This window comes from Saccharothrix mutabilis subsp. mutabilis (assembly GCF_039521145.1).
GTDB classification, from domain to species: Bacteria; Actinomycetota; Actinomycetes; order Mycobacteriales; family Pseudonocardiaceae; genus Actinosynnema; species Actinosynnema mutabilis.
Genome location: NZ_BAAABU010000021.1, coordinates 1 through 57,334, shown reverse-complemented (window position 1 = coordinate 57,334; position 57,334 = coordinate 1). Strand labels below are relative to the sequence as shown.

The window sequence follows — 57,334 nt, the reverse complement described above, 5'->3', positions numbered from 1 at the left end:
GGCCAGGCCGTCACCGGGGAGCAGGTTGATCACGCCCGGCGGCAGGCCGGCCTCTTCGAGCAGGCGCATGGTGAGGTGCGCGGCGAAGCTCTGCGTGGGCGACGGCTTCCACAGCACGACGTTGCCCATGAGGGCGGGCGCGGTGGGCAGGTTGCCCGCGATGGCCGTGAAGTTGAACGGCGTGATCGCGTAGACGAAACCCTCCAGCGGGCGGTGGTCGGTGCGGTTCCACACGCCGGGGGAGGACTGCGGCTGCTCGGAGATGAGCTGCCTGCCGAAGGCGACGTTGAACCGCCAGAAGTCGATCAGCTCGCACGCGGCGTCGATCTCGGCCTGGATCGCGGTCTTGGACTGCCCGAGCATGGTGGCCGCGTTGAGCGTCTGCCGCCACGGGCCGGCCAGGAGGTCGGCGGCCTTGAGCAGGATCGCGGCCCGGTCGTCGAACGACAGCGCGCGCCAACCGGGCGCGGCGGCCTTGGCGGCGGCGATGGCGTCCCGCGTGTCCTGCTGGGTGGCCCCGTGCAGGGTGCCCAGGACGGCCCGGTGGTTGTGCGGCTGGACGACGTCGAACTTCTCACCCCCGCCGACGCGCTGCTCGCCACCGACGGTCAGGGTCAGTTCGAGGGGCTCTTTGGCCAGCTCGGCCAGCTTCGCCTGCAGCTGCGCGCGCTCCGGGGTGCCGGGGGCGTAGCTGAGGACGGGCTCGTTCGCCGGCACGGGGACCCTGGTCACGGCATCCACAAGCAGCTCCTTCGCCACATGGTTGGGTGTCCGTTCACGGTAGGTCGGCGGACCGTGCGCCCCGTTGTCCGGACGTCTAGGCTTGGCCCCTCTCGGTTGTCCGAACGGACAAACAGTGGGCCGAGTGGCTGCCGCCCGAAGGAGGGGTCCGGTTGATCACCCCGGGGTGGCCGCGATGAGCCTGCGGCAGGTGCTGATCGCGCTGGGCGACCCGCTGGTCGAGATCCAGGTCGCGCCGCACGGGCTTGAGGTCGACGTGCACGACGTGGTCATCCTCGACCCCGACGACCAGCCCGATGTGCGGCCCGGGGACCTCGCCCTGGTGATCGGGGCCCGGGGGCGGGCCGCGTTGCCGCTGGTCAGAGCCGCCGGGGCGGGTGGGGCGGCTGCGGTGGCGGTGAAGGTGGACACGCCCTCGCCCGTGTTGCGGCAGGCCGCCGCCGATGTCGGGGTGGCGTTGTTGGCGGTTCGACCCGAGGTCCGGTGGGAGCACCTCGAAGCGCTCGCGCGCGGGGTGGTGTCCACCGCTCGGCTCACCGCCGATGCCGGGACGACCGAAGTGCTGGGGGACCTGTTCGCGCTCGCGCAGACCATCGCCGCGCTCACCGGCGGAATCGTCAGCATCGAGGACACCGCCAGTCGGGTGTTGGCCTATTCGCGGTCGTCGGACGAAGTGGACGAATTGCGGCGGCTGTCGATCCTGGGGCGGCAGGGACCCGAGCCGTACCTGAAGATGCTCCGCGAGTGGGGCGTCTACCAGCGGCTTCGGTCCGGGGAAGAGGTCGTCCGGATCGACGAGCGGCCCGAATTGGGGATTCGGCGGCGGATCGCCGTGGGTATTCACGCCGGGGCGCAGCCGTTGGGGACGATCTGGGTGCAGGAAGGCGCGACCCCGCTCACCGAACAATCCGAGCGGGCTTTGTTGGGGGCGGCCCGGGTCACCGCGTTGCACCTGGTCCAACAACGTGAGCCGACCGCCGCGTTCCGGGAGAACCTGCTCGCGTCGCTGCTCGACGGGCGGATGGACGCCGTGTCCGTGGCCGAGCAGATCGGGGCCGACCCGGGCAAGCCGGCGGCGGTCGTGGTGTTCGCGTTGCGCGGGCAGGAGCACGCCGACCGGATCCAGCACGAGTTGCGCCGCGCGGAGATGACCAGCCTGATCTCGGTGCACGCCGCCGCCTACCGGCGCAGCGCGCTGGTCAGCCAGTCGTCGGGGCGGACCTACGTGCTGTTGCCCGACCTGCCGCCCGGGGCGCCGTTGCCGGCGTTGACCAAGGAGATCGTGGCGGCGGCGCGCAAGCACATGGGGTTGCGGGTGCAGGGGGCGATCGGCTCGACCGTCTCGACCATGGACGACGTGGCGGTGGCCCGGGTCGAGGCGGACCGGGTGCTCGACGCCATGGCCCGCGACCTCGACGCCGACGTGGCCACGCTGGCCGACGTGCGCTCGCGGGTGCTGGTCAGCGAGGTGCTGGCGCTGCTGGCCGAGCACCCGCGCATCCGGGACCCGCGGCTGGACCGGCTGGACCCGGACCTCGCGCGGTCGCTGCTTGCGTACCTGGACGCGTTCGGCGACGTGCGGACCGCCGCCGCCCGCCTGCACGTCCACCCCAACACCCTGCGGTACCGGGTCCGGCGGGCGGCGGAGGTCGGCGGGTTCGAGCTGGACGACCCGCTGCTCCGGTTGTTCGCCCAGTTGCAACTCAGGCTGGCCTGAGGGCGTCACCCAGCGCCCCTTAGGCTGCGCGCCGTGAGCACCGATGTGTCGCCTCGGCGCGGCAGCGATTTCGCCGAACTGTCCAGGCTGGTCAAGCAGGCGGGTCTGCTCGACCGCCGGACCGGCTACTACGTGGTGTGCCTGGTGGCGGCCGTGGCCGCCCTCGCCGCCACCTGCGCCGCCGTCGTCCTGATCGGGGACTCGTGGTGGCAGCTCGTCCCGGCCGTCGCCCTGGCGGTCGTGTTCACCCAGATCGCGTTCCTCGGGCACGACGCCGGCCACAAGCAGGTGTTCACCACCAACCGCACCAACGCGGCCACCGGGCTGGTCCTGGGCAACCTGCTGATCGGCGTCGGCTACGGCTGGTGGATGGGCAAGCACAACCGCCACCACGCCAACCCCAACCACGAGGACGAGGACCCGGACGTCGACATCGCCGTGCTCGCGTTCAGCGCCGAGCAGGCCGAGCGCAAGCGCGGGTTCTTCCGGTTCGTGGTCAAGCACCAGGCGTGGCTGTTCTTCCCGCTGCTGCTGCTCGAAGGCTTCAGCCTGCACGTCATCGGGGCGGCCCCGGTGGCGCGGCGCGAGGTGCGGGCGTGGCGGGTCGAGGCGGCGCTGCTCGTGGTGCACGCGATCGGGTACTTGATGTTGGTCTTCTCGTCCATGTCGCCGGTGAAGGCGTTGGTGTTCATCGCCGTGCACCAGGGGTTGTTCGGCGTCTACATGGGGTGCTCGTTCGCGCCCAACCACAAGGGCATGCCGGTGCTGTCCGCCGGACATCAGCTGGACTTCCTGCGCAAGCAGGTCCTGACCTCCCGCAACGTCACCGGCGGCCGGTTCACCGACTTCCTGCTGGGCGGCCTGAACTACCAGATCGAGCACCACCTGTTCCCGAACATGCCGCGCCCGCACCTGCGGCGGGCGCAGGCGCTGGTCCGGGACTTCTGCCGGCAGCGGTCGATCTCCTACGCCGAGTGCGGCCTGTTCACCTCGTACGGGTACGTGCTGAAGTTCCTGCACGAGGCCGGCGCGCCGCTGCGGGCGGAGAAGGTCACGGCCTAGCTCGGCGGCGGGTCGGGTGCCCCGGCTAGCGCGGCCGGGGGGCGGGGCGTGTTCGGGTCAGCGCGGCCACGGGGCGGGCGTGCCCCGGCTAGCGCGGCCACGGGTCGGGCGTGCAGGTCTTGCCGTCCGCCGGGGCCTCGCCGCTGAGCGCGGCCAGCTCGTCGTTCGCGGTGCTCAGCGTCTGCTGCATCATGACCGGCGCGCGGGCGCCGTCCTCGGGGCACGGCTCGTGGCCGTACCCGAGGAAGTGCCCGACCTCGTGGTTCACCACATAGGCGCGGTAGGCCGTGAGGTCGTCGTAGGTGTGCGCGCCGCGGATCCAGCGGGGTGCGCTCAGGTAGACCGTGTCGCCGATGCGGCAGGACGTGTCGTAGGGCAGGTCGAAGCCGCACAGCTCGCGCGCGGTGTCCTGGGCGGCGAGCCGGATGCGCAGGGTCGGCGCGGTGTCCACCCGGCGGAACTCGAAACCTCTTCGCTTCCAGCCGCGCGGGTGGACGAGCGTGTGGTGCACCTGCGCGGCGAAGGGCTGGTCGCCCTCGGGCAGGGTGACGCCCTCCTCGACCTCGACGGAGTAGGCGAAGGCGGGTCCCGGCCCGGTCGGCTTGGCCGTGCCGGGGACGACGCGCCACCGGCCGGTGCCGTGGACGGGGAAGGGCGCGCCCGGCGGCAGGTCGGCCCCGACGCCGCGGACGGGCCTCGGGTCGGCGTGGGTGGGCGTGGTGACGACGGGCGGGCGGCCGTGGGCGGTGACGCGCATCGGGACGGTGCGGGTGTCCAGCGCCAGCACGGTGGCGGCGGCCAGGGAGAGCCCGGCCAGGTAGTGCACCACCGCCAACCGACCGGTCACGACCCGTCCGCCGCGGAAGCCGCCGGTGCCGCGGGGGTCGCCGCCGGCGCTGCGGGGCTCGCCGCCGGTGGCGCGGGGCTCGCTGCTGAGGCTGCGGGGCTCGCCGCTGGGGCTGCGGGGGTCGCCGCGCGGGCTGCGGGGCTTGCCGCCGGTGGCGCGGGGCTCGCGGCGGGGGCTGCGGGGCTCGGCGCTGGGGCTGGTGAGCCGGTCGCCTGCCCTGGCCGGCCCGCTGCGGGCACGGGCGGGACGGTGCCGGTGGCCGGTGCGGTCAGGTCCACCGCGGTGGCGTCCCCGGTCTCGTCGTCGCGCGGCACCGGGATGTCCAGTTCCGCGCACCACCGGTCGAGCAGCTTGCGCCGTTCCACCAGTTCCGCCGCGATCGCCCGCGCCTCGGCCGCCGCCCCCTCCACGATCTCCCGGGCCCGCCGGTCCGCCTCGGCCAGCCGCCGCTGGGTCTCCTGCTCGGTCTCGTCCAGCAGCACGGCCTGCCGGTCGGCCATCTCGCGCGCCTGCGCGACCAGCACCTCCGCCCGCTCGTGCGCGGCCTGCTCCTCCTTCTCCGCCTTCTGCCGGGCCACGTGCATCAGGTACCGGATGGTCCCCGACACCGTGTTCTCCTTGGAGTAGCCGGCGTGCAGCATCCGGTACTCCGCCAGCTCCGCCCGCGCCGCCTCCAGCTCGCGCCCCACGTCGTCCGCGGTCGCCAGGGCCGCGTCGCGGTCGGTCGTGAGCTGCTCCAGCCGTTCGAGCAGCTGCCGGATCGCCGCGTCGACCTCGCGCCGCTGGTAGCCGCACCACTCGCGGTTGAACGAGCCCGGTGTGAACTCCTCGCCGGCCATGGTCACAACCCCGCCGAGTCGTAGCGGCACGCCGGGTTCCACAGCAGGAACGACTTCACCCCGGCGTCGGCGGACGCGGTCACCTGCGCCTGCACCTCGCCCGGCCCGTAGTGGTGCTTGAGCGAGAACGCCTGCAACCACGGGATGACCGTCGCCCCGGTGTCCTTGGTCAGCTCCACGAAGTTCGCGATCGACGCCTTCACGATGTCGTACGGCTTGGCCTCCGGGTTGTCCACGCCGTACTCGCCCGGACCCCAGTGCGACGGGTAGACCATCGGCGCCACGTAGTCCACGTGCGCGGACAGCGCGGGGATGTCCTGGGCGATGTCCGTGCCGCTGTGCGCGGCGATGCCGAACACCGACGCGCCCAGGTACGCGCCGTGCGGCCGGACCGCCGCCCGCGAGTCGCGCAGGAAGTCCACGATGGACTGTTCCGGCGTCACGGTCAGGCCCGCGAACTCCATCTGCGACAACGGGCCGTCGGGCCGCCGCACGTAGTCGTACAGGATGTCGTCGAACCCCAGGGACGCCGCCTCCTTGGCCACCGCGATGTTGTACTCGCGCACCTCGGGGTTGGCGAAGTTGGTGAACGCGTACTCGCCGTAGTGCCGCGTCCACGGCCCACCGCCCTTGTTGCGCGCCAGGCGGTCGTGCGCGCCGGCCTCCCAGGACGCCTTGCCCAGCACCGGGTCCCGGAACGCGACCAGCCGGCCGACCACCCGCAACCCCATGCCGTGCAACTGGTCCACGGCCGCCTTCGCGTCGTAGTACCCGCGGCTCGCGCCGATCTGCTGCGCCAGCGGCACCTGCGAGGCGTAGCCGATCTCGCCGCTCTCGTCCTTGATGTCCAGCTGGACGGCGTCGATCTTCTTGTCCCGGGCCAGCGCCAGCACCGGCTCCCGCAACTCCTCGGTCGCCCACGCCGCCGCGCTCATGTGCACCGCCCGCATGCCCGGGTGGGGCACCTTCACCGCCATCTCGTGCCGCCCGGAGTTGCCCGCCGCGTCCTTGGCCTCCAGGACGAGCGTCGCGGGCACCGCTTGCAGCGTCGCCTCGAACTTCCCGTCCTTCACCGGCACCTTCTGGTCGCCCACCTGCACCTCGTCGGCCCCCTCGACCGCGCCGCGCACGGTCACCGGCCCCTTCGGCGACTTGGCGTCCACCTGGTCCACCGAGACCTTCGGCGGCGTGTTGTCCAGGGTGAACCGGCGCTCGATGACGGCGTCGGGCAGCCACGGCAGCGAGTTGGCCGCGCGCACGGTCAGCGTGTGCGGGCCCTCGGCCAGTTGGAGCCCGGACAACGACACGGCCTTTTCGCCGCGCCGCCCCTCGACCGCCTTGCCGTCCACCTCCACAACCACCCGATCGAGTTCACCCGGATCGTCCGCGGTGATGGCCACGCGCTCCCAGCCCGAATGGGTGACGGCACCGCCGTCGGACAATTCGGCGACCGCGAGACCGGTCGGCCGGGCCTGCAAGAATGTCGTGATCACGCCCGCGACCAGCAGCAATGCGACGGCTGCGGCCACCGGCACGAGGACCCTTCTCGTTTTTCGCGTGGAATTCGACATCAACGACTCCGATCAGCGCGGCGCATTACCAATGCGCGATATACCGCCTCAGGTGGCAGGTAAACCAGATGTCATCCGAATGTGTCAAACCGGCGAGCGACCCCCGTGGACCGGCGTACCTTGCGGAAACGTGAACCGCACCGCGTCGCCGTCCAAGCCCGCCCTGGCCGTTGCCGCGCTCCTCGCCGCCGGCGTGGTGGCGTGCGCCGAACCGGCCGCGCAGCAGTCGTCCAACACACCGGTGGCCGCGTCCTCCGCGCCCGCCCCGTCGTCGTCCGCGCCGCCCGACCCGGCCGCGGTCGGGGCCAACGAGCTGGGGCAGGTGCCGGTGCTGATGTACCACCGGCTGGTGGCGCAGCCGTCGTCGGTCTACGACCGGACCCCGGAGGCGTTCCGGGCCGAGCTGGAGCGGCTGGTCGCCGAGGACTACGTCCCGGTGACCACGCTGGAGTACGCGACCGGCCGCATTGAGATCCCGGCGGGCAAGCACCCGGTGGTGCTGACCTTCGACGACGGCGACCCGACGCAGTTCGCGCTGGACGCCTCCGGGCAGCCCGCGCCGGGCACGGCCGTGGCGATCCTGCTCGACGTGGCCGCCAAGCACCCCGGGTTCCGGCCCGTGGCCAGCATGTACGTCAACGCCGCGCCGTTCGGGTCGGCCGACGGCTCCGGCGTGCTGCCGTGGCTGCGCGACCACGGGTTCGAGATCGGCAACCACACCCAGTACCACACGAACCTGTCGTCGGTGTCGGCCGAGGAGGCGCAGCGGGCGATCACCGAGGGGCAGCGCGAGATCCAGCGGGCGGTGCCGGACTACCCGGTCAAGAGCCTGGCGCTGCCGTTCGGCGCGATCCCGCGCGACCCGGTGCTGGCCATGCGCGGCGGCGCGGACGGCATGTCGTACGACTACGCGTGCGTGCTGCTGGTCGGCTCGAACCCGGCCCCGTCGCCGTTCGCGGCCGACTTCGACCCGCTCAACACGCCGCGCATCCGGTCCCAGGACGCGACCGGCGAGGACGCGGCGTTCGGGTCCGCGGTGTGGCTGGACAAGCTGGCCGCGAACCCCGCCCAGCGCTACACGTCCGACGGCGTGCCCGACCGGATCTCGTACCCATCGACGGCGGGCGTGGTGCCGGCGCCCCAGCACGCCGCCCGAGCGGTGGCATATTGACCTGCTGGTGTACCCCTGGGTGCACTGCCCGTAACCGGTCGGACCGGCTTTCCACCCGAAGGGGACAACCGCGCATGCCGGACGTGGCACGCGGGCACTCCCCGGTCAGGAGCGACTGGGGAGGAAGGCGAGCAGGCCATGGACCGGAACATCGACTGGAAGCCGTTCATCGAGTCACTGCACGAGGCGGCGTGCCGTTGGGACACCGGTCTGGCGTGGTGCGCCGAACCGCCCGACCTGGGCGCCGCCGAGGACGAGTTGGCCGACCAGGCCCCGTCGCGGGTCGTGCCGATCACCGCGCAGGAGGCGGAGAACCTCATGACCGCGGTGGCGTTCCTGGCCCGCCGGCTGAGCGTGGCCGCGGAGTGCGTCGTCTACACCACGGCCGAGCAGCGCCTGGACGGCGAGGACGCCGACCCGGAGGAGCAGGCCGACGTCCTCTCGCTGACCGCGCTGCACGCCCAGGCCATGCGGCACGCCGCGGACCTGGCCAGCGAGGTGTATCACCGCTGCGCCTGAACCACCGGCCCCTGGACGGTCCGGTGCAGGAAGGCGCGTTCGGCGAGGGTCCACGTGGTCGTGGTGAGCAGGTAGACCCCGGCCGCGAGCGGCAGGACGGCCGCGATGGGCACCGTCCCGAACGGCAGCAGCCGCAGCACCTTCGCCAACGGCGGTTGCGCCGCGCCGCCGCGGGCCGCCACCGCCGCCTGCCAGCGTGAAGTGGCGAACGCGATGGCCGTCAGCGCGGCGAACAGGCCGAGGAACACGGCGTTGTGGTCGAACACGCCGAACCAGTGGGCGCCCAGCGGGGCGCCGAACAGGGTGCCGTCCAGCAGCGGGTTCGGCGTGGTGACGAGCCGGTACATGACCATGAAGAACGGCACCTGCACCAGCGCGGGCAGGCAGCCCGCGAACAGCGACGTGCCGTTGTCCTTGTAGAGCTTGAGGGTCTGCTCCTGGAGCTTGACCGGGTCCTTGCCGTGCTCGGCTTGCAGGTCCCGCAGTTGCGGGGCGAGTGCGGCGCGGGCCTTCTCCCCGCGCACGGCGGCGCGGCTGAGCGGGTGCACGAGCAGTCGGACGAGGGCGGTGAACAGGACGATGGCGAGGGCGGGCGTGGCGAGGCCCGCCAGGGCGGAGCCCAAGGCGTGGAACAACTTCTCTCCGTCGGGTGCGAGCTGGGAAGGGGGACTTCGGCTGTCAGGAGCCGAGTCCCGGTGCTCGCGGACGGGGGCGACCGGCGGCGTCGGGGTCGCGCAGGCGCACGAAGGCCGTGCGCAAAGCCTTGTCGCGCAACGACAGCGACCGCACCCACGCGGGGGTGGACTGCACGTCGGGCGCGGCGGTGAGCAGCAGCACCACCACGGCGACGGCGGCCAGGGCGGCGACCAGTTCGGTCGGGGAGTGCAGGAGGGTGAGCGCGAACAGGCCCGCCAGCAGCAGGTGCAGCCTGGTCATCACGCCTCCTCCCGTCACCCGGGTTCCACTGTACCCACGAGTGCGGGCCGGGCGGGGTGGTCGTAGCGGACCGTCACGTCCGCCCGGGGTTCGTAGTCCTCGTACGCGGGCAGGGTCCAGCGTTCTTCCGGCGGGGTCTGGCGTTCGAGGGCGCCCTGGGACAGCCACAGGTGCACGGACAGTTCGGCGGGCAGCCACTTGTCCAGCAGGAGGGTGCCGTCGAGCAGGAGCACGCCGCCGGGCGGGAGGGTGACGTAGTCGGCGCGGCTGGCGCGGTCGCGGTCGGCGTCCCAGAGGGAGGGCAGGACGCGCCCGGTGCCGCCGGGGTCCAGCGGGGCGAGGACCTCGCGGAGCAGGCCGTTGGCGTCGAGCCAGTTCGCGCGGAACGACTCGGGGTCGGTGCGGCCGAACTCCAGGCGGACCGACGCGGGGCGCAGGAAGTCCCCGGCGGAGACCCGCAGGGTCGGCCGGGAGCGGGCCTTGAGCGGGTCCACCAGGGCGTCGGCCAGCGCGCCGGGGTTCGTCGGGGGCGCGCCGTCGACCAGCACCCGGGTCCAGGCGTCCTTGGGGAACGCGTCCACGCGCTCGACCAGTTCGGCGACCAGGGCGTCCGGGGTCAGGGGTTGGACCCTCACGGCAGCGGGTGGTCCCGCCAGTCGGCGGGCAGCACGGGGACCGGCCAGTCCGGGTCGGGGGTCCACGCCGCCCACGCCGGGTCCCACCAGGTGGCGCCGGCGTCGAGCATGGCGGCGACCTCCTTGCCGGTGCGGCGGATCGCGTCGGCCTGCGCGGCGTCGTACTTGCCCTCGGCGACCTGCTCCTCGAACTCGTCGCGGTCGCGCTCCTCCCAGCGGCCGTCGGCGTCGAGCCAGTAGTCCAGGGCGTGGTCGAGGGTGTCGAAGCCGTGCGGGGTGCGGCGGAACGGGTCCTGGAGGTTGAGGTACCAGCCCTGGAACCGGCGGTCGTCGCCCGCCCAGAACAGCTCGACGGAGTAGGCGTCGCCGGGCCGGTGCAGCTGGAGCTTGCCGTGGCCGCGCCAGTGCGTGTTGCCCTTGGCGAGCCAGGGGTGCCGGTAGTGGTGGTCGGGGTAGCCGAACACGGTGCCGGGCACGATGAACACGGCGAGCAGCTCGGGCCCGTCCCGCACCACCCGGGCCGGCATCACCGACCACGGCCTGCCGTGCAGGACCTCCCGGCGCAGCACCACGTCCCCCGGCGCGAAGTACCCCATGCCGACCAGGTTAGGTCAGGGCGCGGCGCAACCGGGTGAGGGCCAGTTCGCGCCTCGGGTCGGTCGGCGGCAGCACGCGGGTCAGGCGTTGCAACACCTCGATGTCGTCGCCGGTGGCGGCGAAGGTCCACAGGGTCTCGGGGTCGCCGTTGGCCAGGACGGCTCGGCGGACCGCCGCCGACAGGTCTTCCCGTTCGTCGGACACCACCGGCGCGTCGGAGCGGGGCAGGAGGTCGCCGCGGTAGGTCGAGACCGCCTTCGCCACGTCGCCGCCGCGCAGGGCCTCGCGAACGGTCAGGAAGTCGGCCTCCAGCGTGGCCGACAGGCGGTACGGCCTGGTGCGCAGGACGTCCGCGAGCTGGGCGCGCAGGCGGTGGAGTTCGGCGCGGACGGTGGTGGGGTTGCCGCGTTCGCCGTAGAGGTGCAGGGCGAGTTGTTCGGCGGTCAGGCCGCGCGGGTGCAGGGCCAGGGCGGTCAGGAGTTCGGCGTGCCGCAGGGACAGCGGCAGGGGCCGGCCGTCCAGGGCGCCGGTCAGGCCGCCCAGGAAGCGCAGGGACAGGACGGGGCGGCGGGTGGTGCGCCGGGGCACGCGCAGCAGGTAGCCCTCGTCCAGCGGTTCCAGGTGGGCCTCGCGGCCGTCGGCCAGGCGGACCGGGGCGGTCAGGTCGACGCGGGGACCGAGCAGGCCCTGCGGTTCGGCGGCCAGGACGCGGCCGGTGGGGCTGAGCAGCGCGCCCGGTTCGCCGCGCAGGGCGATGAGGTGGCGCATCCCGGCCGCGCGGACGCGTTCGTCGCGGGCCGCGAGGACGACCTGGAGCTGCGCCTCGACCAGGCGCGCGGCCGTGGACACCAGCGCGCCGGTGGCCGGGTGCAGGCTGGTCACCGGGCCGCTGACGTCCACGACGCCCAGCGTGCGGCCGGTGTCGGGGTCGCGCACGGGGCTCGCCGCGCACGTCCAGCCGTGGTAGGTGCGCACCAGGTGCTCGGCGGAGTGCACGGTCACCGGGCTGCCCACGGCCAGCGCCGTGCCCATGGCGTTGGTGCCGATGGCGTCCTCGCTCCACCGCGAACCCTCGGTGAGCCGGAACCGCTCGGCCAGCCGGCGGACGTCCCGCGCGCCCTCGCACCACAGGATGTGGCCGTCGGCGTCGGTGATGATCATGACGTGCCGCGCCTCGTCCGCGATGGCCACCAGGGTCTCGCGCAGCATCGGCAGCATCGGGGCCAACGGGTGCGCGCCGCGCAGGTCGGCGACCTCGTCGGGCGCCAGCACGACCGGGGGCTCGTGGCGGTCCGGGTCCACCCGCGCCGCGAGCGAGCGCCGCCAGGACTCCACGATCACCGGCCGCGCGCCGCGCGCCGCGGACCCGGTGAGCGCCGCCTCGCGCAGCGCGGCCAGCCGGCGCGGGTCTGGGTGCATCGGGCAACCTCCTGGCCACCCAGGATGACGCGCGGCGGCGCGGCGCGGCAAGCCGTTCGTTGGCCCGATCGGGTGCAACGTCACTGCAACGTCGCGCCCCCTACCTTTCGCCCCGTTGATCGACGACGACGCGGGAGGCGAGTGGAGATGACCAAGTACGCGGCACCCGGCACGGCGGGCAGCGTGGTGACCTACCGCGACCGGTACGACCACTTCATCGGCGGCGAGTACGTGCCGCCCGCGAAGGGCGGCTACTTCGAGAACCCCACCCCGGTCACCGGCGAGGTGTTCACGGAGGTCGCGCGCGGCACCGCCGAGGACGTCGACCGGGCGCTGGACGCCGCCCACGGCGCGGCGCGGGCGTGGGGCCGCACGTCGGCCGCCGAACGCGCGAACGTGCTCAACGAGATCGCCGACCGGATCGAGGACCACCTCGAAGCGCTGGCCGTCGCCGAGACCTGGGAGAACGGCAAACCGGTCCGCGAGACGCTGGCCGCCGACCTGCCGCTCGCCGTGGACCACTTCCGCTACTTCGCGGGGGTCGTCCGCGCCCAGGAGGGCGGGATCTCGCAGATCAGCGAGGACCTCGTGGCCTACCACTTCCCCGAGCCGCTGGGCGTGGTCGGCCAGATCATCCCGTGGAACTTCCCGCTGCTCATGGCCACCTGGAAGCTCGCCCCCGCGCTCGCGGCGGGCAACGCGGTCGTGCTCAAGCCGGCCGAGCAGACCCCCGCGTCGATCCACGTGCTCATGGGCCTGATCGCCGACCTGCTGCCGCCGGGCGTGGTCAACGTCGTCAACGGCTTCGGCCTGGAGGCGGGCAAGCCGCTCGCGTCGTCGCGCCGCGTCGCGAAGGTCGCGTTCACCGGCGAGACCTCCACCGGCCGGCTGGTCATGCAGTACGCGAGTGAGAACCTGATCCCGGTGACCCTGGAGCTGGGCGGCAAGAGCCCGAACATCTTCTTCGCCGACGTCGCCGACCGGCGGGACGCGTTCTACGACAAGGCGTTGGAGGGCTTCACGATGTTCGCCCTCAACCAGGGCGAGGTGTGCACGTGCCCGTCGCGGGCGCTGGTGCAGAGTTCGATCTACGAGCAGTTCCTGGCCGACGCGACCGAGCGCACGAAGGCGATCAGGCAGGGCCACCCGCTCGACACCGACACCATGATCGGCGCGCAGGCCAGCCGCGAGCAGGTGGAGAAGGTGTTGTCCTACATCGGGATCGGCAAGTCCGAGGGCGCCCGCCTGGTGTGCGGCGGCGAGCGGGCCGACCTGGGCGGCGAGCTGTCCGGCGGCTACTACGTGACGCCGACGATCTTCGAGGGCGACAACAAGATGCGGGTCTTCCAGGAGGAGATCTTCGGCCCGGTGGTGTCGGTGGCCCGGTTCGACGACTTCGACGACGCGGTGAAGACGGCCAACGACACCCCGTACGGCCTGGGCGCGGGCGTGTGGTCGCGGGACGGCGGCGTCGCCTACCGGGCGGGCCGGGAGATCCAGGCGGGCCGGGTGTGGGTGAACAACTACCACTCCTACCCCGCGCACGCGGCGTTCGGCGGCTACAAGCAGTCGGGCATCGGCCGCGAGAACCACCGGATCATGCTGGACCACTACCAGCAGACGAAGAACCTCCTGGTCAGCTACTCGCCCGACGCGCAGGGCTTCTTCTGACCGGCCGGGGAGGCGGCGGGTGGACCGACCGCCTCCCCCTCGCGCGCTACTTCTTCCAGGGCACCTGCGGGGACGGGTAGAAGTTGATCCCCAGCACGTGCCAGCGGTCGGCCTGGGCGGCCAGGCGGACCTTGAAGTTCGCCCAGTCGTGCGTGCTCCACGGCGACCAGCCCAGCTCGGCGATGGCGGGCAGCCTCGGGAACGCCATGTACTCCAGTTCGGCCGACTTGGTCAGCGTCTCCGTCCACAGTGGAGCTTCGACGCCCTTGACCGCCTCCGCGGGCAGGTCCTGGATGTAGGCGCCCGGGTTCCAGTCGTACGCGTCCTCGACGTCGGTGTACCCGGCCCACTTGAGCCCCAACGGCGTGTGCTCGTCGTACTTCATGTCGAGGTAGGCCTTGGTGGCCGGGGACATCACGATCTTGTTGCCGCGCTTGGCCGCCTCGACCATGTCCGCGGCCACCGTCTTCGTGCCCCAGAACTGCGGGACGGCCGACGCGGGCGGGTCGGCCTTGACGAACTCGTGCCAGCCCGAGGCCTGCTTGCCGTACTTGGTCACCATCGGCAGGACCTTGTTCATGAACGCGATGAAGTCCGGGTCCGTGGTGGCGTGGGCCTCGTCGCCGCCGATGTGGATGTACTTGCCCGGCGTCAGGGCGGCCACCTCGCGCAGGACGTCGTCCACGAACTTGTAGGTGATGTCCTTGTCGATGCACAGCGAGGAGAAGCCGACCTCGATGCCGGTGTAGAGCGGGGGCGCGACGCCGTCGCAGTTCAGCTCCGCGTACGAGGCCAGCGCGGCGTTGGTGTGGCCCGGCATGTCGATCTCCGGGATCACCTCGATGTGCCGGGCCGCCGCGTACGCGACCAGGTCCTTGTACTGCTCCTGCGTGTAGTGGCCGCCGGGGCCGCCGCCGACCTCCGTGCTGCCGCCGTAGGTGGCCAGGCGGGGCCAGCTCTTGATCTCCAGGCGCCAGCCCTGGTCGTCGGCCAGGTGCAGGTGCAGCTTGTTCACCTTGTAGAGGGCGATCTGGTCGATGTACCGCTTGACCTCGTCGACCGAGAAGAAGTGCCGCGCCACGTCCAGCATCGCGCCGCGGTGGGCGTAGCGCGGGTAGTCCAGGACGCTGCCGCCCGGCGCGGTCCACGGCCCGCGCTGCTTGGACCCCGCCTCGGCCTTGGCGGGCAGGAGCTGGCGGAAGGTCTGGACGCCCGCGAACAGGCCGGCGGCGGTCTTCGCGCGGATCACGACGCCGCGGCGGGTCACGTCCAGCTGGTAGCCCTCGTCGCCCACGCGCGGGTCGGCGCCGGCCAGCAGCAGGCTGATGCCCCTGCCGGACGCGCCGGGCACGACCGGCAGCCGGTAGCCGGTGGAGGGGCGCAGCACGCCCGCGAGGAACTCGCCGACCTGCTTGGCCGCGCGCGAACCCGGGTGGGTGTGGATGCGGGTGTCGGGGGTGAGGTGGTAGGTCGTCCCCGGTCTCGGCGTGACGCTGACCGGGGCGGGCACGATGTGCTGCAACGACGTCTCCGGGGGAGCTGCGTGGGCCGGGGCCGCCAGGCCCGCGGAGCCGACCGCGAGCAGCAGTGCGGCCAGGGCTCTTGCTGGTGTTCCGAGTCGGGGCACGAGGAGTCCTCCTGGTCGGCGTGGATCACCCGAGCGGCGGCCCGATCACCGTTACAGCCGGACCAGGAGGTGTCAAGGTCTGGACCAATCACCGGAACTTGGGGCGACCCAGGTCCGCCCAGACGGCCGGGAAGCGCTCCTCCACCCGCCGCGCCCGCGCGGTCTCCCGGCCGTGCAGCACGCCGAAGGTGAACCCGTTCTCGCCGTCGAGGTGGGCCTGCGCGCCCAGTTCCCGCAGCACCGGGCGGGCGACGACGCTGTCCTGGTGGTCGCCGAGCAGCGTCTGGAGGCCCTTGAGCCGCTTGCGGTACTTCCTGGCGGGCTTGCCGAACACCGGCTCGACGGTCTCCACCGCGTACCGCAACCGCTTGGCGGCCTTGCGGGCCTCGTGCAGGGACGCGTCGTCGTGCACGTCGTCCGCGGCCTTCTTCAAGCGGCGGTAGGTCTTGTCCACGAACCGCGGCAGCACCTTCTTCGCCTTGCCGGCGGCCAGGGGCGTGAGCGGCGGGTCGGCGACCAGGGCGTCCACCGCGTCGAGCAGGTCGAAGTAGCGGCGGCTGTCCAGGGCGGTCACGACGGTCTGGTGCGCCTGCTCCTCACGGGGCGCGAAGTGCCGGGTGAGCTGCGCCGGGACGGCGCCGAGCACCAGTTCGCCGGGCAGCTCGGCGACGTGCGCCTCGAACGCGGCCCGCAGGACCTCGGCGTCGCGGGCCTCGCCGAGCACCCCGGCGATCCACTTCAGCTCGTCGGTCAGCGCCCGGGTCTCGTCGCGTTCCACGACCTCGCCGAACGCCTGGAGCGCGCTGCGCAGCCGGCGGGTGGCCACGCGCATCTGGTGGACCGCGTCCTCCTCGCGGCGGCGGACCTTCGGGTCGTAGGCCTTGAGCGCGTCCACCTGTTCGCGCAGGTAGGCCAGGACGACGGTGCCGGCGGTGCCGTCGTCCTCGAGCGGCGGCGTCGGCGCGATGCGGCCGGCCAGGAGCTTGGTGAGCTTCGCGGAGGAGGTGGAGCGCAGGATGCCCACGTCGTTGAGGCGCTGCTCGACGCGGTCGAGCAGGGCGGTGTCGCCGCGCTCGCCCAGTTCGACCTCGATCTCGCGCCACGAGTCGACGTTCGAGTCGTCCACGACGTCCTGCGCCGACACCAGGTCCTCGACCACCTCGGCGAGCAGCGCGCCCCGGTCGTCGACCAGCTGCCAGCGGCGGCGGTCGGTGCGGATGCGGGCGACCGGCGACAAGGCGTCGCCGCGCGCGTGGACCTGCACCAGCGACCCGAGTTCCCGCGGCGGGTGCTTGGCCGCGCGCCCCGGCGGCAGCCGCACCTCCTCGCGGGTGTCGCCGTCCACCGGGAGCTTGAGGTGCCAGCCGGCGTCGTCGCCCCCGGTGCGGCGGCGCAGGGTGAGGCCGGCGCGGGCCAGGCGGAGGTCGGCGGTGTCGTAGTAGACGGCCTCCAGCTGCTGCTGCTCGGGGCCCGCCACCGCGGCGACACCGGGCAGGTCGGCCAGCTCGGGGAGGTCCGCGCCGGTCGGCGCCTCGAACTTGCGTTCGGTCTCACGCACTGAGGTCGACATGTTCTAGACATACACCGTTGGGGACGGCTTTACGCCGATGTCGCTGTGCGTAGTCGGCCATTGACCCTGACGGGCGGATGTTGCCGTTTATCCGGGCGTTTTTTCGGCTGCGGGCCTGGTGGGACGCGGTCCGTGGGGTTGGCTGGAGCGCGTGGCGCCCACCGAGAAAGAGCGACTCGACCAGGTCGAGCCGACCGTCGCCGACCTGATCACGACGACCCAGGTGCTGACCGCCGAGCTGGGCCGGGTCAGCGCGCGGCTGCTCGTGCTGGAGCGCCGCCTGTCCGGCGCGGGCTCGGGCCCGGACTGCGACCTCGACGCCGTGGACGGCGAGGTGGCCGACATCGTGGCCGCGCTGCGGGCGGCGTGGGACGCGGAGCAGGAGGTCCTGGCGGACTCGGTGCGCGTCGAGCTGCGCCAGGAGGTCGCCGAGTACGAGGCGTTGAAGGAGCGCCGGGACGCCGGCGGGGCGCGCCTGGCGGCGGGCCGGATGCCCCGGTTCGAGCGCGACGCGCTGGAACACGAGGTGCACCAGCTCGACTGGCAGATCGGGGCCCGCGAGGCCGGCGCGCTGGACGCGGCGTCGAGGCTGGCGGCGGACAGCGCGGCGGCCGAGGAGCCGTGGCGGCGGGAGGCGGTCGTCGCCGGCGAGAAGGCGCGCGAGGAGATCTGGGACGCGGCGGCGCGGCGGTTGGAACGGGCGCTGGCGCAGGACCTGCGGCTGCCGGTGTGGTTCCGGGTGGGCGTCGGGGAGATCACGAGCCCGGACCCGTCACCCTGGGTGCGCGCCGCGACGGGCCTGATCGCCTACCGGCTGGAGTACGGGGTCCGCACCGCCGTGGACCCGTTGGGCGACCCGCCTTCGGCCGCGTCGGGGTCGGCGGCCTGGGTGCGGCGGACCGAGGCTTACACGGACCTGGTGGACCAGCTCCAATCGCTGCGCCCGTAGGCCCTTCGCGCGGTACCGTGCCCGCGTCGGCAGCGTGCCGGACTGCCGTGTGATCGGGTCGGAGTGGGGCGATGGGGTCGTTCGCGCGGTGGGTGGTCTCCGAGGGGCGCGGGGACCTGGTGTTCACCGTCGTCACCTTCGCGCTGGTGGTCGCCGGCGTCGCGATCCTGGCGTCGTGGTCCTGGGCGGTGGTCGGTGGTACCGCCGTGGCGGCTCTGATCAACGTCGTGATCAGCTACGTCTGGTGGCGCCGGGACCGGAGGGCTACTTCGGGCACTGGCTGATCATCGTCGCCAGCGCGTCGTGTTCGGCCTGGTCGACGGTGAGCTTGTAGGTCGTCTTCACCGAGATCCAGTTCAGCGCGTACGTGCACCAGTAGCTCCGCACGGGCGGCTTCCACTTGGCCGGGTCCTGGTCGCCCTTCGCGCGGTTGCTGGTGGCCGAGACCGCGATCAGCTGGATGCCGCCCAGGTCGTTGGCGAACTTCTGGCGCTGCTCGTCGGTCCACTTGTCGGCGCCCGAGCGCCACGCCTCCGCCAGCGCCACGGTGTGGTCGATGTCGAGCTTGCTCGCGTCGGTGATGGTCTCGCCGTCGTACACGCTGACCCAACTGCCCGACGTGGCCCGGCACTCGCCGTCGCTGCGGACGTCGGAACCCTGGCGCTGCAACACGATCTCGCGCGTGTCGCACGAGTTGCCCTGGCTGCTCCAGTGCGGGAAGCGGTCGCGGCTGTAGCCGGCCATCCTGCCCTCCGGCGCGACGGTCAGCGCCGCCAGCTGGGCCGCCGGGTCCTGGCCGGGTTCGGCGGGCGCGGGGGTGGTCGGCGGGGCGGTCTGGTCCTGGTAGCGGGTCAGGTAGTACCCGATGACGATCAACAGGATGAACACGACCACGCTGACCCACGTCGTCGACCGCTTCCGGCTCATGGCCCCATGATCAGCGATCACGGTCACGGCGAGATCACCGGGGGCGAAAGGAGACGGCGGGCCAACGGTTTCGGGGTGCCCGGCGGGCGGGCACCCCGCGCCGTCACGGTCGGCTGGTGAGGTAGCCGCCCATGTGCGTGAAGTACTCCGTCGCGGCCAGTTCGCGGCCGTCCTCGGTGCGGACCTTCTTGACCAGCAACGCGTGGTTGCGGCCCCTTCGGGCTTCCGCGCCCGCGACGATCGCCACGCCGTCGCCCTCGCGGTAGAAGATCCGGCCGGGCGTGCCGCCGTAGCGGGCCCGCGAGACCTCCGCCTCGACGATCTCCAGCCGCTTGCCCCTGTGGTAGCAGAACGCGCTCGGGTACGGGGCGCACTGCGCGCGGACCAGGCGGTCGAGCTCCTCGGCCTCCCACGTCCAGTCGATGCGCAGGTCCTCCTCCGCGCGCTTGTGGAAGAAGCTGGCCTTGGAGCGGTCCTGCTTGGTGAAGTCGGTGCGGCCCTTGGCGATCTCGGCCAGGCCGTCGACGGTGATGGGGCCGAACAGTTCGAGCGTCTTGTGGAACAGGTCGGCGGTGGTGTCGCGCGGGCCGACCGGGACGGCGCGCTGCAGGACGATGTCGCCCGCGTCCAGGGTCTCGTCCATCATGTGCGCGGTGACGCCGACCTCCTTCTCGTCGTTGATCAGGGCCCAGATCAGCGGCGAGAAGCCCGCGTAGGCGGGCAGCAGCGAGTCGTGGACGTTGAGGGTGCCGTGCTTGGGCAGGGTGAAGATGTGCGGCGGGATCCACGTGCGCCAGTTGGTGGCCACGATGACGTCCGGCGCGACCTCCTTGAGCTTCTGGAACAGCTCGTCGTCGTCCGGCCGGTCGCGGATGACGACCTCCACGCCGTGCTCGGTGGCCAGGTCGGCGACGGAGTCGCTCCAGATGCGCTCGTACGCGTGGTCGCTCTTGGGGTGCGTGACGACCAGCGCCACCTCGTGCTCGGAGTCCAGCAGGGCTTGCAGGGTGCGATGGCCCCAGGTCTGGTAGCCGAACATGACGACCCGCATGGAGCTCCTCCTCGGTTTAGGCTGGCCTAAGTTATCCAACCCTAACCTAAGTAGGCGTTCGCTAGCCTGCACGGGTGATCCTGGACCTGAAGCTCACCGGAGGCCGGTTCGCCACCCTCGACCCGGACCGCCCGTCCGCGTCCTCGGTGGGCGTGTGGGGCGGTCGGATCGTGGCGCTGGACACCGACCTGCCGGCCCGGCGGGTGGTGGACCTGGGTGGCGCGACCGTCCTGCCCGGGTTCATCGACGCGCACAACCACCTGGCGTGGGCCGGTCGGGCGTCGCGCGTGCCGGACGTCTCCGGCTGCCGGACGGTGGCCGCGGTGCTGGAGGTGTTGCGGGCCGCGCCGCGCGGCACGTGGCTGGAGGCGGCGGGCTACGACCACCGCGTGCTGGACCGCCCGCTGACCGCGCGCGACCTCGACACCGTGGGGCCGCGCGTGTACGTGCAGGACGTGTCCGGGCACGCGTGCGTCGTGAGCAGCGACGTGCTCGGGATGCTGGGCGTGTCCGGCTCGACCGACGGGTCGCTCGCCGAGGCGGCGCAGACGGCGGTGCGGCGGTTGATCCTGCCGTACCCCGTGGCCGACATCGCGGCCGACGTGGCGTTGGGCGCTCGGCAGTGCCTGCGGGAGGGGGTTGTCCTCGCGGCGGAGGCCGGGGTGGGGGCGGGGCTCATCGGGAGCAGCCCGGTGGAGGTCGCGGCGTACCAGCGGGAGGCGTTGCCCATCCGGGTGCAGCTGATGGTGTCCGCGGGGGAGTTGCGGGAGGTGCGCGCGCACGAGGCGGACGGCATCCGCCGCGCGCTGCCGCTGGGGATCCGCACGGGTCTCGGGTCGGAGTGGCTGTCGATCGGGGCGCTGAAGCTGTGGACCGACGGCGGCATGATCGCCCGGACCGCCGCGCTGACCTCGCCGTACACGGTCGGCGGCACGGGCCAGTGGCAGGACGACCCGGCGTCGATGCGCGCGGCGCTGCTGGACGGGCACGCGGCCGGGTGGCAGTTGGCGGTGCACGCGATCGGGGACCGGGCGGTCGACTTCGCGCTCGACGTGGTGGCGGAGGCGCAGCGCCTGGCGCCGCGGCCGGGGGCTCGGCACCGGATCGAGCACTGCGGGTTGGTGCGGCCGGACCAGTTGGACCGGATCGCCGAGCTGGGCCTGATCCCCGTGGTGCAGCCGAGCTTCCTGTGGGCTTACGGGGACGACTACTCGGAGATCATGGGGCCGGAGCGGGCGCCGTGGCTGTACCGGGGGCGGTCGTTCCTGGAGCGGGGGATCGTGGTGGCCGGGTCGTCGGACCGGCCGGTGGCGGACGGGAGTCCGTTGCGGGGCATCAGGTTCATGGTGGAGCGGCGGTCGCGGACGGGGTTGGCGGTGGGGCCGGACGAGGCCGTGTCGGTGGCGGAGGCGCTGGCGGCCTACACGTCCGGGGCCGCGTACGCGTGCGGGGTGGAGGACGTGCTGGGGTCGATCTCGGTGGGGAAGCTGGCGGACTTCGTGGTGCTGGACGCCGATCCCCGGGAGGTGGCGGTGGAGCGGATCTCGGACATCGCCGTGCTGGCGACCGTGGTGGGCGGCGAGTTCCGGCACGACCCGGCCGGGTTCGCGGACTGAGCTATCCGCCCGCGGCTCGGCGGGCCACCTCCGGGTGAGCGGGGTGGCCCGCCGAGCCGGCGGTGTCGGGTGGTCAGGCGCTCAGGCGCTCAGGCGCTAAGGCGATGGTCAGGGGCTCAGGCGCGCAGGCGGTGGTCAGGCGCTCATGCGCCAGTGCACCACGTAGCCGGCGGCTTCGGCGGCGATCAGGGCGTCGAGCTTGGCCAGGTTCGTCCGCCGCGACATGCGGAACGCCCGGCCCCGGCGGGCGTCCAGCAGCAACGGGGTCGCGCCGGGCAGGGTCCGGTCGATGGTGCGTTGCAGGATGCGCAGGCCCACGTTCGCCGCCTCCTGCGTCATCGGCCGTTCCTTCACGTACACCAGGACCGCGGCGGTTGAGTCGTCCGGTAGGCGCAGGCCCAGGTGCGGCCTCACGCGCAGCGTCAGGTCACCGGCCTCCCACCTCGTCGCCGCCACCGGGACGCCCGTCGCCCGGGTCGAGCGCAGCCACGGCAGGAAACCCTCCCGCAGCTCCTCGAACGCCCTCGGCTGGCCGTTGCGCGACGCCGCGCGCACGGCCGCGTCCAGTTCCGCGTCCGGGTCGATCGAGTTCGCCGCCCGCCGCATGGCGTCCCTCATCGGGTTGTAGAACCCGCACACCCACGGGTCGGCGCCCAGGTACACGCTGCGCTGCTCGGACACGATGCTGATGCGCCCGCGCTGACCGCTCATGACGTACTCGGTGAACGACAACGCGGTCACGCTGACCGGCTCCACCACGGCAGGCTCCCCTCTTCGAACTCGTGTTCGAATTCTACCGCCGGGGTACGACAATCCCGGGTGGCGAACGGGTGGCCTACGCGCGCACCTTCGACAGCAGCGGGCCGAGGTCCGGGTCCGCCCCGACCTCCTCGAAGATCACCGTCAACGTCTGCTCGAAGAACGGGGCCGCGGTCTCGTACACCGCCCGGCCCTCCGCGGTGATCTTGCTGTAGACCCCGCGCCGGTCGGTCTCGCACACCTCCCGCGCGGTCAGGCCGGACTGCTCCAACCGGGCGACCAGGCGGCTCACCGAACTCTGGTTGAGCCCCACCACCTCGGTCAGCTCCTGCATCCGCAACTCCCCGTCGGGCGCCTCGTGCAGCGCGGACAGCGCGGTGAACTCCGACATCCCGAAGTGGAACTTCCGCTGCAGGGCGCGCTCCAGGCTGGCGTTGATCCGGTGGTGCAGCGCGTGCAGGCCGGACCAGGCGGCGCGGACGGACAACTCGGACCCCCGGGAGCGCAGGTGTGGGCCTACATCCTATGCCCGCGCCACGGGGTCGCCGGTGCGCGAGCGGGCCGCGGGCCGGCGTCGCCGCGCTCACCCGATCGGCGCGAGCCGCAGGGGCGAACGGGTGAGCGCGGGAGGTGGGCGCAGAATGGCCTGATCCGACTTCTCGTGAGGAGGCTGTCCGTGGGGGAACAGCAGGAGATCGACCTGACCAGACCCAGCGCCGCCCGGGTCTACGACTACTACCTCGGCGGTGCGCACAACTTCGCGGTGGACCGGGAGATGGCGCGCAAGGCCATCGGGATGTGGCCCGAGCTGCCGCTGATCATGCAGGCCAACCGGGCGTTCCTGCGCCGCGCGGTGGAGTTCTGCGTGGCGAGCGGCGTGCGCCAGTTCCTCGACCTGGGTTCGGGCATCCCCACGGCGGGCAACGTCCACGAGGTGGCGCGGGCCGCCGACCCGGGCGCGCGGGTGGTGTACGTCGACAACGACCCGATCGCGGTCACCTACAGCCGCACGATCCTGGGCGACGACCCGCAGACCTCGGTGCTGCGGGCGGACTTGCGCGACCCGGACGACGTCCTCGCGCAGGCCCGGACGTTCCTGGACTTCTCGCGGCCCGTGGCCGTGATGATGGTGGCGGTGCTGCACTTCGTCGGCGACGCGGACCGCCCGGCCGACGTCGTGGCGGCCTACCGCGACGCCGTGCCGCCCGGCAGTTTCCTGGTCGTCTCGCACGCCACGCAGGACGGCCAGGACGGCCAGGCGGACGAGCACGAGGACCTGTACCGCAGGCGGACGGCGACCCCGATGACCATGCGCTCGAAGGCGCGGGTGGCGGAGTTCTTCGCGGGCTACGACCTGGTCGACCCGGGCGTCGTGCACCTGCCCCTGTGGCGCCCGGCGGCGCCGGACGAGGTGGACGAGCGGCCGGAGCGCTTCGCGGGCCTGGCGGCGGTGGGCCGCAAGCGCTGAGCGCCGCCGGTGCTGGGAACGTGGCGTTCCGGATAAGCGTTGTGTCACCGTCTTTTGTGATTGATCCGCCATCCCGGTGAACGTCGTTCCGGGCACTTCCGGTGTGCGTTTCCTTCGCTATGGTCGGACTCGGCAGTATTCTGTCCGGGGGGACGGTTGGGGGGGCATCATTTTAGCGGGCACCGTGTTGCCCTGGCTTCGGCATGCATCTCAAGCAGTCACCTCTGCGTTGTGCTGCCCGGATGGTTTGTCCGACCAGGGAGGAATGCGATGAAGAAGTTGTTGGCCGCGGCTGCGCTCTTGGTGAGCGTGGTCGTGCCCACTCAATTCGCCGGTGCGGCGTCCGCCGCGCAGGAAAGCGGCGTCGCCGCACCCGCGCGGGACGTTCCGGCGTTCGTGATCGACGACGCGACCGCGGTTCCGCCCGCGGTGGACCAGGCGCGCGAGCGGATCAGGGCCGGGAAGCCCGCCGGCTGGCAGAAGGGCGAGGTCAGCGCCTCGGGCATCGACTACGAGGGCTATTTCATCAACGGCAACGGCAACTGTCTTGACGTCTACAACAACACCGGGCCGCAGTTGATCCACTGGGCCTGCCACTGGGGTGGCAACCAGTACTGGCGGCTGACCAAGGACCCGAACTACAACCAGTGGGAGATCAAGCCCTGGCAGTGGGTCACGGAATGCGCCGACGTCGAGGGCGTCGTCGGGCCGAATGTCATCAAGTTCCCGTGCACGCTGAACTCGAACCAGCTCTGGTACGCCGCGGACACCGGTAACCGGACCGCTTTCTTCCAGTCCTACGCGGATTTCGGGAAGTGCCTCGACGCTTCGGGCACGGACAGCCGCGCGTTGAGCTGGCCGTGCAACTGGCAGGCCAACCAGCAGTGGTACCTCTACATCCCGCAGAACACCTGATTCCCGACCGCGGTTGAAAGGTGGAGCCGGGTATTCCCCGGCTCCACCTCCGGCCGGTCGCGCGAGCGGGCCCTATGACCGCTCGACCAGGTCGCACGGGAGCTCGAAGAACCAGCCCGACGGCTCGTGCGCGAACCGGCCCACCGGGCGGGCGCCGGCCGAGCACTGCGCGCGGGCCGAAGCCACGCTGTCGGTCCACTCGGGACCGGTCAGGACGCCCGCCCGGTCCCGGACGTGCTGGACCACAGCGGCCAGCAGGACGCAGGCGACGACCGTCCTCGCCGTGATCACCAGCCACCGGCCGCGCGCCGGCGTGGCGTCCAGGCCCACGGCCACGGCGGTGAACAGCAGCAGGCACGGCAGGACGCTGTAGCGCTGGGACGCCATCACCACACCCGGCTGTTGCACCTGGAGCGCCACGGTCCAGTTGGCCACCAGCGACACCACGATGATCGCCACGCCGTACCCGACGCCGAGCACTGCCAGGAACCGCGCCGGCCGGTCCCGCCACACCAGGCCCGCCACGACCGGCACGGCGACCAGCAGGACCGCCAGCAGCGCCGGGACGTTGCCGAACCGCGGGTAGAGGTCCGGCACCTGCTCGGACCCGGTGAAACCGGCCAGCGGCACCCGCAGCAGGGCCGCCAGCACCACCTGCACGGGGTCCACGGCGTCGTGCGAGTACGGCGTCCGCTCGGCGAACACCATCACGCCACCCTGCACCGCCGCGGCCACCAGGAAGGCGGTCGCCAGCACCCGGTCGCGGAACAGCGCCAGTACCGCCAGCGGCGCCAGGACGAACGCGATCGGGCTGGACAGGGTGGCCAGGACCACGAACAGCAACGCGGGCACGCGCGGCGCGTCGCGCCACAGCAGCACCCAGAACAGGCCGTACAGCAGGAACCAGTGCAGGTTGCTGACGTTGCCCAACGGCTCCGAATTGCCCACCGGCAGGACGACGACCAGGGCCGCCAAGCCGACGCGCAGCGCCGTGGAGCGCACGTAACCGCCCGACGCCGCGAACGTGATGAGGGCTACCAGAGCACGCGGGACGGCGGCCGACAGCGCGAACCCGACGGCCGCCCACCCAAGCGGCAGCAGCGACACCAGTTCGGCGCTCATCCGGGGGATGACGTGCAGGTACCCGCCGTACGGGGCGACCAGGTTCGCGAAGAACGACTCCTTGACGCCGTCCAGCAGGAACCGCGCGCCGTCCTCCGCCCACACGTGCGTCAGGTGCGACCGGCCGGCCGGCGTGAGCAGTTGGAACGCCACGGCCGCGACGAACCCGGCCAGGTGGAACGTCCACGGCCGGCGCGCGGGCCGGTGGTCGGGCACCAGCCCGTGCAGCCGTTCACCCAGCACCGTCACCCGGACTCCCCCCTCGCAAGGCGAGCGAATGATGGCTGTCCGGGCGCCCGGATTTCAACCGGACGGGTCAGGCGGGCTCGGGGAAGAAGCGGTCGCGGATGGCGGCGATGGTGCGCAGGTCGTCGGCGGTCACGTCGTCCAGGGACAGCTCGGTCTCCAGCTCCGCCTCGATCAGGTAGAGCAGCTCCACGAAGTGCATGGAGTTCAGCACGCCCTTGTCGACCAGGTCCTCGTGCTCGCCGATGGGCCCGCTGTCCGGGCACTTCGCGCTCAGGAACGTGGTGATGAACGCGGGCACGGTCATGGCGTCTCCTTGACTGGCGTGATCTTGGTGCGCGGCGCGGTGGCGCAGGCGTGGACGGCCACCCGGCCGCCGACGGCGAGGCCGGTGGGCACGAGCCGGTTCGTGCGCAGCGCCACGGCCGGGTCGGTGAGCAGCGGGTTCGCGCCCGGGACCAGGTCGGCCAGCAGCGCGAAGACCGGGTCGACGACCTTGGTGACGCCGTCGTCGTCCACCACCTCGACCCACGCGTGGACCAGGTCGAGCATGCCGAGCACCCAGCCGATGCGGGTCTCGGCGAGGTAGCCCGCGTCGCGGAACCGCCGGGCCAGGTGCAGGCTCGCGGACTCGCAGGTCGCCACGCGGTGCCCGGTCACCAGGCCGACGTCCTCGCGCAGCGCGTCGGGCAGCTTGACCCACCGGACGCCGAGGTCGGCGAAGGCCTGCACCTCGTCGCGCAGGACCGGTGACCGCAGCGGCAGCAGGGCCCCGACCGTGCGGACGGTGGCGGTGAGGTCGCGGGTGAGGACGAGGTCGTTGTCGTCGTCGGAGGCCAGGCCGGTCACTGCGCCGCCGTGGGCTTCCGTGCGCGGGCGGGCGAGGGCGACGGCCGTGCAGGAGCAGTCCAGCGTCAACGAGAAGCGGGACGTGCGGGGCTCCAGCAGGGCCTCCGCCGGCGAGCGCATCCACCGCAGGGTGAACGCGAACGCCTGCTCCGGCACCGTCCGGCCGCCGCCCGCGCGCAACGCGAAGTTGAACAGGTCGCGGGAGTCGAAGCGGTCGCCCGGGCCGACCGGGAGCCCGTGGCGCACCAACGCGTCCAGCGCGTCCTCGCCGCCGAGCATCTCGATCGCGGCGGCGCGGGACGTGTCGTCCGAGCGGTGCGCCCAGGGGATGGTGAAGGCCGTCATGACGCCACCGGGCAGTCGCGCCACATGGTCCGCACGACCTTGCCGTTGCGCAGCACGTAGTGGTCGCGCGAGGTCCAGCCGAGCATCTCGTTGATGCGCACCTGCTCGTCGCCCGCCGACGTTTCCAGGTATCCGGGCAGGCCGAGGGAATCGGCCCGCTTCTGGCCGGCGCGCAGCAGCACGTAGCCGACGCCGGGGGAGTCGTCGCGGCGGCCGAGCACGGCGTACCAGACGTGCGGTTCGCGCGGCTTGAGGCGGTCGAGGTCGTTGGACAGCCGCACGCCCCGCACGACCGCCCGCGGCCCGGCCACCACGCACGCGATCGAGCGCAGCGCCCAACCCCACCACGGGGTGGGCCGCTCGCCGTGCCGGTAGCAGACCAGGACGCCGTCCAGCCGCCGCCCGCGCACCGCCGCGAGCACGAAACCGTTGTCCCAGCGGCAGATCACCAGCTCCGCCAGGTACAGCAGGGTCAGGGCGACCTGCTTGCGCCACGGCGGGATGCGCGCGATCGAATCCCAGATCACGCCTTCGCGGTACGCCTGCGCCAACAGCCGTGCCGCCCGCCAGGTGTCGCGCCACGGCAGGTCACGAACGTCGAGCCGGGTCGTCATGGTCACCCCAATCTCCTGCGCTGCCAAGGAGAAGTGAAGCAAGCGCGGGTAACCCGGGGGTAAGTGCGCGCTTTCGCCGGACGTTCCACCCCGGCGCGACCGGGGCGCGAGACGCGCGGCCGATACTCGCGGCAAAGCGTGGAAAGGAGCGCACGATGTCCGTAGTCGAGTCACGCACGGTACTGCTCGCGGCGCCGCGCGCGTTCTGCGCCGGTGTGGAGCGTGCCATCGAGATCGTCGAGCGGGCGCTCGCCAGTCGCGAGCACCCGGTGTACGTCCGCAAGCAGATCGTCCACAACGCACACGTCGTCGCCGACCTGGAGGCGCGCGGGGCGGTGTTCGTGGAGGAGTTGGCCGAGGTGCCGGTCGGGGCGACCGTCGTCTTCTCCGCGCACGGGGTGTCGCCGGCGGTGCGCGCCGAGGCGGAGCGGATGGGCCTGGAGGTGTTCGACGCGACGTGCCCGCTGGTGGCCAAGGTGCACTCCGAGGCGCGCCGGTTCGCCGAGCGCGGGGACACCGTGCTGCTGATCGGCCACGACAACCACGAGGAGACCGAGGGCACGCTGGGCGAGGCGCCCGGGTCGATGGTCCTGGTGCAGTCGGTGGAGGACGCGCTCGCGGTGGCGGTGGCCGACCCCGGGAAGGTGTCCTACCTGACCCAGACCACGCTCGCCGTGGACGAGACCGCCGACGTGCTGGAGGTGCTGCGCAAGCGCTTCCCCGCGCTGCGCGGCCCCGGCTCGGCGGACATCTGCTACGCCTCCACCAACCGCCAGGCCGCGCTGCGGATGATCACCGCCGAGTCGGACGTGGTGCTGGTCGTCGGGTCGGCGAACTCCGCCAACACGCAGCGCCTGGTCGAGATCGCGCGCCGCGAGGGCCGGCCGGCCCACCTGATCGAGGACGCCGCAGCGATCCGGCCGGAGTGGTTGGACGGCGCTTCGCGCGTCGGTGTCACGGCCGGTGCGTCCGCGCCGCCGCACCTGGTGTCGGAGGTCGTGGACGCGTTGCGCGCGCGGGGTCCGGTGACGGTGGTCGAGCGTGAGGCGACCCGCGAGACCATCCAGTTCACCGTGCCGGGCGCGGTGAGGTCGCTGTGAACCGCTTCGCGGTGGACCTGGCGCGGCTGGACGCGGCGGAGCTGGCCGGGCTGGCCGCCGACATCCGGGCGTTCCTGGTGGACAAGGTGTCGTCGGCGGGTGGGCACCTGGGGTCCAACCTGGGCGTGGTCGAGCTGACGATCGCGCTGCACCGGGTGTTCCGGTCGCCGCGCGACGTGCTGCTGTTCGACACCGGGCACCAGAGTTACGTGCACAAGCTGCTGACCGGGCGCGAGGCCGGGTTCGACGGGTTGCGGCGGGCCGGGGGGATGTCCGGGTACCCGGCGCGGGCGGAGTCCGTGCACGACGTGGTCGAGAACTCGCACGCGTCGACGGCGTTGTCCTACGCGGATGGCGTGGCGCGTGCGTCCCGCGTGCGGGGGGAGGGGGCGCGGCGGGTTGTCGCGGTGGTCGGCGATGGCGCCCTGACCGGCGGCATGTGCTGGGAGGCCATGAACAACCTAGGCGCGTCGCCGGAGTTGCCGGTCGTGGTGGTGCTCAACGACAACGGACGCTCCTACGCGCCGACGGTCGGTGGCCTGGCGGCGCACCTGGAGGGCCTGCGGGAGTCCACTGTGGACTCGTCGGTTTTCCGGAACATGGGCTTGGCTTACATCGGTCCGGTGGACGGCCATGACGTCTCGGCGTTGGAGAGCGCTTTCCAGATGGCGTCGGCCCTCGGACGTCCCACGGTTGTGCATTGCGTGACGCGCAAGGGGAAGGGCTACCTGCCGGCCGAGCTGGACGACGAGTGCATGCACGCGGTCGGGGCGCTGGACCCGGCGACCGGCCGTCCGGTGGGGCGCGGGGCGCAGAGTTGGACGTCGGTGTTCGGGGCGGAGATCGCGGCGATCGGCGCGGAACGCCCGGACGTGGTGTGCCTGACCGCGGCCATGCCCGGTCCCACGGGGTTGGGGCGGTTCGCGTCCCGCTTCCCGGACCGGTTCTTCGACGTGGGGATCGCGGAGCAGCACGCGGTGACCGCGGCGGCGGGGATGGCGATGACCGGGCTGCACCCGGTCGTGGCCGTGTACTCGACGTTCTTGACGCGGGCGTTCGACCAGTTGCTGATGGACGTGGCGCTGCACGGGTTGCCGGTGACGTTCGTGCTGGACCGGGCGGGAATCACCGGACCGGACGGCGCGAGCCACCACGGCATGTGGGACGCGTCCTTGCTGCCGGTCGTGCCCGGGATCCGCGTCGGCGCGCCGCGCGATGCGGAGGTGCTGCGTGCGCTGTTGCGCGAGGCGGTCGACTTCGCCGGGCCGTCCGCGGTGCGGTACCCGAAGGCGGCGGTCGGTCCGGCGATCCCGGCGGTGCGGCAGGTGGGTGGGGTGGACGTGCTGCGTTGCGCGCCTGATGCCCGAGTCCTGCTGGTGGGGGTCGGCGCTTTGGCCGGCGAGTGCTTGTCGGCGGCCGATGCGTTGGCGGCCCGTGGCGTGCCGGTGACGGTGGTGGACCCGAGGTGGGTCGCGCCGCTGAACCCGACCCTGGTTGAGATGGCCGCCGAGTACCGGTTGGTGCTGGCGGTCGAGGACACCGCTTCGGCGGGGTCCCTGGGTGGCCGGTTGGCGCAGGCGCTTGCGGCTGCGGGGAGCGACACTTGCGCGGGGACGTGCGCTTTGCCGACGGCGTTCGTGCCGCATGGTGGTCGGGAGCAGTTGTTGAGCGGGTACGGGTTGGATGCGGACGGCATTGCGGCGGCTGTGTTGGAGCGTTTGGACTTGCTGGGTGAGCGGGTGGGGCTGCGGCCGGTGGCTTGAGGGTTGCGGGGAGGTGGCACGGCCCGCCACCTCCCTCGTCGCTCTGGGGGTCGCCGGATTGTCGTACTCGCGTGGGACAATGGAAGCGGGGGCCGGAGGCCGCGCCCGCGCAAACCGCGGGCTGGGGCCCCGCGCCCGCGCAACCGGGGCCGGGGCGCAACACGATCTGCCAACGACCGGCGCGACTCGCTGCTGTCCGCACCTTCGACCAGCCGGCTCTGACATCCCGCCGTGTGCCCAGCCCCGCCCCGCCGCCTAGCCGCCCTGCGTCCGCTGCCCGCCCTTGGCCGCTGCCGCCCTTGTGGCCGCCCGGCGATCTCGCCGCCAGCGACTACGTCGGTCGATGTGCGGCCCAAGTTGAGCCCACCGCTACCTGCCTCAAGGCGCGTCCTGCCACAGCCTGAGCGGTTGCTGCTGTTGGCCGCGCTTGCCGCGAGAGGCCTGTCGTGCGTGGCGATGTGCGGCCTCCGGCCCCCGCTTCCATTGTCCCACGGCGGTACGACAATTCCGGGCGGCGGGCGGCGGGCGGCGGGCGGCGGGCGGCGGGCGGCGGGCGGTGCGGCGGGCGGTGCGGCGGGCGGTGCGGCGGGCGGTGCGGCGGGCGGTGCGGCGGGCAGTGCGGCGGGCAGTGCGGCGGTGTGGCGGTGCCGGCGCGTGAGCGGCGTGTGCAGGAGTGGGCGGCGCGGTGGGAGTGGCGGGTGTAGCGGAGTGGGTGGTGCTCGGCGGGTGCGGGTCGGGCGGGGGCGGGGGGAATGGCGGTGTTGCGGTGGTCGTGTGGGTGTGGGGCGGGGCTGAGCGGGGTCAGGGGGTGACCCCGCTCAGCGTGGGGTGGTGGTCAGGCTGCTGTCGGCAGGGGCTCGGTGGCGTGGGCCGGGGCCAGGGATTCCCTCGTGGGTTCCGGGGGCAGGTCCTTCGCCAGTTTGCGGATGTTGCGGGCGTTGGCTTCCAGGACGTCGATCGGCTCCAGGGTCGACCCCAGCACTACCGGGCTCGTGTGGGCTGCCGCGTCGATGTTGGCCAGCGCCGTCGGCAGGCAGCGCGGGAACAGGGAGCGGATGAAGGCGGCGCGCTGGCGGGCTCGGCGGGTGCTCGACAGCGGGTGCTTCCAGTCGACCTCGGCGGGCCGCACGCGGTTCGCGCGGATCAGGTCTCGGCGGAACGTGCGCCACGGCACCGTTTCCAGGTCGAACCTCGTCGCCAGCTCCGCGTTCGTCACCGGGGTCACCGGGTAGGTGATGGCGCGCGGCGCCTCGGAGAGGGCGTTGTCGAGGACCGTGCGGGCCAGGACGTCGCCGGCGACCATCGGGATCCTCGCGTCGGACTCCCACGTCCGGCCCTGCTGCACCATGTGGCCGATCATGTTCCAGAACGAGTACTCCATGCCGGGGTCCTTGAACGACGTCAGCGGGCCGCCCAGCGCGAACGGCGCCTGGTACAGGTGGATCGGCACGCCGTCGCGGTTCGCGCGCAGCGCCAGGTGCTTCACCACGTACTTCATCCGGCTGTACCCCTGGAAGAAGAAGCTGCGGCGCAGGAAGTCGCGCCGCTGCCGGTACACCTCGCTGCCCACCGAGCCGATCACGTGCAGCGTCTTGAACCGCTTGGTCAGGCAGAACTCGGCCAACGCGACCGTCGGCACCACCTTCTCCGCCCGGTACCGGGAGTACGGGTACTCGTGCGTCGTCGCACCGGCGCCGTCGACCACCACGTCCACCGACGTCAGCAGCTCCTCGTACCGCGCGTCGTCCAGGCCCAGCCGCGGCTCGACGTAGCCGGCCTCGAAGACGACCAGCTTGTCCATCGCGGGCAGCGCCATCTTGTACTTGCGGGCCGTGCGGGCTATGCGGGCCTCCCCGGTCTGGTCGCCCTTCGGGCGCACCAGCGCGTACACCTTGCCGACGCGCGTGTCCAGCAGCAGCTCGCGCAGCAGGTGCATGCCGATGAAACCGTTGGCGCCCAGCAGGAGCACGGTCTTGCGCTCACCGGCCGGGCGGCGCGGCAGGGACCGGGCGACGACCGCCGGGTCCTCCGAGTAGTCGAGGGCGATCTTCGTCGGGTCGCCGGTCCGCAGGGCGTGGTAGTCGCTGTTGTGTCGCAGGGAGATGCGCATGGGCTCCGCCTGTCGTGGGAAGTGTCGGTAAGGGCTTTCCGCAGGCGGCTAGGCCACGCGGCGGTCGAGGTGCTGCCAGAACCGCTCCCTCAGGTCGCGGCGCAGGACCTTGCCGCTGGGGTTGCGGGGCAGCGCGTCGAGCAGCTCGTAGCTCGACGGGAGCTTGAAATCGGCGATCCGGCCGCGCAGGAACGCCGTCAGGGCGCGGGTTTCCAGGGACGCGCCGGCGCGCGGCACCACGAAGCAGTGCACGACCTCGCCCCAGTGCGCGCTGGGCACGCCGACCGCCGCGACCTCCAGCACGTCCGGGTGCGCGGCCAGCGCGTTCTCGATCTCGGCCGGGTAGACGTTCTCCCCGGCCACGATGATCGTGTCCTTGATCCGGTCCTGGATGAACAGGTAGCCGTCGTCCAGGAAACCCGCGTCTCCGGTGTGCAGCCAGCCGTCCACGAGCGTCTCGGCGGTCGCGTCGGGCAGGCCCCAGTACTCCAGCATCGCGGCCGGCGACCGCAGGCACACCTCGCCGACGGCGCCGGGCGGCAGGACGTCCCCGTCCTCGTCCACGACCTTGATGTCCACCCCGGGGTACGGGCGGCCGGCGGCGCGCATCCGGGGGCTGCCCACGACGTGCTCGGACGGCGGCAGGCACACCGCGGTGTTGCCGCTCTCGGACAGCCCGTAGATCTGGGCCAGCTCGCAGTCGAACGTGTCCAGGCACCGCGCCAGCAGCGCCTCGGAGATCGGCGACCCGCCGTAGACGACCTTGCGCAGGGTGGCGAAGTCCTCGCGCCGGGGGCGCGGCGGGGCGAGCATCATCTGCATCTGCGCCGGCACCACGCACGCCGTGGTGATCCCCAGCTCCCGCACCTGCCGCACGGCTCGGTTGCCGGCGAACACCGGCACCGACACCATCGTGATGCCCGCGCCGAACCCCTGGATCGCCCACCACAGCCCGCCGATGTGGAAGCCGGGGATGCCGATGAGGCTGATGTCGTCGGCGCGCCAGTCGATCCAGTCCAGCCCGGCCGACGCCAGCGCGGCCTTCACGGCGAAGAAGCTGCGGTGCGCCAGCACGACACCCTTGGGGTTGCCGGTGGTGCCGCTCGTGTAGACCTGCGCGACGGGGTGGTCCCCGCTCCACGCGGGGTCGCTGTCGGTGTCGTCCGCGCCGCGCCACTGCGGCACCGACGCGATCGGCACGACGTGCCGCAGCCGCGGCAACCCGGGCAGGCCGTCGGCCACCGCGACGTCGTCGGCGAACAGGACCACCGACCCGGAGTCCGCCAGGACGTGGTGGATCTCGGCGGGCGTCAGCCGCCAGTTGATCGGCACCACGACCGCGCCGGCGATGGCGCACGCGAACAGCACCTCGTAGTACCGCTCGGACTCCTTGCCCAGGTAGGCGACCCGGTCGCCGGGCCGGACGCCGTGCGCGACCAGGGCGTTGGCGAGGCGGTTGCTCCACGTCGCCAGCTCGCCGTAGGTGACGCGGCGGTCCTCGCAGACCACGGCCACGTGGTCGGGCCGCTGCCACCCGTGGAACCCGATGACGTCGTAGACGGTGCGCAGGTTCGCGTAGAACGTCCCGTTCATGCCGCCGCCTCCGCCAACATCTCGACTATCGCCCGCTCGGACACCAGGTCCGGGACGAGCGTCGGGTCCACCTCGACGCCGAACTCCCGCTCCAGCGCCAGCACGAGCTGGACCTGGCGCAGGGAGGTCCACCCCGGCAGGGTGTCCGGGTCGAGCCGCGCGGGCAGCTCGTCCGGGTGGACCGAGAACACCGATGCGATCACGTCGCGGACGCGCCCCTCGATCATGTGGACTCCATTCACGCCTGATTTACCGCTGTGCCGTCGCGGCGATCCAAACAAACCCGGGTAATCGCGGAGGAAGTCGATCGCGACCGGATGCGCCCACTTTCCGGTAATCGGGCGGCACAATGCGGGGCGGGGGGTGTTGAGCGGCCGGGCCGGGCGAATGCACGATGGCGGTGTGGGGCATGGGGAAAGCGACTCCGGGTGGGCGGCGGGGGCCGTCGGCGATCCCGAGCGCGTGCGCGACGCGGTGCGCGCCACCCCGGGCGCGTGGCCGTTGGCGCAGGTCGCGGCGGTGGTGGGGCGGACGTGCCGGATCGCGGACCTCGCCGAGCTGACCGGGCAGCGGGTCGCCCAGCTCCTGGGCGCGGTGGACGCGCTGCTCGCCGCGGACGTCCTCGAATGGGCCGGTGACGACCTGCGGTTCCGGCACGAGCGGGTGTGGACCGCGGTGCTGGACGCCATGCCCCGAGCGCTGCGGGACGCGCTGACCGCCGACTGCGCCCGGCTGCCGGCGGGGCGGGTCGCGGCGGACCGCTCGGCCGACGAGCTGACCCGGTCGCTGGCCCTGGTGCGCGGCGCGCTGGCCCGGCCCGGCGCCGCCCGGCACGCCGACGACCTGCACGGGCTGCTCGCGAACCTGCTCCTGCTCCAGGGTGACGCGACCGCCGCGCGAGCCGCCGCCGAGCGGGTCCTGGCCGCGTCGGGCCGGCCGGCCGACGAGGCGGCCGGCACCCGGCTCGCCGCCCTGGCCCTGGCCGGCGACCGCCGCGCGGAGGCGCTGGCCGAGGCGCTGCTGACCACCGACGGGGGTGCCGGGGTGTCGGCCGGTGTGGCGGCGTTGGTGTTGGCCGACCTGCGGTGGCGGCGCGGGGCGGTGGCGGAGGCGTTGCGGCTGTTGCGCCGCCACGAGAGCCCGGCGCCGCACTGGCGGTTGTGGCAGCGGCTCGCGCTCGCCGACAAGCTGGGCAGCCTGCGCCGCCTGGACGAGGCCCACGCCCTGCTCCGCGCCACCCGCGACGACCTCGGCCCCCGGCAACGCGACTGCTACGAGGGCTGCGTCGACATCGTGGAGGCCGCCGTCCTGCTCGTCGCGGGCCGCCTGGACGACGCCGCCGCCCTCGCCGAACGCGGGCTCGCCGCCACCCGCGACGCCGGCGTCCTGCTGCTCGTCCCGCACGCCCTGGCGGTGCTGGCGGCGGTGGCGTTGCGGACCGGGGACGTCGACCGCGCCGCCACCCTGCTCGCCGAGACCGTCCCCGGCCACGCGCTCCGCTCGACCTTGCACGACTGGGTGTCCCTGCTGGTCACCGCCCGCCGGTACGGGCCGGAGCGCACGGCCGCCGCGGCGGCGTCCACCGGGTCGGTCCTGCTGCTCGCCGAACCGGCCGCCGCCGCGTGGCTGGTCCGCACCGCCACCGCCGCCGACGACCCGGACCTGGCCCGCCGCGTGGTGACCGCGACCGAACGGCTGGCCGCCGCGAACCCCGCCGTTCCCACGGTCGCCGCCGCCGCCGCGCACGCGCGGGCGCTGCTGGACCGGGACGCCGCCGGCCTGGCGGCGGTCGCGCACACCGACCCGTGGGCGGCGGCCCTGGCCCGCCGGGACCTCGCCGACCTGGGCGAACCAGCCGAGTCGCACCAGGCGTGGGACTCGTTCAGCGGCGTCGAGCGGGCCATCGCGCGGCTGGTCGCCGAGGGCATGACCAACCGGCAGATCGCGACCCGCGTCCGGCTGTCCCCGCACACGGTGAACTACCACCTGCGCGGCCTGTTCCGGCGGCTGGGCATCTCCTCGCGCGCCGAACTCGTCCGGCACGTCCCCGCGATGGCCTGAGAGTTCCGGGGGAAATCGCCGCGCCGGCCGCGCTCAAGGGCGATTCCAGCGGAATTCGACAACGCCCCGCCGACTACCTTCATGAGTAGTGGCCGACCCGGGAACCGGACCCGGGCATGGCTCGTTCTGGTAGTCGGGGGAACCGGAAGTCGTCGCTAATGTCGAGGTCATCGAGAATTCGGCGGCACCCCGAGGGAACCCATGAACATCCGTAGGCAACCGCGTGTCCACGAACTGTTCGCCACCCGTGCCGCGTCCCAGCCCGACCGGACCGCGGTCGTCCACGGCGACGCGACGATCACCTACGCGGAACTGGAGCGCCGTGCGAACGGCCTCGCCCGCTTCCTCGTCGGCCAGGGCACGGGCCCCGACTCCGTGGTCATGGTCCACCTGGAGCGCTCGGTCGACGCCATCGTGAGCCTGCTGGCCATCTGGAAGGCCGGCGCGGCGTACCTGCCGGTCGAGCCCAGCGCGCCGGACGGCCGCGTCGAGGCGTTCGTGAAGGAAACCGGCTGCGGCGTCGTGCTGACCCACGACGTCGCCCGCTTCACCGACCTGCCCGTCACCGCGGTCACCCCGGACTCCGCGCCGACGGCGGGCGCGCTGCCGGTCGCGGTGCACGGCGCCGACGCCGCGTACATCATCTACACCTCCGGCTCGACCGGCACGCCCAAGGGCGTCGTGGTCGAGCACGAGTCGTTGAGCTACCTGTGCGCGGAACTGGAGGGCCGCTACGGCATCACGCCCGACGACCACGTCCTCCAGTTCGGCGCGCTGTCCTTCGACACCTCCATCGAGCAGATCACGACCGCGCTGCTGGCCGGCGCGACGCTGGTGCTGCCCGAGACCGTGTGGGCGCCGAGCGAGCTGCCCGAGCGCCTGCGCCACCACGGGATCACCGTCATGGACCTGACCCCGGCGTACTGGCGGCGGTTCCTGTCCGAGGTCGAGCGCGGCGCGGGCGACCTGCCGGTCCGGCTGGTCATCGTGGGCGGCGAGGCGGTCAACGCCGAGGACTGCCGCCTGGCGCTGGAGCTCATGCCGGGCGTGCGGCTGGTCAACGCCTACGGCCTCACCGAGACCACGATCACCTCGTGCGTCGCGGACCTGACCGCCGACGTGCTGCCCGAGCGCGGCGCGGCCCCGGTCGGCGCGCCGCTGCCCGGCACCGTCGTGCAGATCCTCGACGAGCACGGCAACCCCGCGCGGCGCGGCGAGATCCACATCGGCGGGCGCGGCGTGGCGCGCGGCTACCTCACCGAGGACGCCGACCACCGGTTCCGGTCCACCCCGCACGGGCGGGTGTTCCGCACCGGCGACCTGGGCGCGTGGACCGCGGACGGCCAGGTCGAGGTGCTGGGCCGCATCGACCGGCAGCTCAAGATCCGGGGCTTCCGGGTGGAGCCGGGCGAGGTCGAGACGACGCTGGCCGCGCACGACGCCGTGGACACCGTCGCCGTCACCGCCTACGAGAGCAACGGCCACAAGCGCCTCGCCGCCTACTTCACCTCCTCCCGGCCGGTGGACGCCAAGGAGCTGCGCGAGTTCACCGGCCGCCACCTGCCCGACTACATGGTGCCCACGGCGTTCGTGGCGCTGCCGGAGCTGCCGCTGAAGACCAACGGCAAGGTGGACCTCGCCGCCCTGCCCGCCCCCGAGACGACCCGGGCGACCTCGGACGAGGGCCCGGTGGACCTGGTGGAGCGCGGCGTCGCCCGCCTGTGGCGGCAGGTGCTCAAGGTGGACCGGGTCGCCGCCGACGACAACTTCTTCGAGCTGGGCGGCAACTCGATCCTCGCCGCCGAGCTGATGGCGAAGGTGCGCGGCTCGCTGGGCGTGCTGATCACGCAGGTCCGGCCGTTGATCCGGCTGCTGCTGGAGGACGCCACCCTGCGCAGCTTCGCCCGCGCCGTGCGGGCCGCCCGCGAGGGCACCCTGGCCGGCGACGACACCCGCCGCAAGGTCGACTTCGCGGCCGAGTCGGAGCTGGACGTCGAGGTCCGCCGCGAGGTCGAGGACCCCGCGAACTGGCAGGACCCCCGGCACGTGTTCCTCACCGGAGCGACCGGGTTCCTCGGCGTCTACCTGCTGCGGGAGCTGCTGGAGAAGACCGGCGCGACCGTGCACTGCCTGGTCCGCGCCGACGACCCCGGGCACGGGCTGTCCCGGTTGCAGGCCAACGCCGCGCACTACTTCGGCGACGACCTCGGCCGGTTCCGGTCCCGGATCGTGGCCGTCCCCGGCGACCTCGGCGACCCCGGCCTCGGACTGTCCGAAGAGGACTTCGACCGGCTGGCCCGCACGGTGGACGTCATCCACCACCCCGGCGGCCGGGTCAACTTCATCTACCCGTACTCGCACATGAAGCCCGCCAACGTCGACGGCACCCGCGAGATCATCCGGATGGCCGCGCGGCACCGCAACATCCCGGTGCACTACACGTCCACCATGGCGGTCATCGCGGGCTTCGGCACCGCCGGAGTCCGGCACGTCACCGAGACCACCCCGTTGGGTTACGCCGACCACCTGTCCGTGGGGTACGTGGAGAGCAAGTGGGTGGCGGAGGCGTTGCTGTTCCAAGCCGCCGAACGCGGCCTGCCGGTCGCGGTGTACCGGGCGGCGGACATCTCCGGCGACCGCGTCAACGGCGCGTGGAACATCGCCACCGAGATGTGCGCGATGAAGAAGTTCGTGGTGGACACCGGAACCGCGCCCATCGCCGAACTGCCGCTGGACTACACCCCGGTCGACGTGTTCGCCGCCGCCGTCGCGCACATCGCCGCCACGCGGCGGCCCTCCGGCGAGGTCTACCACCTCACCAACGCGGGCAAGGTCAACATCTCCGTGCTGGTGGACCGGCTGCGGGCGCACGGGCACGACGTGCGCGAGGTGTCGTGGAGCGAGTGGCTGGACGAGATGGTGCGCGTCGCCGTCGAGCAGCCCGACCACCCGATGACCCCGTTCGCGCCGCTGTTCATCGACCGGTGCGCGGCCGGGTCGATGAGCGTGGCGGAGATGTACCTGGAGACGACGTTCCCGGTGTTCACCCAGACCAACGTGACCGAGGCGCTGCGCGGCAGCGGCATCGAGATCCCGCCGGTGGACGAGGCCATGCTCGACCGCTACATCGGCTACCTGACCGCCATCGAGTTCCTCGGGGCGGCGTGATGTCCTGGGACTTCCTGGACCTCGCGGACGCGCCCGCGGACGGGCCGGTGGCCTTCCGCGACGACCTGTCGCCGCCGACCCTCCTGGGCGCCTACCGGCACGGGCTCTACCCGTTCCCGGCGGACACCGAGGAGCAGAAGATCGTCAACGAGTTCGCCCACGGCGAGGTGCCCGCGCTGGGCGAGGACCCGTACGCGGTCGCCTGGTGCTCGCCCGACCCGCGCCCGGTGATCTTCGTCGACCGGCTGCGCGTGCAACGCAGCCTGCGCCAGCAACTGCGCAACAAGGTCGAGTGGACGACCACGGTCAACGCGTGCTTCGAGCAGGTCGTCCAGCACTGCCGGGCCGGCCGCGAGCCGAGGTGGCTCACCGACCGGCTGGTGCGCGGCCTGGTCGCGCTGCACGAGGCCGGGCACGCGCACAGCGTCGAGGTGTGGGAGGGCGGCGAGCTGGTCGGCGGCACGTTCGGCGTGCGCATCGGCGGCGTGTTCAGCGCGGACTCCCAGTTCACCAAGCGCAGCGGCGCGGCGAAGGTCGCCGTGGCGTGCCTCGTGCGCCGGGTCGCGGAGAGCGGCGGCGTGGCGGTGGACGTCCAGCACGACGGCGACCACGCGAAGCTCATCGGCGCGGTCCCCGTGCCGCGCGCGGAGTACCTGGCGCTGTTGCGCTCGCACGCCGCCCACAACGGCGACATGCCCACCAAACCGCTGCCCGCGCGCAGCCTGGCCGCGTGAGGGGGTGGACATGCGTGTCGTGACGCTCAAAGAACGCCCGGACCTCACGGACGCCATGCTGCACATGGAAGCCGAGTGGCCCCCTTACATCGCGCCCGAGCCGATGCTGATCGGGTGGGCGTTCGACCGGTACTCGCAGCACCAGATCGTCGTGGTGGACGACGACGACACCGTGGTCGCACGGGCGGCGAGCGTGCCGTTCTCGTGGGACGGCTCGGTGGACTCGTTGCCGGACAACGGGTGGGACGCCGCGCTCAAGCTCAGCATGATGGACACCTACGACGGCCGTCCTCTCACGACGCTGTGCGCGTTGGAAGTCGCCGTGGTCCCGGGCAAGCGCGCGCGGAACCTGTCCGCGTTCACCCTGGCCGCGGTCGCCGACAACGCCCGCGACCACGGCTACCGGGACGTCGTCGTGCCGGTCCGGCCCAGCGCCAAGCACCACGAGCCGCACGTGCCGATGACCGAGTACGCGGCCCGCACCCGGGACGACGGCCTGCCGACCGACCCGTGGCTGCGCGTCCACGTCCGGGCGGGCGCGCAGGTCCTCAAGGTGTGCCCCGTGTCCATGACCATCTCCGGCAGCCTCGCGCAGTGGCGCGCGTGGACCGGACTCCCCTTCGACACCAGCGGACCGGTCGTCGTGCCGGGCGCGCTGACCCCGGTCCGGGCGGACGTCGTCCACGACCACGCCGTCTACCTGGAACCCAACGTGTGGGTCCGACACCCCCTCACCGAAAGGCATGCCCGATGACCAGCACCCTGCCCGCCCGCATCGACCAGACCCGCATCGCCAACCGCGCCGCGCTGATCGAGGTCATCGGCGGTTACATGGCCTCGCAGGCCCTGGCCCTGGCCGCCGAGCTGAAGATCGCCGACCACGTCCACGCGGGCGTGACCGCGAGCGCGGACCTGGCGTCGGCCACCGCCACCCACGCCCCGTCGCTGCACCGCCTGCTGCGCACCCTGGTGGCCATCGGCCTGCTCGCCGAGCCCGAGCCGGACCGGTTCGCGCTGACCGAGGTGGGCGAGCAGCTGCGCACGGACTCGCCGAACTCGTTGTGGGCGTTCACGCGGTTCTTCACCAACCCGACGCTGTTCTCGTCGTGGCAGCAGGTGAAGCACACGATCACCACGGGCGAGTGCGCGTTCGACCACGTCCACGGCAAGAACATCTACGTGCACCTGGCGGAGAACCCCGAGCTGTCGGCGTTGTTCAACGTGGCGATGGGCCAGGAGTCGCGGGTCTCGGCGGAGCTGGTGGCCGACGGGTACGACTACGCGGACGTCCGGCGGATCGTCGACGTCGGCGGCGGCGACGGCACCCTGCTGTCCGCGATCCTCGGCGCCCACCCGCACCTGACGGGCGTGTGCTTCGACAGCGCGGCGGGCGTGGCGGAGGCGGCGGGCGTGCTCGCGGCGGCCGGCGTGTCGGAGCGCTGCGAGGTCGTGGCCGGCGACTTCTTCGAGTCCGTGCCCGGCGGCGGTGACCTCTACATCATCAAGAGCGTCTTCCAGGATTGGGACGACGAGAACGCGCGCAAGCTGCTGCGCACGGTGCGCGCGTCGATGCCGGCGGACGCGACGCTGCTGATCGTGGGGTCCGTGCTGCCCGACCGGGCGAACACCGACAACCCGGTGATGTTCTACACCGACATCAACATGCTGGTGACCGCTGGTGGGCGGGAGCGGACCGAGGGGCAGTTCCGGGCGTTGCTCGCGGATGCCGGGTTCATCGTGGAGTCGGTGGGGCACGGCGCGGCTGGGCCGTTGTCGCTGATCACGGCGCGTCCGGCGGTGTGAGGTGGGGCGTGGGTGGCGGCCTCCGGCCCCCGGTTTCGAGTGTCTCACGGGGGTACGACAGTTCCGGGCTGACCGGCTGAGGTGACCGGTCGGGGCGGCGGCTCGCGGGCGGCTTGCGGGCGGCTCGCGGGCGGCAAGTCTCGAAGCGTCCGCCCGTCTTCCCGCCGCCGCTTCCCCGCCGCCGCTTCCCCGCCGCCGCTTCCCCGCCGCCGCTTCCCCGCCGCCGCTTCCCCGCCGCCGCGTTCCCCGCCCGCGCCGCCGCGTCCCCCGCCCGCGCCGCCGCCCCGCTCTCGGGTTCATGAGCCGCCGGCCCCCGGTGCGCTGGGGCTCCAGCGTGCAGTTACCGCCGGGTTGCCGCCGAATGGTGGTCACCGGGTGCGACGGCATACCCCCTCCCTGTATGGTCAGGGACGCTCACCGATACCCCCACCCGGTATCACCGCCGACGGAAGGGATGGGTCATGTCCACCGCGAACCAAGCACCACCACGAGCCGGACGACGGGAGTGGCTGGGACTGGGCCTGCTGGTGCTCCCGTCCCTCCTGCTCTTCATGATGCTGACGATCCTGTTCCTCGCGATCCCGCACATCTCCGCGAGCCTGCGCCCCGACGGCACGCAGATGCTGTGGATCGTCGACATCTACGGCTTCCTGATGGCGGGCTTCCTCGTCGCCATGGGCACGCTCGGCGACCGGGTCGGCCGCCGCAAGCTGCTGGCGCTCGGGTCGGCGGTGTTCGCGATCGTCTCGGTCGTCGCCGCCTACACCAGCGACCCGTCGATGATGATCTTCTGGCGGGCCGTGCTCGGCGTCGCCGCCGCGGCGGTCATGCCGGCCACGCTCGGGCTGATCTTCTCGATGTTCCTCGACCCCAAGCAGCGCGGCGTGGCGATCGGCGCGTGGGCGGCCGGCATCTCGGTCGGTGTCGCGCTCGGACCGCTGCTGTCCGGGTTGCTGCTGGAGGTCTTCACCTGGCGGGCGACGTTCCTGGTGGCCGTGCCGGTCATGGCGTTGGTGGCGATCGCCGCTCCGTTCGTCCTGCCCGAGCACAAGGACGCGAACGCGGGCAAGCTCGACGTGCTCAGCGTGGGACTCCTGCTGGTGACCCTGCTGCCGCTGATCTACGGCGTCAAGGCGTTGGCGAAGGACGACTCGCTGGTCGAGGCGTTGGGCGCGATCGTGATCGGTGTCGCGTTCGGCGTGTGGTTCGTGGTGCGGCAGTTGCGGATCGACGCGCCCCTGCTCGACATCCGGTTGTTCGCCAACCGCACGGTGTCGGGAGCGCTGTCCGTCTACATCCTGGCGGCGCTCGCCATGGGTGGCATGTACCTGATGTTCACGCAGTACCTGCAACTGGTGGCGGAGCTGTCGCCGTTGCAGACCGGCCTCGCGATCCTGCCTGCCGCGCTCGTCCTGGTGGGCGTCTCGATGTCCACGCCGATCCTGGCGCGACGCGTCCGGCCCGGCTTCATCATCGCGGGCGGCTTGGCGATCCAGGTCGTCGGCTACCTGATGCTGACGCGGGTCGAGAGCACCGCCGGCCTGCCGCTGCTGATCGCCGGCTTCATCGTGCTGTACCCGGCGGTCAACCCGGCGATGGCGCTGACCACCGGCCTCGTCGTCGGCTCGGTGCCGCCGGAGAAGGCGGGCGCGGCGTCCGGCCTGAGCACCACGGCGAACGACCTCGGCCTGTCGCTGGGGGTGGCGCTGATCGGCAGCATCGGCGTCGCGGTCTACCGGGACGGGGTCGCCCTGCCCGGCGGCCTGACCGACGAGGACGCTTCGGCGGCGCGCGACAGCCTCGACGGCGCGGTGGCGGTGGCCGGGCGGGTGTCCGGCGACCTGGGTGGACAGGTGCTGGAGACCGCGCGGGCCGCGTTCACCAGCGGGCTGAACACCGGTGCCCTGATCGCGGCCGTGATCGCGGCGGTGGGTGCGGTGCTGGCGGCGACCCTGCTCCGCCACGTGCCTCCGACCAGCGGCAACGACTGGGGCGGCGGCGCGGATGAGACGGCTGATGCGGCTGTGTCTGCGGACGGGACCGGTGCTGCGGGCGACACCAAGGCGGCTGAGGTGGCGGGTCCGAAGTAGACGGATGTGGGGCGGGTGTCCTCGCCGGTTCGAGTGGCCGGCGAGGACGCTCCCCTGGCACGGAATGGCCACACCGGTGCGATAGCGGGTGCGCGGGTGCGGGCGGCTGTGCGGGTGCCGGGTGGCTGTGCGGGTGCGGGGCGGCTGTGCCGGCGCAGAGCGGCTGTGCGGGTGCCACAGCGGCTGCGCGGGTGCCGGGCGGCTGTGCCGGCGCGGGAGGCCGGTGGGCTGGCGCGGCGGCGGCGAGCGCAGCGCGTTGGCGTTGGCGGAGCGGCGGCGAGCGCGGTGCGTTGGCAGTGGGCTGGCGGTGCGGCGCCGGCGGTGCGTTGGCGCTGGCTGCGCGTTGGCGGCGCGGCGGTGCCCCAGTCGGCTTGAGTGGTTCGAAGTAGGCGAACGTTGGGGGAGGCGACGGTGTCCAGTCCGAGTTTCGGTAGGGAGCTCTTCCGCGGCCGGCTGCGGCTCGACCTGGTCGAGCCCCCGCCCGACAGCGGCCTCACCACCGAGGAGAAAATTTTCCTTCAGTCAATTGAAAATTTCTGTCGGCTGAAGGTGTCTGGGGCCGCGATCGAGCGGGAGGATCGGATCCCGGACGACGTGGTGGACGGGCTTCGCGACCTCGGGGCGTTCGCCGTCAAGTTGCCGCGTGAGTACGGCGGGCTCGGGCTGTCGAACCTCTGCTACCTCCGCACGCTCATGCTCGTCGGCTCCGCGCACTCCTCGTTGGCCGAGCTGCTCGCCGCGCACCAGGCCATCGGGCTCACCCAACCCCTCCTCCTGTTCGGCACCGACGAGCAGAAACGCGAACTGCTGCCGCGCTGCGCCCGCGAGATCTCCGCGTTCACGCTCACCGAGCCGGACATCGGCAACGACCCGTTCCGCATGCGCACCACCGCCACCCCCACCGCCGACGGCTACCTCCTCGACGGCCTCAAGCTCTGGGTCACCAACGGGACCATCGCCGACCTGCTGGTGGTCATGGCGATGGTCCCGCCCCGCCCCGGCCGGCCCGGCGGCATGTCGGCGTTCGTGGTCGAAGCGGACGCGCCGGGGGTCACCGTCGAGCACCGCAGTGCGTTCCTCGGGCTCAAAGGGCTCGAAAACGGCGTCGTGCGGCTGCACGACGTCCTCGTCCCCGAGAACCGGCGGATCGGGCCCGAAGGGCAAGGGCTGGAAGTCGCGCTGGCCGCGCAGGACACCGGCCGCCTCTCGCTGCCGTCCGTGTGCGCGGCGTCGGCGAAGTGGAGCTTGAAGATCGCCCGCGAGTGGTCGCGGGCGCGGGTGCAGTGGGACAAGCCGATCGGGGCGCACGAAGCCGTCGCCGCCAAGGTCGCGTTCATCGCCGCCACCGCGTTCGCGTTGGAAGCCGTCGTGGAGGTGTCCGGGCGGCGGTCGGACGCGGGGGTGGACACGCGGGCCGAGGCGGAGTTGGCGAAGTTGTTCGCGTCCGAGCAGGTCTGGCGGGTCGCGGACGAGCTGTTGCAGGTGCGTGGCGGGCGCGGGTACGAGACCGCCGAGTCCGCCGCCGCGCGCGGCGAACGCGGTGTGCCGGTCGAGCAACTGCTCCGCGACGTCCGGATCGGGCGGATCTTCGACGGGTCCACCGAGGCGTTGCGCGTGTTCATCGCCTCCGACGCCCTGGCCGACGACGAAGCGCCCGACTGGACACCGGACGCCGAGCCGGACTTCGGCGACCTGACCGGGCACGTGGTGTTCGCCGCGAACACCGCCCGCGAACTGGCCCGGCACCTCGACCGCGGGCGCAAGCGGTGGGGTGACCGGGTGTTGGAGCGGCAGCTGTTCGTGGGGCGGGTCGTGGACATCGCCGCCGAGCTGTACGCGATGACCGTGAGCTGCGTGCACGCCCGGTCGCTGGGCGGGTCGGCGGTCGAGCTGGCCGACGCGTTCTGCGGCCAGTCGCGGCGGCGCGTCGCGCGGCTGTGGGACCGGCTGTGGGTCAACACCGACGAGCGGGACGCGGCCCTCGCCGCGCGCGTGCTGGACGACGCCTACACGTGGCTGGAGGACGGCGTCCTCGACCCGTCGATCGAAGGACCGTGGATCGCCGAGGTGGTGCCGGGGCCGTCGGTCCGGGCGTCCGTGCGGCGCGAGAGGGGATGAGGGTGGACGTCGCGGACTTGGTGGCGCGGGGCCGGCAGTCGCTGGTCAAGGCGCCGAACCGGTTCCTGGAACTGGTCGAGGGCGGCCCGGTGGAGACCGCGCGGCTGCGCGGGCTGGCCGGGGAGCTGTACCACCTGGTGGCAAGCGACCGGCAGAGCTTCGCCCTGCTGGCGGCGCGGTTCCCGGAACCGCTGTTCCTGGCCATGGCCGGCGCGGAGGACGAGGCGTTGGCGCTGCTGCTCGACTTCGGCGCGGCGGTCGGCGCGGGCGAGGAGGACCTGCGGGCGCACGAGCCCCAGCCGCTCGCCCAGGCCTACCCGGCGTTCCTCGCGCGGACGGCGGTGTTCGGGCCGCGCGGGGCGGTGCCGTTGGCGCTGCTGGTCAACGTCGAGGCGTCCGGCGGCACCTACGCGCGGCTCGCGGACGCGTTGCAGGCCCAGGGCTTCTCCGACGAGGCGGTGGCGCACTTCCGGTTCTTCGCCGAGACCCCGCGGGAGGTGCTGGACCAGGCCGCGGAGGTGGTGGCCCGGGGGCTGGCGGCCGGCGACGACCCGGTGGAGCTGCTGCGGGCGGCTCGCATGGTCGACGCCTACGAAGCGGCGTTCTGGTCCGTCATAGCCGAGTGAGACCCCACGCCGCCCGGCGCGGGGCGGGGAGGGGAGCGCGGACATGGCCGGATTCTTCGTGGACCCGCCGTCGGTGGCGGGTCTGGGCCGGCTCGTCACGCGCAACGGCGAGGCGGTCGGGCGGTTCGTCCAGGAACTGGAGCACCGGCGGCCCGACGGCTACCAGGAAGGGCTGCTGGGCCTGCTCAACGAGCCGTTGAACGAGGTCCAGCGGGTCGGCGAGGCCAACACCCGGCACGCCGCCCACCTGGCCCGGACGTCCGGCGCGGAGATCACCGCGCTCGCCGCCCACTACGTCCGGACCGACCTGGCCGGGGCGCGTCGCCTGGACGCCGTCCACCCCGGCCCGACGCCCACCCGCCTCGCCGCCGCCGACGTCGTCACCCCGGACGCGGGCTTCGACGGCGGTCGCGACCCGGCCGCCGACCCGGCGAACCCCGCCCGGCCCTACCCGGGCGTGCCGCCGCACCCCGACGAGAAGGCCGTCGCCGAGGGCTGGAACGTCGACTTCGAGCAGGGCGTGGACGAACTGCTGGCCCGGTGCTCGGTCGCGCAGCACGTCCGCGACCTCATGCGCGCCCTGACCGGCCGGGACGTCTTCGAGGAGCTGACCCGGCTGGTCGGCGGCGACTGGAGCAACCTCTACCGGCAGGGACAGGCGTTCGAGGACACCGCGTACGCGTGCGCGATCGTGGCGGAGAACGTCGACCGCGGGCGCTACCTGGTGCAGGACAAGTGGGACGGCAACGCCGCGAACGCGGCCGAGAGCTGGCTCGCCGAGTACGCCGCCGCCTGCCGCGGGCACGTCGAGTTCATGACCGGGGTCAGCGGCCGGATCAGGAAGTTCGCGAGCGCGGCCTACCACGCCGTCGCGGCCCTGACCATCCTGGTCGACACCCTGCTCGACGCCCTGGTCGACCTGCTCACCCGCAACGCCGGGGCGTTCATCGGCGGGGCGATCAGCGTCCTGCGCGGGCAGAACCCGCTGCACGGCGTCGTGTCGGTGCTGTTCGCGGTGTCGAAGATCTCCAGCGCCATCGACGCGGTCCGGGCGGCGGCGCACGTCGCGGTGTCGGGGTTGCAGGTGCTCGTCGCCAACGGCGAGGTGGTGGCCAAGCAGTGGCCGTGCACGCCGTACGACCGCAAGGAGGCCTAGCCGTGGAGAACCCGTGGAGCACGCCGGCCGGTCGGCGGGCGCAGGAGCTGCGGACGACGGCCCTCGCCGCCGGGTCGGGGGAGGTGGCGGAGTTCGCGCGCGAGGTGGTGGCGGGTCGGGCGTCGAGCCGTGACCTGCTGTTCACGTCGGCGTTGAGCGACCGGGCGTTGCAGCCGGTGCGCGACCTGGTCGAGCGGTGGCACCGGCTGCCGCCCGCCGACCGGGCCCGACTGGAGGCGGAGGCGGCCAACGACACGGCGGCCCGCATCGCCGCCCTGAACGCCCTGCCCGCCGACGCGCTCGAACCACCGCCCGCCGACGCCCTGCCCGCCGACGCCCGGTCCACCGACGCGCTCGAACCACCGCCCGCCGCGCAGCCCCACGCAGCCGAGCAGCCGCCCGCAGCCGGTCGGTCTTCGTGGCCCCGGGCGGCGCGGCGACCGGACGACACCGATCCGGACGAAGGCCGCACTTTCCTCTCCGACGCCTGGTGAGAGCCCCGCCGCGGGTCATCGGCCGTGTGAACTTCGGATTGGCCCTTGTGCTGGAGTGCACTCCAGTTCCTAGGCTGGCGGGGTGCGCTTGGGAATCCACGTCATCGAATTCACCGTCCCCGACGGCGCGGCCGGCATCGCGCCCGAGTTGGCGAAGGTCGGCCGAGCGGTCGAGGCCGCGGGTGTCGCCCGCCTCTCCGTGATGGACCACTTCTTCCAGATGGACGGGTTCAAGCCCGCCACGGACCCGATGCTGGAGGGCTACTCGACCCTCGGCTTCCTCGCCGCCCACACCTCCGCCGTGCAGCTCGGCCTGCTGGTCACCGGTGTCACCTACCGCCACCCGGGGCTGCTGGCCAAGACCGTGTCCACTGTGGACGTGCTGTCCGGCGGCCGGGTCGAGCTGGGCATCGGCGCGGCCTGGTACGAGCGCGAGCACCTCGGCCTGGGCGTGCCGTTCCCGCCGCTGTCGGAGCGGTTCGAGCGGCTGGAGGAGGCGATCCGGATCTGCCTGCAGATGTGGGACCCGGACAACAACGGCGCGTTCGAGGGCAAGCACTACCAGTTGGCCGAGACCCTGTGCTCGCCGCAGCCGATCCGCCGTCCCCCGATCATGATCGGCGGCGGTGGCGAGAAGAAGACGCTGCGGATGGTCGCCCAGTACGCCGACGCCTGCAACCTGTTCGCCGGCGACAAGGACCAGGTCCGGCACAAGCTGGACGTGCTGCGCGGCCACTGCGACAAGTTCGGCCGCGACCTGTCGTCCATCGACAAGACCCTGACCTACCGCGTCGCGCCCGCGGTGGACACGATCGACGAGTTCCTGCGGGACATCGCCGACTACGCCGAACTGGGCATCGACACGGTCATCCTGGTCCCGCCGGGCGACGCGCCGGCGGCCTGGATCGAAGAAGTCGCCACGCCGCTCGTGCCACGCCTCACCGACCTGTAGCTCACCACCGCCCGGCGGGCTGGACGACGTCCGGCCCGCCGGTGTGCGGGGTCGGCACGTGGTCGGGCGCGGGTTCCGGCAGCGCCGCGACGCACTCGGCCGAGCACGCGTTCACCAGCAGCGGCAACACGTCCGTGCCGACCCACCGGGAGATCCACACCTGGTGGAGTTCGCCGACCGGGCCGTCGCACACGCCGCACGTGCGCACCGCCGTGGCGCCCCGCGCCCCGGGGTCGAGGTCGGTCAGGTCGAGACCCGCTTCCGCCGGGCGCAGCGCCGGGAATGGCGGCCGGTGCTTGAAGTTGCCGTAGAGGGCGCGGGTGCTGACCGTGCTGCGGGTCAGCAGGGCGCACCGGGTCAGCTCGTACGGGTACCAGTGCAGCCGGTGCGAGGTGTAGGGCTCGAACACCCGCAGGCCGCTCATGGCCCCGATCTCCGGCGGGATGCGCACCAGGTTGGTCCCGTAGAGCACCAGCTTCTCCACCGCGGTCAACTTCGCGATCGTCGGCGGCAGCGTGACGACCTGCCGCCGTTCCGGGCCGCTCAGCTCGGCGAACGGCTGGAACACCGCCCGGCCGTCGGCCGCCGCCTCGTCCACGAGTTCCAGCAGGCGGAGCCAGCCGGGCGCCGTGGTGTCCTGCCGGTCGCGGTGGAAGGAGACCTTCCGGGTCGCCGGGCGCAGGCACTGGCACCGGTCGCGGTCGGGCTCGCGGGAGGTGGGGCCGGTCGCGGTGGCGAACCGGTTGGGGAAGGACTGCGGCGGCTGCTCGTCCGACGGCACGGCTCGGAGCTTATGCCCGGGTCGGGGTGCGCTACCCTCCTTGGCGCTTGAAGACCTTGGGGGGTTGGCGGGAAGTGCTGTACTTCGGTGGTTTCTTCGGACTGCTCACGTTCGGCCTGTGGCTGTTCTGCCTGGTCGACGTGATCACCTCGGACGAGGGCGACATCCGGCACCTGCCCAAGGTGACGTGGCTGTTGGTCGTCCTGTTCTTCCCGCTGGTCGGGTCGATCGCGTGGCTGGTCGCGGGCCGGCCGGCGAGGGCGCACACCCGGCCGCGCGCGTTCGAGCGGAACACGCCCGCGTATCCCGAGTACGACCGGCCCGGGCGCTTCGCCGCCGCCGACCCCGCCTCGGACGCGGAGTTCCTGCGCCGCTGCCGGGAGCGGGCCGAGGAGCAGCGGCGCAAGGCCCGCGGCGAGGGGTAGCGCGGCGGCGCGAGGCCTGCGAGAGCTAGGGCAGCGGCGCGAGGCCCGTGACGGCTAGGGCAGCGGCACTTCCACGCGGCGGTCGATGCGGTCCTCGATCCACGTCGTCGTGTCGATGAGCCAGATCCGCTCGACCGCCACCTGGTAGATCCGGTGCTCGGCGGGGGCCAGCAGGGCGTCGACCGGCAGGGTGTACTCCCGCCTGGACGCCTCGTCCGGCAGCAGGGCGTCGTAGAACGCGGCGTGGTGTTCGCGCACCTCGTCCTCGGTCAGCTCGCGGCACGTGCCGCTGAACTGCGCCCCGTCCACCTCGGTCAACGCGCTCCCCGTGACGAACAGGGAACCGCTCACCCCCGGCCGCGCCGCGACGTGCCGGCTGTGCCGCGACCCGACCGCCGACCCGAACAGCAACCGCAGCGGGTCGCGCAGAACGGCGTACTGCAGCACCGCCGACCAGGGCTCGCCCGTCGCGGACACCGTGGCCAGCGACAGGTACTTGGCCTCGTCGAGCACGCGGGCCAACCGGGAGGCGAGCATCAGCCTGCCTCCGCCAACGGCGCGCCCGCGATGTCCTCGACCCGGGGACGGGCCAGGCGGGCGTAGTCCGCGGTGTCCAGGGCGACCGACACGTCCAGCCGCGCCGCGTTGAAGAACATCTCCGGCTCCTCCAACAGGGTCCGGTCGACCACCAGCTCCAGGTCGTCCCGGAACGTGAACGGGATGATGGTGCCGCTGACGCACCCGGACAGCTCCTCCGCCGTCTCCCGCGTCGCGAACGACGCGTAGGTGCCGCCCCACAGCTCGCGCAGCGCCTCCAGCGACACCAGGCGGTCGCCGGGCACCACGGCCAGCACGAACCGGTTCACCTTCTTGCCGTGCTTGACCCGCGCCACGATGCACTTCGCCGCCTGGGACAACGGGTGCCCGCGCAGCCGGCTCGCCGGCGACGTCACGCCCTCCGGGGCGTGGTGGATCAGGCGGTACCGCGCGCCCCCGGCCGACAACCGCGCCAGCAGCTTCTCGTACGACGTCATCGCGGGTACTCGTAGAACCCTCGACCGGTCTTCTTGCCGAGCAGGCCGCCCGACACCATGCGCGCCAGCAGCGGCGGCGGCGAGTAGTGCGGCTCGCGGTACTCCCGGTAGAGCGACTCGCTGATCGCCGCCACGATGTCCAGGCCGATCAGGTCGATCAGGCTCAGCGGACCCATCGGGTGCGCGCAGCCCAGCGTCATCGCCTTGTCGATGTCGGCGATCGGCGCCATCCCGGACTCCAGCATCCGCACCGCGGACAGCAGGTAGGGGATCAGCAGGGCGTTGACCACGAACCCCGCGCGGTCCTTGGTGCGCACGACCTGCTTGCCCAGCACGTCCACCACGAACGCCTCGGCGCGGTCCACGGTGGACGCGTCGGTCAGCACCGACCCGACGACCTCGACCAGCGGCAGCACCGTGGCGGGGTTGAAGAAGTGGATGCCGACCACGCTCTCCGGCCGGCTCGTCACCCCGCCCAGCTGCACGATCGGGAACGACGACGTGTTGGACCCGAGGATGGCGTGCTCGTCCTCGACCACCTTGTCCAGGGTGGCGAAGACGTCCAGCTTCACCGACTCCTGCTCCGACACCGCCTCGACGACCAGTTGGCGGTCGGCGAGGTCGCCCAGGTCCGCGGTGAACGAGATCCGCGCCAGCGCCGCGTCCCGCTCCGGCCCGCTGAGCTTCCCCTTGCCCACCAGGCGGTCCAGCGACCCGGCCAGCCGCGCCCGGCCCTTGTCCACCGAGGCCGGCCGCGACACCGCGACCACCACGTCCAGCCCGGCGCGGGCGCACAGCTCGGCGACCCCGGCGCCCATGACCCCGCACCCGACCACGCCGACCCGGCTGATGCTCTCCATTGTTCCCAGCTTCCTCACGTGAATGCGTGGAATACGACGAGCAGGACGGGATCACCGCCACGAAAACACTGCCAACCTGTACTGAAAACCCTAGGACACGGCCTTCGCGCACGGCAATGACCTGCACGTTCGCCCAATCGAGGCTCAAGCGCGCAATTACCTCGCGATTTCTGTCCAGCGGTAACTTCGTGGACATCCAGTAATCATTTCGGGAGGCGCACGATGATCGACTTCAGCGCTGCCACCACCGCGAAGATCGACAGCCGGGGTGGCAAGTGCCTGTACGCCCAGATGGACGAGTTCCGGGCGGCCGGACCGGCCGTGGCCGTCGAGCTGCCGGAAGGCATGTCGGCCTGGTCGGTCTCCCGCGGCGACGTGGTCCGCACGCTGTTGACGCACCCCGGTGTCTCCCGGAACGTCAAGAAGAACGTGCCGAGCTACTCGCCGGGCGTGGTCCAGTGGCTGTCGCCGTGGGTGGACGTGGAGAGCATGTCCACCGCCGAGGGCCGCGAGCACCAGCGCCTGCGCCAGCTCGTCGCCCCGGCCCTGACCCCCAAGCGCATCGACGCCATGCGCCCCCACCTGGAGGCCATCGCCAAGCGGCTGCTGGACGAGCTGGCCGAGCACCCGGCCGACCAGCCGGTGGACCTGCACACCGCGTACTCGCAGCAACTGCCCACCCGCATGATCTGCGACCTGTTCGGCGTGCCCGACGACCTGCGGCCCGAGGTCCTGCGCATCCTCCGCGTGGTCCTCAACACCGACGACGTGCCGGAGGAGGAGTCGGCCGCGGTCTTCACCGACATGAACGTGGCCATGCGGCAGCTCATCGACCTCAAGCGCCGCGAACCGGCCGACGACCTGACCAGCTTCCTGCTCGCCGCCCGGGTCGTGGGCGAGGAACCGCTGGCCGAGCAGGAGCTGGTGGACATGCTCCTGCTGCTGATCGGCGGCGGCAGCCAGACCACGGTCTCCCTCATCGACCACACCGTCCGGGAGCTGCTGGCCAACCCCGCGCAGCTCCGGATCGTCCTGGCCGACCCGAGCCGGTGGCCGGACGCCGTCGAGGAGTCGCTGCGGGTGCACTGCCCGGTCGGCTCCCTGCCGATGCGCTGGGCCAAGGAGGACATCGACCTGGGCGAGGGCGTGGTGATCCGGGCTGGCGACGCGATCCTGATCAACTACCTGGCCCACGGCCGCGACCCGGACGTGCACGCGGACCCGCAGACCTTCGACGTGGACCGCGCCGACAAGGACCACCTGGCCTTCGGCCTGGGCCCGCACTTCTGCCCCGGCGCGCGGCTGGCCCGCCTGGAGGCGAACGTGGCCGTGCCCGCCCTGTTCGCGCGCTTCCCGGACCTGGCGCTGGCGGTGGCCCCGGAGGACATCGCCCCGCTGCACTCCTTCATCGCCAACGACGTGGCCGCCCTGCCGGTCCTGCTCAACCACCGCTGAGCCCCCGCACGGACGAGAGGCCCGACCGGATCGTCCGGTCGGGCCTCTCGTCGTCGTGCGGTCTCAGGCGATGTCGAGTTCGTTGTCGAGGATGTCGAAGATGTCGTCGGCCGTCGCCGCGTCGAGGTCGGCTTCCTCCGGCTGGGCGGCGGACTTGTCCCGCCACTTCGTCACCAGCCGTTGCAGCGCGGCGGTGATGTCGGTGTCCGCGTTCTCCGCCTCGACCAGTTCCAGCGTCGCCTCCAGCTTGGCGATGCCGTCGACCAGGGCGCGCATCCGCAGGGCCGCCCGGCTGCCGCCCAGCTCCTGGAGCAGGTGCTCGACCAGCGCCACCGGCGACGGGTGGTCGAAGGTCAGGGTCGCGGGCAGGCGCAGGCCGGTCACGGTGTTCAGCCGGTTGCGCAGCTCGACCGCGGTCAGCGAGTCGAAGCCCAGCTGCTTGAACGCCGTGTCCGGTGGGATGGTGTCCACCGAGGCGTGGGCCAGCACCGTCGCGACGTTGGCGCGCACGACGTCCAGCAGCACCTCGCGCTGCTCGGGCTCGGCCAGGCCGGCCAGGCGGTCGCGCAGGGCGACGGTCGGCGCGGCGCCGGTCTTCCGGGTCCGGGTGAACCCGCGCAGCGGCGGCGCGACGACGGCGGCGCCGCGCAGGGCCGCCGGGTCCAGCTTGATCGGCACCAGGCACGCCTCGTCCGCCCGCACGGCCGCGTCGAACAGCGCCAACCCCTCCGCCACCGAGTGGGCCAGCACGCCGCCCCGGCCGATGCGGGCCAGGTCCGCCTCGGTCAGGTGCCCGGCCATCGCGCCGTCCTGCCGCCACAGGCCCCAGGCCAGCGACACCGCCCGCCGGCCGGACGCCCGCCGCCGCGCGGCCAGGGCGTCCAGGAACGCGTTGGCCGCCGCGTAGTTCGCCTGACCGGCCGTGCCGAGCACGCCCGTGGCGGAGGAGAACAGCGCGAACAGGTCCACGTCCCCGACCAGCTCGTCCAGGTGCAGCGCCGCGTCCACCTTGGCCCGCAGCACCGCGTCCACCCGCTCGGGGGTCAGCGACTCGATCGTGCCGTCGTCCAGGACGCCGGCCGCGTGGACCACGCCCGCCAGGTCCGGCAGGGTGTCCAGCAACGCCGCCAGCGCGGCCCGGTCGGCGGCGTCGCACGCCACGACCTCCACCACGGCCCCGGAAGCACGCAGCTCGTCGGCCAACTCCACCGCACCGGGCGCGTCCGGCCCTCGGCGGGAGGTCAGCACCAGGTGCCGGGCACCGTGCTCGGCGACCAGGTGGCGGGCCAGGTCGGCGGCCAGCGCACCCGTGCCGCCGGTGATCAGCACGGCGCCTTCCGGGTCGAACAGGCGCTCGGCCGAAGCCGTCCGGACCTTGCTCAGCCGCGGCACGAACAACGCGCCGCCGCGCACCGCCACCTGCGGCTCACCGGTCGCCACCGCCGCGCCGACGTGGGCCTCGTCCTCGGTGTCCACCAGCACGAACCGGTCGGGGTGCTCGGTCTGCGCGGACCGCACCAACCCCCACACCGCCGCCCCGGCCGGGTTGCTCCCGTCGGTCGCCCCGCGGGTGACGAACACCAACGGCGAGCGGTCCGCGGCCAGCGACTCCCGCACCGCCGCCAGGGCGTCGTGCACGGCCGACCGCACGGCCCCGGCGTCCACGCCGCTGCCGACCTCGACCACCTCCGGCGTGTCCACGGGACCCACCGGCGTCGCGACGGGAACCCAGTCGACCCGGTACAGCGAGTCCACGGTGGACATCCGGTCGACCGGGCGGGCCACCAGCGACTCGACCACCGCCACCGGCGCGCCGGACCCGTCGGCGAACGACAGCGCGCAGGTGTCGGACGGGCCGGGCGTGATCCGCACCCGCAGCGCGGACGCGTCCCCGCCGACCACCCGCACACCGTGCCAGCTGAACGGCAGCCGCACGCCCTCGGCGTCGAGGAACAGCGCGTGCAGGGCGGAGTCCAGCAGCACGGGGTGCAGGCCGAACCCGGTCGGCACCCCCTCCGGCAGCTCGACCTCGGCGAACAGCTCCCCGCCGACGCGCCACACCGCCGTCAGGCCGCGGAACGCCGGCCCGTAGTCGACCCCGAGGTCGGCGATCCGCTCGTACAGCTCGTCCACGGCGACCGCGGCGCCGGCGGGCGGCCACTGGGCGGCCCACGCCGTGTCCACCGCCGCGCCACCCGCGTCGAGCAGACCGCTCGCGTGGTGGGTCCACTCGTCGTCGCCCTCGCGACGGGAGTGCACGCGCACCGGCCGGGCGCCCGCCTCGTCGCGGTCGCCCACCTCCACCTGCACCTGCACGGCGCCGTCGGCGGGCAGCACGAGCGGGGCGTGCAGGGTCAGCTCCGCCACGACGTCGAGGTCCACGTGCTCCGCCGCGTGCCGCGCCAGCTCCACCAGCGCGGCCCCGGGCAGCAGGACCGAGCCGAGCACGGCGTGGTCACCCAGCCAGGACTGGTCGCGCGCCGAGATCCGCCCGGTGAGCACCACGCGCTCCGAGTCGGCCAGCCCGAGGACCGCGCCGAGCAGCGGGTGGTCCGCCGCGCCCAGGCCCAGCCCGCTCGGGCTGCCCGTCGCCTCCTCGGTGACCAGCCAGTACCGCTGGTGCTGGAAGGCGTAGGTGGGCAGCTCCACGCGGCCCGCGCCGGCGAAGAAGTCCGGCCAGGCTACCGGCACGCCCCGCGCGTGCAGCCGGCCCAGCGCGCCGACGACCGCGGCGACGTCGTCCCGGTCCCGCCGCGTGGCCGCCACGACTTCGTCGGAGTCCACCATCGCCGACAGTGCCGCATCAGGACCGACCTCCAGGAATGTGCGCACGCCGTTGTCCCGCAGTGTTTCCACGGCTTGGGCGAACCGGACCGCTTCGCGTGCCTGCCGGACCCAGTAGTCGGGCGTGGGTGTGAAGGCCTGGCCGGTGACGGTCGAGATGAGGGGGATGTTCGGGGAGTGGTGGGTGATGCTCTCGGCGACCTTTCGCAGTTCGTCGAGCATGGGTTGCATGAGTGGGGAGTGGAAGGCGTGCGAGACGGTGAGCCGCTTGGTTTTGACGCCCTCTGCCGAGAGCTTGTCGGCGGCTGCGAGAACCGCTTGTTCTGCTCCGGACAGGACCAGGGAGGTGGGGCCGTTGATCGCGCCGATGGCGACCTGGTCGGACAGCAGGTCGGTGATCTGGTCTTCGGTGGCTTGTACGGCGAGCATTGCGCCGCCGGTGGG

Annotated in this window: 52 protein-coding genes (1 of these 52 cut by a window edge); 25 read left to right on the top strand and 27 right to left on the bottom strand. The window is 72.9% G+C overall.

The features are described 5' to 3' along the window. Positions 1-741, bottom strand: partial view of an L-glutamate gamma-semialdehyde dehydrogenase gene (gene pruA / locus ABD126_RS30915; protein ID WP_343937638.1) — the start only. 885 nt of this gene lie to the left of the window's left edge; the window shows 741 of its 1,626 coding nt (coding positions 1-741); the start codon lies at positions 739-741; the stop codon falls past the left edge of the window. Between the two features lie 175 nt (positions 742-916). Between pruA and ABD126_RS30910 the strand changes: the two genes are divergently transcribed. Both ABD126_RS30910 and ABD126_RS30905 read left to right on the top strand, forming a co-directional pair. Next, a complete protein-coding gene (locus ABD126_RS30910; RefSeq protein WP_343937636.1) occupies positions 917-2,458 on the top strand; it encodes a PucR family transcriptional regulator in 1,542 nt (513 codons plus the stop codon). Between the two features lie 24 nt (positions 2,459-2,482). After that, a complete protein-coding gene (locus tag ABD126_RS30905) occupies positions 2,483-3,520 on the top strand; it encodes a fatty acid desaturase family protein (protein WP_425542908.1) in 1,038 nt (345 codons plus the stop codon). Positions 3,521-3,608: 88 nt separating this feature from the next. On the opposite strand, the gene ABD126_RS30900 is transcribed toward ABD126_RS30905, so the two are convergent. Genes ABD126_RS30900 through ABD126_RS30890 form a run of 3 tightly spaced genes read right to left on the bottom strand, consistent with a single transcriptional unit; the run spans position 3,609 to position 6,741 of the window. Beyond that, positions 3,609-4,367: a DUF3152 domain-containing protein gene (locus ABD126_RS30900; RefSeq protein ID WP_343937632.1), complete on the bottom strand. Its 759-nt coding sequence runs from the start codon at positions 4,365-4,367 to the stop codon at positions 3,609-3,611. Further along, on the bottom strand, positions 4,364-5,236 hold the full coding sequence (locus ABD126_RS30895) for a DivIVA domain-containing protein (protein ID WP_343937630.1): 873 nt from the start codon (positions 5,234-5,236) through the stop codon (positions 4,364-4,366). Before ABD126_RS30895 ends, ABD126_RS30900 begins: the two co-directional genes overlap by 4 nt. Further along, positions 5,209-6,741, bottom strand: coding sequence for a putative glycoside hydrolase (locus ABD126_RS30890; RefSeq protein WP_343937628.1), 1,533 nt, complete (start codon positions 6,739-6,741; stop codon positions 5,209-5,211). Before ABD126_RS30890 ends, ABD126_RS30895 begins: the two co-directional genes overlap by 28 nt. A gap of 166 nt (positions 6,742-6,907) precedes the next feature. Here ABD126_RS30890 and ABD126_RS30885 point away from each other — a divergent pair, with 166 nt between their 5' ends. After that, entirely contained in the window at positions 6,908-7,948 is a 1,041-nt protein-coding gene (locus ABD126_RS30885) for a polysaccharide deacetylase family protein (protein ID WP_343937626.1), read from the top strand. A gap of 138 nt (positions 7,949-8,086) precedes the next feature. Continuing rightward, positions 8,087-8,467: a hypothetical protein gene (locus ABD126_RS30880; protein ID WP_343937624.1), complete on the top strand. Its 381-nt coding sequence runs from the start codon at positions 8,087-8,089 to the stop codon at positions 8,465-8,467. On the opposite strand, the gene ABD126_RS30875 is transcribed toward ABD126_RS30880, so the two are convergent. The 5 genes from ABD126_RS30875 to ABD126_RS30855 are packed head-to-tail and all read right to left on the bottom strand — an operon-like array spanning position 8,452 to position 12,054. Next, the gene (locus ABD126_RS30875) at positions 8,452-9,102 is read right to left on the bottom strand and encodes a YidC/Oxa1 family membrane protein insertase (protein ID WP_343937622.1); all 651 of its coding nucleotides are present in this window, start codon (positions 9,100-9,102) and stop codon (positions 8,452-8,454) included. The genes ABD126_RS30880 and ABD126_RS30875 overlap by 16 nt on opposite strands. 43 nt (positions 9,103-9,145) lie before the next feature. Further along, positions 9,146-9,403: a DUF6412 domain-containing protein gene (locus tag ABD126_RS30870; protein ID WP_343937620.1), complete on the bottom strand. Its 258-nt coding sequence runs from the start codon at positions 9,401-9,403 to the stop codon at positions 9,146-9,148. Between the two features lie 14 nt (positions 9,404-9,417). After that, entirely contained in the window at positions 9,418-10,038 is a 621-nt protein-coding gene (locus ABD126_RS30865) for a nucleoside/nucleotide kinase family protein (RefSeq protein ID WP_343937618.1), read from the bottom strand. Then, positions 10,035-10,634: a DUF402 domain-containing protein gene (locus ABD126_RS30860; RefSeq protein ID WP_343937616.1), complete on the bottom strand. Its 600-nt coding sequence runs from the start codon at positions 10,632-10,634 to the stop codon at positions 10,035-10,037. Before ABD126_RS30860 ends, ABD126_RS30865 begins: the two co-directional genes overlap by 4 nt. A gap of 10 nt (positions 10,635-10,644) precedes the next feature. After that, positions 10,645-12,054, bottom strand: coding sequence for a GAF domain-containing protein (locus ABD126_RS30855; RefSeq protein WP_343937614.1), 1,410 nt, complete (start codon positions 12,052-12,054; stop codon positions 10,645-10,647). Between the two features lie 147 nt (positions 12,055-12,201). Between ABD126_RS30855 and exaC the strand changes: the two genes are divergently transcribed. Next, positions 12,202-13,725, top strand: a complete 1,524-nt coding sequence (gene exaC, locus ABD126_RS30850) for an acetaldehyde dehydrogenase ExaC (RefSeq protein WP_343937612.1) — start codon at positions 12,202-12,204, stop codon at positions 13,723-13,725. 46 nt (positions 13,726-13,771) lie between these two features. On the opposite strand, the gene ABD126_RS30845 is transcribed toward exaC, so the two are convergent. Together ABD126_RS30845 and ABD126_RS30840 are read right to left on the bottom strand one after the other, a co-directional pair. Further along, a complete protein-coding gene (locus tag ABD126_RS30845) occupies positions 13,772-15,352 on the bottom strand; it encodes a beta-N-acetylhexosaminidase (RefSeq protein ID WP_425542905.1) in 1,581 nt (526 codons plus the stop codon). A gap of 88 nt (positions 15,353-15,440) precedes the next feature. Then, positions 15,441-16,910, bottom strand: coding sequence for a CYTH and CHAD domain-containing protein (locus ABD126_RS30840; protein ID WP_343937610.1), 1,470 nt, complete (start codon positions 16,908-16,910; stop codon positions 15,441-15,443). A gap of 163 nt (positions 16,911-17,073) precedes the next feature. Here ABD126_RS30840 and ABD126_RS30835 point away from each other — a divergent pair, with 163 nt between their 5' ends. Both ABD126_RS30835 and ABD126_RS30830 read left to right on the top strand, forming a co-directional pair. Continuing rightward, positions 17,074-17,871: a hypothetical protein gene (locus tag ABD126_RS30835; RefSeq protein WP_343937608.1), complete on the top strand. Its 798-nt coding sequence runs from the start codon at positions 17,074-17,076 to the stop codon at positions 17,869-17,871. A gap of 71 nt (positions 17,872-17,942) precedes the next feature. After that, positions 17,943-18,155 carry a hypothetical protein gene (locus tag ABD126_RS30830; RefSeq protein WP_343937606.1) on the top strand — a complete coding sequence of 71 codons (213 nt, stop codon included), beginning with the start codon at positions 17,943-17,945 and terminating at the stop codon, positions 18,153-18,155. On the opposite strand, the gene ABD126_RS30825 is transcribed toward ABD126_RS30830, so the two are convergent. Both ABD126_RS30825 and ABD126_RS30820 read right to left on the bottom strand, forming a co-directional pair. Continuing rightward, the gene (locus tag ABD126_RS30825) at positions 18,136-18,798 is read right to left on the bottom strand and encodes an HNH endonuclease family protein (protein WP_343937604.1); all 663 of its coding nucleotides are present in this window, start codon (positions 18,796-18,798) and stop codon (positions 18,136-18,138) included. The two genes, ABD126_RS30830 and ABD126_RS30825, sit on opposite strands and share 20 nt — an antisense overlap. Before the next feature lie 103 nt (positions 18,799-18,901). Beyond that, positions 18,902-19,849, bottom strand: coding sequence for a methionyl-tRNA formyltransferase (locus ABD126_RS30820; RefSeq protein WP_343937602.1), 948 nt, complete (start codon positions 19,847-19,849; stop codon positions 18,902-18,904). Between the two features lie 74 nt (positions 19,850-19,923). On the opposite strand from ABD126_RS30820, the gene ABD126_RS30815 reads away from it, so the two are divergent. Then, positions 19,924-21,465 (top strand): amidohydrolase, encoded by a 1,542-nt coding sequence (locus ABD126_RS30815; RefSeq protein WP_343937600.1) that lies wholly within the window; start codon positions 19,924-19,926, stop codon positions 21,463-21,465. Positions 21,466-21,600: 135 nt separating this feature from the next. Here ABD126_RS30815 and ABD126_RS30810 read toward each other — a convergent pair whose 3' ends face one another. Then, a complete protein-coding gene (locus ABD126_RS30810) occupies positions 21,601-22,224 on the bottom strand; it encodes a hypothetical protein (protein ID WP_343937598.1) in 624 nt (207 codons plus the stop codon). A gap of 76 nt (positions 22,225-22,300) precedes the next feature. Continuing rightward, positions 22,301-22,711 (bottom strand): MarR family winged helix-turn-helix transcriptional regulator, encoded by a 411-nt coding sequence (locus ABD126_RS30805; RefSeq protein WP_343937596.1) that lies wholly within the window; start codon positions 22,709-22,711, stop codon positions 22,301-22,303. Between the two features lie 189 nt (positions 22,712-22,900). Here ABD126_RS30805 and ABD126_RS30800 point away from each other — a divergent pair, with 189 nt between their 5' ends. Both ABD126_RS30800 and ABD126_RS30795 read left to right on the top strand, forming a co-directional pair. Further along, positions 22,901-23,692, top strand: coding sequence for an SAM-dependent methyltransferase (locus ABD126_RS30800; protein WP_343937594.1), 792 nt, complete (start codon positions 22,901-22,903; stop codon positions 23,690-23,692). 270 nt (positions 23,693-23,962) lie between these two features. After that, entirely contained in the window at positions 23,963-24,607 is a 645-nt protein-coding gene (locus tag ABD126_RS30795) for an RICIN domain-containing protein (RefSeq protein ID WP_343937592.1), read from the top strand. 72 nt (positions 24,608-24,679) lie between these two features. Here ABD126_RS30795 and ABD126_RS30790 read toward each other — a convergent pair whose 3' ends face one another. The 4 genes from ABD126_RS30790 to ABD126_RS30775 all read right to left on the bottom strand — a co-directional run bounded on the left by ABD126_RS30790 (position 24,680) and on the right by ABD126_RS30775 (position 27,789). Further along, entirely contained in the window at positions 24,680-25,978 is a 1,299-nt protein-coding gene (locus ABD126_RS30790) for a hypothetical protein (protein ID WP_343937590.1), read from the bottom strand. Between the two features lie 67 nt (positions 25,979-26,045). After that, the gene (locus ABD126_RS30785) at positions 26,046-26,282 is read right to left on the bottom strand and encodes a hypothetical protein (protein WP_343937588.1); all 237 of its coding nucleotides are present in this window, start codon (positions 26,280-26,282) and stop codon (positions 26,046-26,048) included. Beyond that, positions 26,279-27,169, bottom strand: coding sequence for a hypothetical protein (locus tag ABD126_RS30780; protein WP_343937586.1), 891 nt, complete (start codon positions 27,167-27,169; stop codon positions 26,279-26,281). The genes ABD126_RS30785 and ABD126_RS30780 overlap by 4 nt, the downstream gene beginning before the upstream one ends. After that, entirely contained in the window at positions 27,166-27,789 is a 624-nt protein-coding gene (locus ABD126_RS30775) for a hypothetical protein (protein WP_343937584.1), read from the bottom strand. Before ABD126_RS30775 ends, ABD126_RS30780 begins: the two co-directional genes overlap by 4 nt. A gap of 149 nt (positions 27,790-27,938) precedes the next feature. On the opposite strand from ABD126_RS30775, the gene ispH reads away from it, so the two are divergent. Both ispH and ABD126_RS30765 read left to right on the top strand, forming a co-directional pair. Beyond that, entirely contained in the window at positions 27,939-28,883 is a 945-nt protein-coding gene (gene ispH, locus ABD126_RS30770) for a 4-hydroxy-3-methylbut-2-enyl diphosphate reductase (protein ID WP_343937582.1), read from the top strand. Beyond that, positions 28,880-30,646: a 1-deoxy-D-xylulose-5-phosphate synthase gene (locus ABD126_RS30765; RefSeq protein ID WP_343937579.1), complete on the top strand. Its 1,767-nt coding sequence runs from the start codon at positions 28,880-28,882 to the stop codon at positions 30,644-30,646. The genes ispH and ABD126_RS30765 overlap by 4 nt, the downstream gene beginning before the upstream one ends. Positions 30,647-31,481: 835 nt before the next feature. Here the strand turns inward: ABD126_RS30765 and ABD126_RS30760 are convergent. From ABD126_RS30760 to ABD126_RS30750, 3 genes are read right to left on the bottom strand one after another with little or no spacing between them, the layout of a single operon-like run. Beyond that, the gene (locus ABD126_RS30760; protein WP_343937577.1) at positions 31,482-32,756 is read right to left on the bottom strand and encodes an SDR family oxidoreductase; all 1,275 of its coding nucleotides are present in this window, start codon (positions 32,754-32,756) and stop codon (positions 31,482-31,484) included. A gap of 48 nt (positions 32,757-32,804) precedes the next feature. Next, entirely contained in the window at positions 32,805-34,349 is a 1,545-nt protein-coding gene (locus tag ABD126_RS30755) for a long-chain-fatty-acid--CoA ligase (RefSeq protein ID WP_343937575.1), read from the bottom strand. Further along, positions 34,346-34,576, bottom strand: a complete 231-nt coding sequence (locus tag ABD126_RS30750; protein WP_343937573.1) for an acyl carrier protein — start codon at positions 34,574-34,576, stop codon at positions 34,346-34,348. The genes ABD126_RS30755 and ABD126_RS30750 overlap by 4 nt, the downstream gene beginning before the upstream one ends. A gap of 175 nt (positions 34,577-34,751) precedes the next feature. Between ABD126_RS30750 and ABD126_RS30745 the strand changes: the two genes are divergently transcribed. The 11 genes from ABD126_RS30745 to ABD126_RS30695 all read left to right on the top strand — a co-directional run bounded on the left by ABD126_RS30745 (position 34,752) and on the right by ABD126_RS30695 (position 49,551). Then, positions 34,752-36,410, top strand: coding sequence for a LuxR C-terminal-related transcriptional regulator (locus tag ABD126_RS30745; protein WP_343937572.1), 1,659 nt, complete (start codon positions 34,752-34,754; stop codon positions 36,408-36,410). A 201-nt stretch (positions 36,411-36,611) separates the two neighbouring features. After that, positions 36,612-39,578: a non-ribosomal peptide synthetase family protein gene (locus tag ABD126_RS30740; protein ID WP_343937570.1), complete on the top strand. Its 2,967-nt coding sequence runs from the start codon at positions 36,612-36,614 to the stop codon at positions 39,576-39,578. Continuing rightward, positions 39,578-40,312, top strand: coding sequence for a leucyl/phenylalanyl-tRNA--protein transferase (locus tag ABD126_RS30735; RefSeq protein WP_343937568.1), 735 nt, complete (start codon positions 39,578-39,580; stop codon positions 40,310-40,312). Before ABD126_RS30740 ends, ABD126_RS30735 begins: the two co-directional genes overlap by 1 nt. 10 nt (positions 40,313-40,322) lie before the next feature. Next, on the top strand, positions 40,323-41,066 hold the full coding sequence (locus ABD126_RS30730; RefSeq protein WP_343937566.1) for an N-acetyltransferase: 744 nt from the start codon (positions 40,323-40,325) through the stop codon (positions 41,064-41,066). Next, a complete protein-coding gene (locus ABD126_RS30725) occupies positions 41,063-42,115 on the top strand; it encodes a methyltransferase (RefSeq protein WP_343937564.1) in 1,053 nt (350 codons plus the stop codon). The genes ABD126_RS30730 and ABD126_RS30725 overlap by 4 nt, the downstream gene beginning before the upstream one ends. A 461-nt stretch (positions 42,116-42,576) precedes the next feature. Then, positions 42,577-44,205, top strand: coding sequence for an MFS transporter (locus tag ABD126_RS30720; protein ID WP_343937562.1), 1,629 nt, complete (start codon positions 42,577-42,579; stop codon positions 44,203-44,205). Between the two features lie 375 nt (positions 44,206-44,580). After that, positions 44,581-46,323, top strand: a complete 1,743-nt coding sequence (locus ABD126_RS30715) for an acyl-CoA dehydrogenase family protein (protein ID WP_343937560.1) — start codon at positions 44,581-44,583, stop codon at positions 46,321-46,323. Between the two features lie 2 nt (positions 46,324-46,325). Continuing rightward, positions 46,326-46,949: a TenA family protein gene (locus ABD126_RS30710; RefSeq protein ID WP_343937558.1), complete on the top strand. Its 624-nt coding sequence runs from the start codon at positions 46,326-46,328 to the stop codon at positions 46,947-46,949. A 43-nt stretch (positions 46,950-46,992) separates the two neighbouring features. After that, positions 46,993-48,105: a hypothetical protein gene (locus tag ABD126_RS30705; protein ID WP_343937556.1), complete on the top strand. Its 1,113-nt coding sequence runs from the start codon at positions 46,993-46,995 to the stop codon at positions 48,103-48,105. Between the two features lie 2 nt (positions 48,106-48,107). After that, on the top strand, positions 48,108-48,599 hold the full coding sequence (locus tag ABD126_RS30700) for a hypothetical protein (protein ID WP_343937554.1): 492 nt from the start codon (positions 48,108-48,110) through the stop codon (positions 48,597-48,599). Positions 48,600-48,681: 82 nt separating this feature from the next. Next, positions 48,682-49,551 (top strand): LLM class F420-dependent oxidoreductase, encoded by an 870-nt coding sequence (locus ABD126_RS30695; RefSeq protein WP_343937552.1) that lies wholly within the window; start codon positions 48,682-48,684, stop codon positions 49,549-49,551. Between the two features lies 1 nt (position 49,552). Here ABD126_RS30695 and ABD126_RS30690 read toward each other — a convergent pair whose 3' ends face one another. Then, on the bottom strand, positions 49,553-50,332 hold the full coding sequence (locus ABD126_RS30690; protein ID WP_343937550.1) for a leucine-rich repeat domain-containing protein: 780 nt from the start codon (positions 50,330-50,332) through the stop codon (positions 49,553-49,555). Between the two features lie 74 nt (positions 50,333-50,406). Between ABD126_RS30690 and ABD126_RS30685 the strand changes: the two genes are divergently transcribed. Next, a complete protein-coding gene (locus tag ABD126_RS30685; RefSeq protein WP_343937800.1) occupies positions 50,407-50,757 on the top strand; it encodes a PLD nuclease N-terminal domain-containing protein in 351 nt (116 codons plus the stop codon). A 54-nt stretch (positions 50,758-50,811) separates the two neighbouring features. Here the strand turns inward: ABD126_RS30685 and ABD126_RS30680 are convergent, their stop codons facing one another. Genes ABD126_RS30680 through ABD126_RS30670 form a run of 3 tightly spaced genes read right to left on the bottom strand, consistent with a single transcriptional unit; the run spans position 50,812 to position 52,651 of the window. Further along, positions 50,812-51,294, bottom strand: coding sequence for a pyridoxamine 5'-phosphate oxidase family protein (locus ABD126_RS30680; protein ID WP_343937548.1), 483 nt, complete (start codon positions 51,292-51,294; stop codon positions 50,812-50,814). Continuing rightward, entirely contained in the window at positions 51,294-51,791 is a 498-nt protein-coding gene (locus ABD126_RS30675; RefSeq protein WP_343937546.1) for a YbaK/EbsC family protein, read from the bottom strand. Before ABD126_RS30675 ends, ABD126_RS30680 begins: the two co-directional genes overlap by 1 nt. Beyond that, positions 51,788-52,651: a 3-hydroxybutyryl-CoA dehydrogenase gene (locus tag ABD126_RS30670; RefSeq protein ID WP_343937544.1), complete on the bottom strand. Its 864-nt coding sequence runs from the start codon at positions 52,649-52,651 to the stop codon at positions 51,788-51,790. The genes ABD126_RS30675 and ABD126_RS30670 overlap by 4 nt, the downstream gene beginning before the upstream one ends. A gap of 222 nt (positions 52,652-52,873) precedes the next feature. Here ABD126_RS30670 and ABD126_RS30665 point away from each other — a divergent pair, with 222 nt between their 5' ends. Further along, positions 52,874-54,106: a cytochrome P450 family protein gene (locus ABD126_RS30665; RefSeq protein WP_343937542.1), complete on the top strand. Its 1,233-nt coding sequence runs from the start codon at positions 52,874-52,876 to the stop codon at positions 54,104-54,106. 63 nt (positions 54,107-54,169) lie between these two features. Here the strand turns inward: ABD126_RS30665 and ABD126_RS30660 are convergent. Beyond that, on the bottom strand, positions 54,170-57,334 hold a 3,165-nt coding region (locus ABD126_RS30660; RefSeq protein WP_343937540.1), incomplete at its 5' end, for an SDR family NAD(P)-dependent oxidoreductase.

Coding starts and splice junctions, on each gene's coding strand:
- ABD126_RS30910 (WP_343937636.1), top strand. CDS start 917: ATGAGCCTGCGGCAGGTGCTGATCGCGCTGGGCGACCCGCTGGTCGAG.
- ABD126_RS30880 (WP_343937624.1), top strand. CDS start 8,087: ATGGACCGGAACATCGACTGGAAGCCGTTCATCGAGTCACTGCACGAG.
- ABD126_RS30870 (WP_343937620.1), bottom strand. CDS start 9,403: ATGACCAGGCTGCACCTGCTGCTGGCGGGCCTGTTCGCGCTCACCCTC.
- ABD126_RS30860 (WP_343937616.1), bottom strand. CDS start 10,634: ATGGGGTACTTCGCGCCGGGGGACGTGGTGCTGCGCCGGGAGGTCCTG.
- ABD126_RS30855 (WP_343937614.1), bottom strand. CDS start 12,054: ATGCACCCAGACCCGCGCCGGCTGGCCGCGCTGCGCGAGGCGGCGCTC.
- exaC (WP_343937612.1), top strand. CDS start 12,202: ATGACCAAGTACGCGGCACCCGGCACGGCGGGCAGCGTGGTGACCTAC.
- ABD126_RS30830 (WP_343937606.1), top strand. CDS start 17,943: ATGGGGTCGTTCGCGCGGTGGGTGGTCTCCGAGGGGCGCGGGGACCTG.
- ABD126_RS30825 (WP_343937604.1), bottom strand. CDS start 18,798: ATGAGCCGGAAGCGGTCGACGACGTGGGTCAGCGTGGTCGTGTTCATC.
- ABD126_RS30820 (WP_343937602.1), bottom strand. CDS start 19,849: ATGCGGGTCGTCATGTTCGGCTACCAGACCTGGGGCCATCGCACCCTG.
- ABD126_RS30795 (WP_343937592.1), top strand. CDS start 23,963: ATGAAGAAGTTGTTGGCCGCGGCTGCGCTCTTGGTGAGCGTGGTCGTG.
- ABD126_RS30785 (WP_343937588.1), bottom strand. CDS start 26,282: ATGACCGTGCCCGCGTTCATCACCACGTTCCTGAGCGCGAAGTGCCCG.
- ABD126_RS30780 (WP_343937586.1), bottom strand. CDS start 27,169: ATGACGGCCTTCACCATCCCCTGGGCGCACCGCTCGGACGACACGTCC.
- ispH (WP_343937582.1), top strand. CDS start 27,939: ATGTCCGTAGTCGAGTCACGCACGGTACTGCTCGCGGCGCCGCGCGCG.
- ABD126_RS30760 (WP_343937577.1), bottom strand. CDS start 32,756: ATGCGCATCTCCCTGCGACACAACAGCGACTACCACGCCCTGCGGACC.
- ABD126_RS30755 (WP_343937575.1), bottom strand. CDS start 34,349: ATGAACGGGACGTTCTACGCGAACCTGCGCACCGTCTACGACGTCATC.
- ABD126_RS30750 (WP_343937573.1), bottom strand. CDS start 34,576: ATGATCGAGGGGCGCGTCCGCGACGTGATCGCATCGGTGTTCTCGGTC.
- ABD126_RS30740 (WP_343937570.1), top strand. CDS start 36,612: ATGAACATCCGTAGGCAACCGCGTGTCCACGAACTGTTCGCCACCCGT.
- ABD126_RS30735 (WP_343937568.1), top strand. CDS start 39,578: ATGTCCTGGGACTTCCTGGACCTCGCGGACGCGCCCGCGGACGGGCCG.
- ABD126_RS30730 (WP_343937566.1), top strand. CDS start 40,323: ATGCGTGTCGTGACGCTCAAAGAACGCCCGGACCTCACGGACGCCATG.
- ABD126_RS30725 (WP_343937564.1), top strand. CDS start 41,063: ATGACCAGCACCCTGCCCGCCCGCATCGACCAGACCCGCATCGCCAAC.
- ABD126_RS30720 (WP_343937562.1), top strand. CDS start 42,577: ATGTCCACCGCGAACCAAGCACCACCACGAGCCGGACGACGGGAGTGG.
- ABD126_RS30705 (WP_343937556.1), top strand. CDS start 46,993: ATGGCCGGATTCTTCGTGGACCCGCCGTCGGTGGCGGGTCTGGGCCGG.
- ABD126_RS30680 (WP_343937548.1), bottom strand. CDS start 51,294: ATGCTCGCCTCCCGGTTGGCCCGCGTGCTCGACGAGGCCAAGTACCTG.
- ABD126_RS30675 (WP_343937546.1), bottom strand. CDS start 51,791: ATGACGTCGTACGAGAAGCTGCTGGCGCGGTTGTCGGCCGGGGGCGCG.
- ABD126_RS30670 (WP_343937544.1), bottom strand. CDS start 52,651: ATGGAGAGCATCAGCCGGGTCGGCGTGGTCGGGTGCGGGGTCATGGGC.
- ABD126_RS30665 (WP_343937542.1), top strand. CDS start 52,874: ATGATCGACTTCAGCGCTGCCACCACCGCGAAGATCGACAGCCGGGGT.